Below are 45976 nucleotides of genomic sequence, written 5' to 3' on the forward strand. Positions count from 1 at the left end.
CGGCCTGCCGCCGCTGCAGCCCGGGGGGATCTGGGTGCACGCGGTCTCGGTGGGTGAAAGCATCGCCGCCGCGCCGATGATCCGTCGATTGCTGGCCCAGTACCCGCAATGGCCGATCACCGTGACCTGCATGACGCCCACCGGCTCCGAACGGATCCAGGCCCTGTTCGCCAATGAACCGCGGATCCAGCACTGCTACCTGCCCTATGACTTGCCGTGCGCTGCTGCGCGCTTTCTGGATCGGCTGCAGCCCCGGCTGGCAGTCATCATGGAAACCGAACTGTGGCCGAACCATATTCATCAGTGCGCCAAACGCGGGATTCCAGTGGCCCTGGCCAATGCCCGATTGTCTGCACGCTCAGCCAAGGGCTACGGCCGCTTTGCCCGGTTGACCCGGCCAATGCTTCAGGAAATGAGCCTGTTCGCGGTGCAGACCGAGGCCGAGGCGGAACGCTTTCGTGCCCTGGGCGCGCGGCCGGAAACGGTCGAGGTGACCGGCTCGATCAAGTTCGACCTGACCATCGACCCGCAATTGCTGGCACGCGCCGCCGAGTTGCGTCAGCAATGGGGCGCTCTGGAGCGTCCGGTGTGGATCGCCGCCAGCACCCATGACGGCGAAGATGCGGTGGTGCTCGATGCCCATCGTCGCCTGCTGGACAGTTACCCCAACGCCTTGCTGATTCTGGTGCCGCGTCACCCTGAGCGCTTCGATTCAGTGTTCGAGCTGTGTCGGCAACAGGGCTTTGCCACGGTGCGCCGCTCCAGCGCCGAACCGGTGGGCAGCCACACCTCGGTGTTGTTGGGCGACACCATGGGCGAGCTGCTGTTTCTGTATGCCTTGGCCGACAGCGCGTTTGTCGGCGGCAGCCTGGTGCCCAATGGCGGGCACAATCTGCTGGAGCCGGCGGCCCTGGCCAAGCCGGTGCTGAGCGGGCCGCACCTGTTCAACTTCCTGGAAATCGCCGCCCTGCTGCGCGAGGCCGGTGCGCTGCAGGAAGTGGAGGACGCCGAAGGCTTGGCGGTGGCGGTGCAGCGTCTATTCGAGCTGCCACGGGATGCACAGAAAATGGCCGAAGCCGGGCTCAAGGTCATGGCCGCCAACCAGGGGGCATTGCAGCGTTTGCTGGATGGCTTGGGAGGCTTGCTCAAGGCTCGCCCCTGACGTCACTGCTGGAGGCTGAACGCAAAAGGCCGGTGCGATTCCTGTGAATCGCACCGGCCTTTTTTGTGCCTGTCGCGGCGAGGTTCAGCGCGCCTGCAATTGCTCTTGGGCCGCTTTGGCCAGGTCCGGCGGCAGGAAGTCGCGGTCCGGGTTGTAGTCGGCTTTCAGGTAGCGCGACAGGTCTTGCAGATCCCCGGGGTTCAGGGTTCCGGCGGCCTGCTTCAGGCGCAGGTTGTCGAGGATGTAGTCGTAGCGGCTGTTGTTGTAGTTGCGCACCGAGGTGTACAGCTGGCGCTGGGCATCGAGCACGTCGACGATGTTACGGGTCCCCACCTGATAGCCGATTTCCGTGGCTTCAACGGCGCTCTGGTTGGAGATGATCGACTGGCGCCGCGCCTGGACCTGCTCGACATCGGTGTTCACCGCGCGGTGCAGGTTGCGGGTGTTTTCCACCACCTGGCGGCGCAGGGATTCACGCTGCTGTTCGGTCTGGCTCAGGCGTGAGTACGACTCGCGCACTTGGGAGCTGGTCAGGCCGCCGCTGAAGATCGGGATGTTCAACTGCAAGCCGACACTGCGCTGTTCGACGTCGCCACCGTAACGCTGGCCTTGCAGGGCCGGGTCCGGGTTGCTGAAGCCGAAGGCGTCGTTGTCGCCCTTCTTGTACTGCGCCACGGCGTCCAGGGTGGGTGCATGGCCGGCCTTGCGCTGCTTGAGGGTTTCTTCGGCGGCGCTGACCGCGTAGTTGCTGGCCAGCAGATTGAGGTTCTGCTTGGCGGCGGTGTCGACCCAGGCCTTGGCGTCGTTCGGTGAGGGCGCCAGCACCGGCAGGGTGTGGACGATGCCCTGGATTGAGTTGTACTGGCGGTTGGTCAGGGTGATCAGGGCTTCGAACGCATCGTCCACCTGGCGCTGGGCGAGGATCCGGTTGGCCCGGGCGGTGTCGTAGCTGGCCTGGGATTGCAGGACGTCGGTCTTGTCCGACAGGCCCACGTCGAAGCGCTCGTTGGACTGGTCCAGCTGTCGTTTGAAGGCCGACTCTTCGGCCTTGGTCGAGGCCAGGTTGTCCTGGGCGCGCAGCACCGCGAAGTAGTTTTCCGCGCTTTGCAGGATCAGGTTCTGTTCAGTGGCCGAGAGCTGCAGGGCAGCCTGCTCGTTGACGTCCTTGGCGGCCTGCAACTGGAACCAGCGATCGGCGCGGAACAGTGGCTGGGCCAGGGTCGCCTGGTACACCGTGCCGCTGCGTGTGGAGGTCGCCGAAGGCCGATCGATTTGCGTGCGGGTGTTGTTCAGGTCTGCACCGGCCGAGAGGTTGGGCAGCAGGCCGGCACGGGCCTGGGGCACCACTTCCTTCTGGGCGCCGTATTGGGCGCGGGCGGCAGCCAGGTCGGCGTTGTTGTCCACGGCTTCCTGGTAGACGCTGACCAGATCGGTCTTGGTGGTTAAGGGCGCTTCTGCTGCCCAAGCCATTCCATTGGACGCACAAGACACGGCAAGGGCCAGTGAGAGTTTGCGCAGCATGAGGCGATCCCTTGAGTAATATTACGAGGATAATTCAGGCGCCAAGGCTAAGTCTCGCTCTCGGGAGCGTCAAGGCTTGGCGCGGCCCAGCGAGTGTAGATGTGCTGACTTATGGCAACAATCCTGCAATTACGCCATTCATCATGCTGATTGCACGGGGATTGGCATTGCGCCCGGACTTTGGTCTAGACTGCGCCAGTTCTTGTCGGGGTGCCTTGCTATGAGGCTGAGATCGAATAATTTCGGATCCCGTTGAACCTGATCAGGTTAGCGCCTGCGTAGGGAACAAGATTTCTCGTCACCCGGCGAGTCCTCTTGTGCTTCGTCCGGGAAATTGTTCGACAATCGAACGCTCGACGACGATGCACAGCACCAGTCCTGGTGCGTCCGTGCCTTTCAGGTTCTGCTCCGACAATCCACTGCCTGGATGCTGTCTGGAGAGCCCGTGATGACTACAAAATCTAAAAACGCGATCAACCTGAGCGATTCGGCCAAGGTCGACGAACAATCGGTCAAGCCGTTCACCCGTTCGCAAAAAGTCTACGTTCAGGGTTCTCGCCCGGACATCCGCGTGCCGATGCGCGAAATCACCCTTGATGTGACGCCTACCGATTTCGGCGGCGAAATCAACGCGCCGGTCACCGTTTATGACACCTCCGGCCCTTACACCGACCCGAACGTGGTGATCGACGTGCGCAAGGGGCTGGGCGATGTGCGCTCGGCCTGGATCGACGACCGTGGCGACACCGAGCGCCTGGCGGGCCTGAGCTCCAACTTCGGCCAGCAGCGCCTGGCCGATGCCGAGCTGACCAAACTGCGCTTCGCCCACGTCAACAACCCGCGTCGGGCCAAGGCCGGGGCCAACGTCAGCCAGATGCACTATGCCCGCCAGGGCATCATCACTGCCGAGATGGAATACGTCGCGATCCGCGAAAACATGAAGCTCCAGGAGGCCCGCGCCGCCGGCCTGCTGAAGCAGCAACACGCCGGCCACAGCTTCGGTGCCAGCATCCCGAAAGAAATCACCCCAGAGTTCGTCCGCGAGGAAATCGCCCGCGGCCGCGCCATCATCCCGGCCAACATCAACCACGTTGAGCTGGAGCCGATGATCATCGGCCGTAATTTCCTGGTGAAGATCAACGGCAATATTGGCAACAGCGCCCTGGGTTCTTCCATCGAGGAAGAAGTGGCGAAACTGACCTGGGGCATTCGCTGGGGTTCGGACACGGTGATGGACTTGTCCACCGGCAAGCACATCCATGAAACCCGCGAATGGATCATCCGTAACTCGCCGGTGCCGATTGGTACCGTGCCGATCTACCAGGCTTTGGAAAAGGTCAACGGCGTGGCCGAGGACCTGACCTGGGAGCTGTTCCGCGACACTTTGATCGAGCAGGCCGAGCAGGGCGTGGACTATTTCACCATCCACGCCGGGGTGCTGCTGCGCTATGTGCCGTTGACCGCCAAACGCGTGACCGGCATCGTTTCCCGGGGCGGCTCGATCATGGCCAAGTGGTGCCTGGCGCACCATAAAGAGAACTTCCTCTACACCCACTTCGACGAAATCTGCGAAATCATGAAGGCCTACGACGTCAGCTTCTCCTTGGGGGATGGCCTGCGTCCGGGTTCGATTGCCGACGCCAACGACGAAGCTCAGTTCGGTGAGCTGGAGACCCTCGGCGAGCTGACCAAGATTGCCTGGAAGCACGACGTGCAGTGCATGATCGAAGGCCCGGGCCACGTGCCGATGCAGTTGATCAAGGAGAACATGGACAAGCAGCTGGAGTGCTGCGACGAGGCGCCGTTCTACACCCTCGGCCCGCTGACCACCGACATCGCTCCAGGCTACGACCACATCACTTCGGGCATCGGTGCGGCAATGATCGGCTGGTTCGGCTGCGCCATGCTGTGCTACGTGACGCCCAAGGAGCACTTGGGCCTGCCGAACAAGGATGACGTGAAGACCGGGATCATCACCTACAAGATCGCCGCCCATGCTGCCGACCTTGCCAAAGGCCACCCTGGCGCGCAGATCCGCGACAACGCCCTGTCCAAGGCGCGTTTCGAGTTCCGTTGGGAGGACCAGTTCAACCTTGGCCTGGACCCGGACACCGCGCGCTCGTACCACGACGAAACCCTGCCGAAGGACTCGGCCAAGGTGGCGCATTTCTGCTCCATGTGCGGGCCGAAGTTCTGCTCGATGAAAATCACCCAGGAAGTCCGCGAGTACGCGGCCAACCAACGCATCGAAGCGGTGGACGTGGACGTCGCCAAAGGCCTGGCGGAACAGGCCGAGCGCTTCAAGCAGGAAGGTAGTCAGCTTTACAAGAAGGTTTAAGTCGCGGGCTGCAAGCTTCAAGCTCCAGGCAAGGGCGCCGCGCCTTTTCTTGGGGCTTGAAGCTCGCAGCTGCTTTTCTCTGCTCCCCTCCGAGTACGCCCCTTTGAGCATTCAACCCAGTACCTACTCCCCCGATCACGCGGTGCCTTTGGCGCAGCGTGTGTTCGGTGCGCGCGATCTGTTTTCCCTGTGGTTTTCCCTCGGTATCGGCTTGATGGTGTTGCAGACCGGTGCGCTGTTGGCGCCGGGGCTGGGCCTGTCGGGTTCGCTGCTGGCGATTTTCCTTGGCACGGCGGTGGGCGTCTTGCTGCTGGCGGCGGTGGGGGTGATCGGTAGCGATACCGGGTTGTCGTCCATGGCCGCGCTCAAGCTCAGCCTTGGCAACCGCGGCGCCAGCCTGCCGGCGTTGCTCAACCTGCTGCAGCTGGTGGGGTGGGGCTCGTTTGAAATCATCGTCATGCGCGATGCGGCAAGCCTGCTCGGCACGCGCGCGTTCAGCGAGGGCAGCCTGCTGGCCAGCCCCTTGCTCTGGACCTTGTTCTTCGGTGCCCTGGCCACTTTGCTGGCGGTCAGCGGCCCTCTCACCTTCGTGCGGCAGATTTTGCGCAAGTGGGGCATCTGGTTGCTGCTGGCGGCGTGCCTGTGGCTGACCTGGAACCTGCTGGCCAAGGTCGACCTGGGTGCCTTGTGGGCCCAGGCCGGTGACGGTTCGATGCCGTTTGCCGTGGGCTTCGATATCGCCATTGCCATGCCGCTGTCGTGGCTGCCACTGATCGCCGACTATTCGCGGTTCGGCAAGCGCGCCAAAAACGTGTTTGGTGGCACCGCCCTGGGCTTCTTTATCGGCAATTTCTGGCTGATGAGCCTGGGCGTCGCCTACACCTTGGCGTTCGCTCCTAGCGGTGAAGTGAATGCCCTGCTGTTGGCGCTGGCCGGCGCTGGCCTGGGGATTCCGCTGCTGCTGATTCTCTTGGACGAGTCGGAAAACGCCTTTGCCGATATCCATTCGGCGGCAGTGTCCAGCGGTATTCTATTGCGGCTGAAGGTCGAGCACCTGGCGTTGGCGATTGGTGTGATTTGCACCCTGATCGCCTGCCTGGCGCCGCTGGCCCAGTACCAGAACTTCCTGTTGCTGATCGGCTCGGTGTTTGCGCCGCTGTTCGGCGTGGTGCTGGTGGATCACTTCATCCTGCGCAAGCGCGGGGCTTTGCCGGTGTCGTTTGCGCTGCGTTGGCCGGCCTTGCTGGCCTGGCTGGGTGGGGTCAGCACTTATCACTTGTTGGCCAACGTCTACCCGGATGTGGGCGCGACCCTGCCCGCGTTGATCCTGGCAGGGGCGCTGCAATGGCTGTTGGGCCGGGCGTTCAGTTACGGCCAGGGAACAGCTCGGGCTTGAGAATGCGCCCAGGCGGTTGTAAGGGATCTTCAGTTCGACGTGGCCGAGGGCGTAAGGCGCGATCACCGACACGTCGTACTTGAGGATCACGCCGCCGTAGGTCAAAGCCACGTTCGGGGTTTTCTGGAAGGGCCAGCTTTTGATGTACTCCGGCTCCTGGTCCAGCTTGGTGCTGATCAACCAGCTGTTGTGGGCCACTTGCGCAGCTTTCCAGAACGCCTCTTCCTGGCCCGGCAGCAGCATGTCCGAGAGGTTCAGGGCCTTGTGCTGCTGGCGCGAATAGTTGATGAAGCCACGGCCCGGCGTGCCGTGGGCGCCGCCGGTGTCCAGGTAGCTGGCCAGTTCGATGATCACCAAGCCGTCATGCTGTTCCCGTACCTTGGATTGCAGGTACATGCTGTTGCGGCTGGGCGCCTGGCGCAGGAATTGCTCGCGGTAGGCGGTCAGGGTCGCGGGTGTCGCGGCGTCCGGGCTGGTGCGGGTCATTTGCAGCAGGCGCTTTTCGATGATCGCGTCCAGCTGTGGCTCGGCGGCGAAGTGCACGATGTCGAGGTTCACCAGCGGGCAATCCTGGCCGTCGCAGCCGGGCTTGATCTGTTCCGACTTGTCGCGGGTGCTTTCCAGCGGTGTCCGGTAGTTGGGTTGGAACAGGCTTTGGCAGGCGCCCAGGGTCAGGGCAATACAGGCCACGGAGGCGATTTTAACGAGTGACATGGGCGTCCTTTCTAAACCAGGGGGAAGCAAAAGTTACCGGCTTCGACTGTCAGCGAGGCAGTCGGTTCGCCACTAAGCTCAATGCAGGCAATTAGATTAGGTTTGCCCCCCCGCCGTCTATCCCGCTGAGGGCAAAGGGGCTGCACCATGGGCCGCGAGCGCGTTAGGATGGCGCGAAGTCGAGGGGGATCCTCGGATCGAATACGTTGTACACGAGGACTGCAATGACTGACTTTGCCAAGGCCACTCCGAGCGCCGTCGAGATCATCCGGCGCGACAACTGCTTCCAGGGTTTCTACCGGCTCGATCGTCTGCAGCTGCGCCATGAGCTGTTTGCCGGTGGCATGGGGCGGGAAATCAGCCGCGAAGTGTTCGTTCGTCATGATGCCGTTTGCGTGCTGCCCTACGATCCGCAGCGCGATGAAGTGGTGCTGATCGAGCAGTTCCGGGTCGGCGCCATGGGCAAGGCAGCGACGCCCTGGCTGGTGGAACTGGTGGCCGGGTTGATCGACAAGGACGAGCAACCGGAAGAAGTTGCTCACCGCGAAGCACAGGAGGAAGCTGGGCTGACCTTCTCCGCATTGTGGCCGATGCTTCAGTATTTCCCGTCGCCAGGGGGCAGCACCGAGTTCGTGCATCTGTTTCTCGGTCGCTGCGACAGCCGCGGGGCCGGTGGCCTGCATGGCCTGGTGGAGGAGGCGGAAGACATTCGGGTTTCGGTCTGGGCCCTGGAAGATGCATTGCAAGCGGTACGGGACGGACGGATTGCCAATGCGGCGAGCATCATCGCCCTGCAATGGCTGGCGTTGAGCCGGGCTGAAGTGAGGGGGCTATGGTCGTAAACAAAGCACGCGATCGCTATCGGGTGGACCTCGTGGGCCTGCAAGCCGCCTGCGAGGCCAACTATGCCCGCCTGATGCGCTTGTTGCCCGACATGCGCAACCAGCCGGTGGCGCGGCGTATTGCGGTGACCCAGGGTGACCAGATGCTCGGCGTGCTGGCCCTGGAGGTGTTGCTGGCCTGCCCCTACACCACCACCTTGCAGGTACGCCAGGAACACAGCCTGCCGTGGTTGCCGGTGCCGCAGTTGGAAGTGCAGGTCTATCACGATGCGCGCATGGCGGAAGTCATCAGCGCCGAGCACGCCCGGCGCTTTCGAGGCATCTACCCCTATCCCAATGCATTCATGCATCAGCCTGATGAGAAGGCCCAACTGAATGTCTTCCTGGGCGAGTGGCTGAGTCACTGCCTGGCTTGCGGCCATGAGTTCGAGGCTGTGCGTTAGATGTGAACTGTGTCCGGTTCACGGGTTTCCTCTTTTTAATTTCCCCCAGCATAATTGCCCCCATCTTCATGCCCCGCGATTCTGCCTTGGGAGAACGCCTTGCCCAGCGTATCCACTCTGACCACCGATGATCCTGTGTTGCTGGTGCAACTCTCCGACAGCCACCTGTTCGCCGAGGCGGACGGAACGCTGTTGGGCATGAACACCTGCGACAGCCTGCAACGGGTGATCGAATTGGTGCTGGCGCAGCAGCCACAGATCGACCTGATGCTGGCCACGGGGGACTTGTCGCAGGACGGGACCCTGGAGTCCTACCAGCGCTTTCGCGACATGACCCGGCAGATATCGGCCCCGGCTCGCTGGATCCCGGGGAATCACGACGAGCCGCAGATCATGGCCCTGGCGGCGATGCAAAGCCCGTTGCTGGAGCCGGTGGTGGACATCGGTAATTGGCGCATCACCTTGCTCGACTCGGCGGTGTCCGGCTCAGTACCCGGTTATTTGCAGGATGAGCAACTGCAGCTGCTGGCGCGCTCCCTGAGTGAAGCACCTGAACGTCATCACCTGATTTGCCTGCACCATCATCCGGTGTCCATCGGCTGTGCCTGGATGGAACCCATCGGCCTGCGTAACCCCGAAGCCCTGTTTGCCGTGCTGGAGCGCTTTCCCCAGGCGCGGGCCGTGCTCTGGGGACATGTGCACCAGGAAATCGATCGCCCCCAAGGGGCGCTGCGGCTGCTGGCATCGCCCTCGACCTGCATCCAGTTCGAGCCGGGCAGCGAGGACTTCAAGGTCGATGAGCGGGCGCCGGGTTATCGCTGGCTGCGGCTGCTGCCCGATGGACGGTTGGAAACCGGCGTGGAGCGGGTCAGCGGCTTTGTTTTCACCGTCGATTACGGCAGCAACGGCTACTGACACCTCCGGTATTCTGACCGGGCAAGTCAATCTCTCAGACTCCCTGTAAACTGCGCGCTTTGCTCATCTCACAGGGAGTTCGCATGTCCGGGTCGATCCTTTATATCCACGGTTTCAACAGCGCCCCGGCCTCGCAAAAGGCCTCTCAGCTGAGTGCGGTGATGGACGCCATCGGGCTGGCCGGACAGTTGCGGGTTCCGGCCTTGCATCACCATCCCCGGGAGGCGATCAGCCAGCTGGAGCAGGCGATTGCCGAGCTGGGGCGGCCACTGCTGGTCGGCAGCTCGCTCGGCGGCTACTATGCGACTCACCTTGCCGAGCGCCATGGCCTGAAGGCCTTGTTGATCAACCCTGCGGTGACCCCGCACCGGATGTTCGACGGCTACCTGGGCACGCAAAAGAACCTGTATACCGACGAGACCTGGGAGCTGACCCACGATCACGTGGCAGCCCTGGCGGAGCTGGAAGTGCCAGCGCCGCAGGACCCCCAGCGTTATCAGGTGTGGTTGCAGACGGGTGATGAGACCCTGGACTATCGCAGCGCGCAACGGTATTACCGGGCCTGCGCCTTACGTATTCAGGCCGGCGGCGACCATGGCTTCCAGGGTTTTGCCGGACAATTGCCGGCGATGTTGAGTTTTGCCGGCATTGGCGCCGATCAGTATCAGGCCATCGATTTCACGGCATTGTGAACGCTCGAGCCTTTATTTTCATTGAACGACTAACGACGAGACCCCATGGCCACTCCCAGCGCTAGCTCTTATAACGCAGACGCCATCGAAGTCCTCTCGGGCCTCGACCCGGTGCGCAAACGTCCGGGCATGTACACCGACACCTCTCGGCCGAACCACTTGGCCCAGGAAGTCATCGACAACAGCGTCGACGAAGCCCTGGCCGGCCATGCGAAGTCGATCCAGGTCATCCTGCACGCCGACCATTCCCTGGAAGTGTCCGACGATGGCCGCGGCATGCCCGTGGACATTCACCCGGAAGAGGGCGTGTCCGGGATCGAGCTGATCCTCACCAAGCTCCACGCCGGCGGCAAGTTTTCCAACAAGAACTACCAGTTTTCCGGCGGTTTGCACGGGGTGGGTATTTCCGTGGTCAACGCCTTGTCGAACCAGGTCCGGGTGCGGGTCAAGCGTGACGGCAACGAGTACCAGATGACGTTCGCCGATGGCTACAAGGCCACCGAGCTGGAAGTGATCGGCACCGTGGGCAAGCGCAACACCGGCACCAGCGTGTACTTCGCGCCGGACCCGAAATACTTCGACTCACCGAAATTCTCCGTCAGCCGCCTCAAGCACGTGCTCAAGGCCAAGGCTGTACTGTGCCCGGGGCTGCTGGTCAGCTTCGAAGACAAGTCCAGCGGCGAGAAGGTCGAGTGGCATTACGAAGACGGCCTGCGCTCCTACCTGGTGGACGCGGTCAGCGAATTCGAGCGCCTGCCGAGCGAGCCGTTCTGCGGCAGCCTGGCGGGTAACAAGGAGGCCGTGGACTGGGCCCTGCTGTGGCTGCCTGAAGGCGGCGACAGCGTCCAGGAAAGCTACGTCAACCTGATTCCCACGGCCCAGGGCGGCACCCACGTCAACGGTTTGCGCCAGGGCCTGCTGGATGCGATGCGCGAGTTCTGCGAATTCCGCAACCTGCTGCCACGGGGCCTGAAGCTGGCACCGGAAGACGTCTGGGAGCGTATCGCCTTCGTCCTGTCGATGAAGATGCAAGACGCCCAGTTCTCCGGCCAGACCAAGGAGCGACTGTCGTCCCGTGAGGCCGCGGCCTTCGTTTCCGGCGTGGTCAAGGACGCGTTCAGCCTGTGGCTCAACGCCAACCCTGAGCTGGGCATGCAACTGGCCGAACTGGCCATCAGCAACGCCGGCCGCCGTTTGAAGGCCAGTAAAAAGGTCGAGCGCAAGCGCATTACCCAGGGACCGGCACTGCCGGGCAAACTGGCGGATTGCGCCGGGCAGGACCCGATGCGTTCCGAGCTGTTCCTGGTGGAAGGTGATTCCGCCGGCGGTTCGGCCAAGCAGGCACGGGATAAAGAGTTCCAGGCGATCCTGCCGTTGCGCGGCAAGATCCTCAACACCTGGGAAGTGGACGGCAGCGAAGTCCTGGCCAGCCAGGAAGTGCACAACATTGCCGTGGCCATTGGCGTCGACCCGGGTGCCGAGGACATGAGCCAGCTGCGCTACGGCAAAATCTGCATCCTCGCCGACGCCGACTCCGACGGCCTGCACATCGCCACCTTGCTCTGTGCTTTGTTCGTCCAGCATTTCCGCCCACTGGTGGATGCCGGTCACGTCTATGTCGCCATGCCGCCGCTGTACCGCATCGACCTGGGCAAAGAGATCTACTACGCCCTGGATGACGCCGAGCGTGATGGCATTCTCGACCGCCTGGTGGCCGAGAAGAAACGCGGCAAGCCCCAGGTCACTCGATTCAAAGGCCTGGGCGAAATGAACCCGCCGCAACTGCGCGAGACCACCATGGACCCGAACACTCGGCGCCTGGTGCAGTTGACCCTGGAAGACGTCGAGGCGACCTCGGAAATGATGGACATGCTGCTGGCGAAAAAACGCGCCGGCGACCGCAAGACCTGGCTGGAGTCCAAAGGCAACCTGGCGGAGGTGCTGGCCTGATGTTCAGAGGCTTTGCCCTGGCGTCAGTGCTATTGGCAACCTCGGCGGTGGCCGCGCCATCGCCCGAGCTGCAGTTGCTCGCCGAGCATCCGGTAGAAGGGATGCGCGGTGGCAACCTGTCGGGCCTGGCGCAATGTGGCAAGGACTTGTGGACCGTTTCCGACCGCGATGACGACCAGATTTACCGGCTCGATACTCGTGAGACGGTCTGGCGCGCCCAGGCGGTGCCGGTCGAGGTGCCGCCGGTGCCCGACAGTGGCTTGCCCTGGGGCTTGAGCTCGCGAACCTGGGCGGCGTCCTTTGTGCGTGGCGGCGACCTGGATTTTGAAGGCATTACCTGTGACAAGGCCGGCCATAAGTATGTGGTCAGCGAATCCCATGCGGCGGTGTTGCAGGTGCCGGTGGATGGCCCGGCGCAGTGGCTGAAAATTTCCCCGATCATGGTCCGCGAAGCCCGTGCCAGCGGTATGTTGCTGCACTTCAATGCGTTGTTCGAGGGCCTGGCGGTGAGCCCCGCCGGGGATCGGATCTGGCTGGCGGCCGAGCGCGAACGTCGAGGGTTGTTGCTGATCAAGCGTCAGCAGACGGTCTGGGATTGCGACGGCGGCTGTGTGCTGCTCAGCGAGGCCGGTTCGGAAATGCAGCCTGCGCAAATGCCCAAGGCCAAGGCCGTGTCCCGGGATTTTGCCGACCTCGCGTTGTTCGAGGGCAAGCTGTTCACCCTGGAACGCAACGCCTATGAAGTCTGTCGCCGGGATGCACAGACCGCCAAGGTCGAGCGTTGCTGGTCGTTTGCCGCCGAGGCGCTCCAGGAGCAACGGCGTTATCCGCAGCCCTACGGGCTGGCCGAAGCGCTGGTGGTGGATGCAACCGGGGCCTGGATCGGCCTGGACAACAACAATGGTGCCCGCGCCGATGGCGAAGTACGGCCGATTGTCTGGCGTTTTGCTGCTCCTGAGGGTGGTTGGAGTGCCAAACCATGAGCCAACAACCCGGTAAAAGGGCAGGGCGGGTCATGTTGATCATGGCCTGGGCCGCTGGGCTGTTTCTGGCCACGCGATTTTTTGGCGAGTGGGAGCAGCGTCAGGAAAATCCTAACGCTGTCGTGACTTCGCAACATCATGGGGATTACATCGAGGTGAAGCTGGTGGGCAACGGCCAGGGGCACTTCGTCGCCAGCGGCCAGATCAATGGCCAGCCGGCGGATTTCATGCTCGATACTGGCGCCACCGACGTCGCGATCCCGACGGACCTGGCCGAGCGCCTGGGCCTGGAGCGAGGCGCCCCGGTGACCCTGAGCACGGCCAATGGCCGCACCGAAGGCTACCGGACCCGTCTTGAGCGCCTGCAGTTGGGTGAGATCGTCCTGCGGGATGTACGCGCCCTGGTGGTCCCCGGACTGGGCGGCGAGCAGGTGCTGATGGGCATGAGCGCATTGAAACAACTTGAATTTACCCAGCGTGGTGGCACCTTGCTGCTGCGCCAGACAACGAACCGATGAGGCCCGCATGAGCGACTCCCTTGATCTCAGCCTGGATGGCGTAGAACGCCGATCACTGGCTGACTTCACCGAAAATGCCTACCTCAACTACTCCATGTACGTGATCATGGACCGTGCGCTGCCACATATCGGCGACGGCCTGAAGCCGGTACAGCGGCGTATTGTCTACGCCATGAGTGAGCTGGGGCTGGACGCTGACTCCAAGCACAAGAAATCTGCCCGTACCGTGGGTGACGTGCTCGGTAAATTCCACCCCCACGGCGACTCGGCCTGCTACGAAGCCATGGTGCTGATGGCCCAGCCGTTCAGCTATCGCTACACCTTGGTGGATGGCCAGGGTAACTGGGGGGCGCCGGACGATCCCAAGTCCTTCGCGGCCATGCGTTACACCGAAGCGCGTCTATCCCGCTATTCCGAGGTGCTGCTCAGCGAACTGGGCCAGGGCACCGCGGACTGGGGCCCGAACTTCGATGGCACCTTGCAGGAGCCGTTGGTCCTGCCGGCGCGCTTGCCGAATATCCTGCTCAACGGCACCACCGGCATCGCCGTGGGCATGGCCACGGACGTACCGCCGCACAACCTGCGGGAAGTGGCGACCGCCTGCGTACGCTTGCTGGATGAGCCCAAGGCCACGGTCGAGCAGCTCTGTGAGCATATCCAGGGCCCGGACTACCCGACTGAAGCGGAAATCATCACGCCCCGCGCCGATCTGCTGAAAATGTACGAAACCGGCAAGGGCTCGGTGCGCATGCGCGCCGTGTACCGCATTGAAGACGGCGACATCATTGTCACCGCGCTGCCCCATCAGGTATCCGGCGCCAAGGTGCTGGAGCAGATCGCCGCGCAGATGCAGGCCAAGAAGCTGCCGATGGTGGCTGACCTGCGTGACGAGTCGGACCACGAGAACCCTTGCCGGATTGTGATTATCCCGAGCAGCAACCGGGTCGACCACGAAGCGCTGATGCAGCATTTGTTCGCCAGCACCGAGCTGGAGTCCACTTATCGGGTGAACGTCAACATCATCGGCCTGGACGGCAAGCCGCAGTTGAAGAACCTGCGCACCTTGCTGGTGGAGTGGCTGGAGTTCCGGGTCAATACCGTGCGCCGTCGCCTGCAGTTCCGCCTCGATAAGGTCGAGCGGCGCCTGCACCTGTTGGACGGTTTGCTGATTGCCTACCTCAATCTGGATGAAGTGATCCACATCATCCGGACCGCCGAGCACCCGAAGGCCGAGTTAATTGCGCGCTTCCAGCTCAGCGAGATCCAGGCCGACTACATTCTCGACACTCGCTTGCGCCAGTTGGCCCGTCTGGAAGAGATGAAGCTGCGGGACGAGCAGGATGAATTGCTGAAAGAACAGGCCAAGTTGCAGGCCCTGCTGGGCAGCGAAGCCAAGCTCAAGAAGCTGGTGCGCACCGAGCTGCTGAAAGATGCCGAGACCTACGGCGATGACCGTCGCTCGCCGATCGTGGAGCGCAGTGAAGCCAAGGCGCTGACCGAAACCGAGCTGCTGCCGAACGAGAAAGTGACCGTCGTTCTGTCGGAAAAGGGCTGGGTACGTTCGGCCAAGGGGCATGATATCGATGCCACCGGGCTTTCCTACAAAGCCGGGGATGGCTTCAAGACCTCGGCCATGGGGCGCTCCAACCAGTTCGCGGTGTTTATCGACTCCACTGGCCGCAGCTATTCGGTGGCAGCCCATACCTTGCCTTCGGCCCGTGGCCAGGGCGAACCCCTGACCGGGCGCCTGACGCCGCCGCCAGGGGCAACCTTCGAATGCGTGCTGCTGCCTGAAGATGAGGCGCTGTACGTGATCGCCTCCGACGCCGGCTATGGGTTCGTGGTCAAGGGTGAAGACTTGCAGGCCAAGAACAAGGCAGGCAAGGCCCTGTTGAGCCTGCCCAACAATGCCAAGGTGCTGGCGCCGCGGCCGGTGGCCGATCGTGAGCAGAACTGGTTGGCTTCGGTGACCACTGAAGGGCGCTTGCTGATCTTCAAGATCAGCGACCTGCCGCAATTGGGTAAAGGCAAAGGCAACAAGATCATCGGCATTCCCGGTGAGCGTGTGGCCAGCCGTGAGGAGTATGTGACGGATGTCGCGGTGCTGCCGGATGGCGCGACCCTGGTGCTGCAGGCCGGTAAACGGACCCTGTCGCTCAAGGCCGACGACCTGGAGCACTACAAGGGTGAGCGCGGCCGCCGTGGTAACAAACTGCCACGTGGCTTCCAGCGCGTAGATGCGTTGTTGGTAGAAAATCTCAACTAATGCGGGCTAGAGCGCTCGATCTGCGATTTAACCGGTAGATCGACGCTACAACGCTGGAGTCGGGGCGCATATTCACGGATGATATGCGCTTTCAAGCGCCGGCGTGGCCGAGCGTTATTCAGGGTTTTTTTGAGTATTTACACTGTGGCTAGCCTTGTGGCCGCCACCTGGATGGGATGATGACTGCTCTGCGCCTTCCACTTGTTTTTTTGCTCGCTGGCGTTCTTGGCCTGGCGGGTTGCAGCGTACACCAGCCGGTGTCGCTGTATCAGCTGGACAGCGGAAGTCCAGCTCAACCGGCTAACGCCGGGATGTCGGTCCTCTTGGGGCCGGTGCTGATTGCTGATTATCTGCAACGCGAAACCCTGTTGCAGCGCCAAGATGATGGCAGCCTGCAAGCCTCGACCGACGGTCGTTGGGCAGGCAGCTTGTCGTCGGACATCGACCAGTTGCTGCTGCGTCAGGTCGCGGGCCATCTGGACAGTCAGCGAGTGGTGCTGTCTCCGGCCACCAATGGCTTCACCCCGGATGTGCAGGTCTTGCTGTCGATCACTCGCCTGGATTCGGGCAAGTCGCAGCCGGCGATCCTGGATGCCCAATGGCGCTTGATCGACCGCCGTGGCCAGGTGCGTGACAACCGTATTGTCCATCTGCAAGAACAGCATGCGGGCACTACGGCGTCTCAGGTCCAGGCCCAGGGGGTGTTGCTGCAGCGCCTGGCCGAACAATTGTCCGGTGCGCTGAGGCCGCTGGCCAATCAGCCGGCCATCGTAGATGTTCCACGTAAATCGGCGCCCGCTCCGGCCGCCAAGCCAGTGGAGCAGAGCAAGCAGCCGAAGATCCCCATGGCCACGCCGATCCGCACGGATATGGAAGTGTTCAGGTTCTGATGTGACCTGCCTCAAGACAAAGCCCGCCTAGCCGCGGGCTTTGTTGTTTCTGGAGGTTGATGGGGGCGTTATCGCTGGCAAGCCAGCTCCTACAGAACGGCCAATCGTGCGGAACCTGTAGGAGCCGGCTTGCCGGCGATGGGGCAGGCAAGCCTTGTGCAAGGTTCAGGGCCTCATTGATATGGGCATGGCCTGACAAAGCCCCTCCGTCAGACACAAAAAAGCCCGCGCTAGGCGGGCTTCTTCGGGGTGGCAAGCGTTACAGCTTGGCCCGGGTCTCGTGCATCCGCGCCAGCTGGCGCTCTAGCATCGATGGATAGGGTTCCATCAGGCGCTCCACGCAGCAGGCCCCTTCCGGGCTGGCGATGGGGCGGATCCGCGCGCGTTGGCGAATCAGTGCGTCGTCGTTGATCTTGCGCTCCACCAGCAGCAGGTTGCGGCTGTGTTGGGACAAGGCCAGGGCATCCTGGGCGGTTTCGGTCAGCAGCAGGTCGATCTGGCTCAGGCCGAACAATTCGTCACCGAGGGTCAGGCCCAGTTGCAGTTGCAGGGTGATGCCGCTGTCGGCGACTTCGATCTGCAGCGCATGGCCCAGGGCGCGCAACAGCTCGCCGCAGCAAATGGCGTTGGTCAGGTAGTCATCGCCGCTGTCTTCGCTGTGGAACAGCATCAGGGTGCTGCCGTCGTTCAGGGTGTGCAGTTCGCTCTGATACAGCAACGCTGCCTGGTCCAGGCAATCACGATAGCGCTCCAGCAACTCCGTCAGGCGGGCGCGGGGCAGGCGTCGCAGTTGTTCCTGGGCGCCCAGTTGCACGGCCAGTACCGCACTGTGTTGCGGTTGCTGGGGCACTACCGGCTTGGGCAGCGGCTTGGGGGCAGCGGCGCTTGAATGATCCCGCAGGTCGGCGAACGGGTCTTCTTCGTCCAGTTCGTCTTCTTCGGCGCTGACCAGATGCCGTGGCGCCGGCTTGAGCCCGGCCACCGGGGCGCTTTCATCAAAGCTCGGGTCGCGCAGGTTGCGCACCTCAAAGGCCGGTTCGGCGTCTTCGGCAGTGTCGTAATCGCTGTCGTCGTAGTCGGGCTCGGGTTCCGGTTCTGGCTTTTCCGGCACCAGGCGGGCGTGCAGCTGGCGCGCCAGATCGCCGATCTCGTCTTGGCGCTGGGTGGCCGGGGTGTGTTCGTCCAGGTCTCGCAGCCAGACCCGCAACTGCATCAGGGGTGTGGAGATATGCCGCCCCAGGCGCAGGCTCAAGGCCAGGGCCAGGGCCAGCAGAATGGCGCTGAGAATGCCCATGCTTTGCAGGCTGATGGTCATCGGCTGCTGGAACTGGGCCATGTCCAGGCTGATCCGCAGGTTGCCGGCGGTCACGTCCTGGAAGGTGATCTTGGTCTGGTAGACGCCTTCGGTTTCGCCCAGCAGGCTGCTTTTCGGGCGCTGCCCGGCTTCGGCGAGGATCCGGTTGTCGACGCTATAGATGGCCGCATGGGCCACCAGCGGGTTCTTGGTCAGGTTGTTGAGCAGCACGTTGAGGCTGAGGATGTCGTTGGACACCAGCAGCTCGGTGGCCGAGGTTGCGGTCTGGGTAGTCAGGCTCTGACCCAGGGCGTCGGCTTGTTCGTGCATCGCCTGCTTGAATTGCAGGCCCATCACGCAGGCATAGATTACCAGGGCCAGGGCGACCAGGATCACGTTATGGCTGGCAATGCGTAATGCAATCGGTACACGGCGGTGGCGCAGTGCACGGAAGATCAGCAGAAAGAAGTTATCGGGTTTGACTGGCGTAGGCCGGTTCACTGAGCTCGGCTCTTTTGTCCGTGAAGTTGACGCGCAGTATAGCGACAGGCCCTAGACCGGCAAAGCGCTGGCTGTGCCCGATGGTCAGCGAAAGTAGGTAGAATGCGGTTTTTTTCCACCTGCGGGGGTGCGCCTTGCGCGAAATTGTCCTGATAAACATCACCGGTGTTGACCGTCCCGGTCTGACGGCGGCCATTACCGGTGTTCTGGCCCAGGGTGGTGTGAACATTCTCGACATTGGTCAGGCGGTGATCCACGACACCCTGTCGTTCGGCATCCTGGTTGAAATTCCGAGCAACGAGCAAAGCTCGTCGGTGCTCAAGGACATCCTGTTCACGGCCTACAAGCTGGATCAGCAGGTGCGTTTCACGCCGGTGTCCGAGGCGGATTACCAGCAATGGGTCGGCGGCCAGGGCAAGAAGCGCCATATCGTCACCCTGCTGACCCGTAAAGTGACCGCTGAACAGTTGCAGCGGGTCAGCTCGATCACGGCCAAGTACGGCCTGAACATCGACCATATCGATCGCTTGTCCGGGCGTATGCCGCTGGACACGCCGGCGGACAAGGGCAAGGGCTGCATCGAGTTTTCCGTGCGTGGCGAGGCGGCCGACCCGCAAGCGCTGCGCGCCGAGTTCCTCAGCGTGGCTCAGGAACTGAACGTCGACATCGCCTTCCAGGAAGACTCGCTGTTCCGTCGCAATCGACGCCTGGCCGTGTTCGACATGGACTCGACGCTGATCGAGGCCGAAGTCATCGATGAATTGGCCAAGGCGGCCGGCGTGGGCGATCGCGTAGCGGAAATCACGGAGCGGGCCATGGCCGGCGAACTGGATTTTCGCGCCAGCTTCAAGGAGCGTCTGGCCTTGCTCAAGGGTCTGGACGTGAATGTGCTGGACTCCATCGGCGCTTCGCTGCGCTTGACCGAAGGGGCTGAAACCCTGTTCGCCGAGCTCAAGCGCCTGGGCTACAAGACCGCGATTCTGTCTGGCGGCTTCACCTACTTCGCCAAACAGTTGCAAGCCAAGCTGGGCATCGACTATGTGTTCGCCAACGAGCTGGAAGTGGTGGATGGCAAGGTCACTGGCGTGGCCATCGAGCCGATTGTCGACGCACAGCGCAAGGCCGATTTGCTGCGTGAGCTGGCGCACAAGGAAGGCTTGCGCCTGGAGCAAACCATTGCCGTCGGTGATGGCGCCAACGATTTGCCGATGCTGGCGATTGCCGGTTTGGGTGTGGCGTTCCGCGCCAAGCCGCTGGTGAAGCAATCGGCGAAACAGGCGATTTCCACCTTGGGCCTGGACGGTGTGCTGTACCTGCTGGGCTTCCGTGATCGCGACGGCCAGTTGTGATCTAAAGCCCCCGCCAAAAAAAACGCCGCTGAATCAGCGGCGTTTTTTTATACCCGGTAAAAGCCTCAGGCCTTGGCCAGGCCCAGGCCTTGACCCATTTGCACGGGGGAGCCGGCCACCAGGCCTTCAGCCCACTGCACTTGTTCTGGGCCGAACAGCACGATGGCGGTGGAGCCCAGCTTGAAGCGGCCCAGTTCGGCGCCTTTCTCCAGGTGGATCGGCGCGCGAGCTGCTTCGTCGTAGCGCACGGTTTTCAGTTCACGCTTGGGCGGCGTCACCAAGCCGGCCCAGACAGTTTCGATCGAGGCCACGATCATCGCGCCTACCAGCACCACGGCCATCGGGCCACGTTCGGTGTCGAACAGGCACACCACGCGCTCGTTGCGGGCGAACAGTTCCGGAACGTTTTCCGCGGTGGTCTGGTTGACCGAGAAAATCCGCCCCGGCACGTAGACCATCTCGCGCAAGGTCCCGGCCAGCGGCATGTGCACGCGGTGGTAGTCCTTGGGCGACAGGTAGATGGTGGCGAAATCACCGCCCATGAAAGGCGCCGCCATTGCGGCGTCGCCACCGAGCAGCTCCAGCACGCTGAAGCTGTGGCCCTTGGCCTGGAATACCCGGCCGTGCTCGATCGGGCCCAGTTGGCTGACGGCACCGTCGGCCGGGCTGAGGATCGCGCCTGGGGTGGAGTCCAGCGGGCGTGCGCCGTCTTTCAGGGCGCGGGTGAAGAAGGCGTTGAAGTGCTCGTAGGCCGTCAGGTCTTCCACCAGGGCCTGTGACATATCCACCTGGTAGCGCTTGGCGAACCATGCGGTGAAGGCATTCTTGAACCAGCGCACGCGGCACTCGGCAATGCAGCCGGCCAGGCGCGACAGCAGGTGATGAGGCAGCAGGTACTGGCTGAGGATAAACAAACGCTTTTTCATTAACTGTCCTTAAACCTTAAATCTCTACGGGCGTGTCGGGATGATTGCCCCATTCGCCCCAGGAACCGGCGTAGCCCTTGACTCGCGGGTAACCCAGCGCCTTGGCCACCAGGTAGGTGAAGCCGGAGCGGTGGTGAGTCTGGCAGTGGGTGATGACTTCTTTGTCTTGGGTGATGCCGAGCTTTTCCAGGATCTGCGGCATGTCGCGGCGGATGCGCAGGTGGCGCGCCTGGTCCATGCCGGCCGTCCATTCGAAATTGATGGCGCCGGGAATGTGCCCGGCCTTGGCAGCCAGCACCTTCTCGCCGGTGTACTCCAGCGGCCCGCGGGCGTCCCAGATCGCCAGGTCGGCGGCGCCGAGGCGGCTTTGCAGGTATTCACGCGTGGCCGTGGGCTCGTCGTGCAGGGTCAGGGAGACGGGGCCGCCAGCGGGGGCGGGCACCTCGGTGGACACCGGCAGGCTTTCCGCCAGCCAGGCCAGCAGGCCGCCATCCACATAGTGGTAGTGGCGATGGCCTATCACATCCAGCAACCAGATGAAGCGACCGGCCCAGCCGCCGCCTTCGTCGTCATAAACCACGTAGACCGCGTCGGGGTTGTGCCCCAGTTCGCCGAACAGGGCTTCGAGGGCGGCCTGTGGCGGCATCAGGCCCGGTGCCGGGGCCTGGCCAAGCTGGGTGCGTTTGGGGTCGACAAAGCGGGCGCCGGGAATGTGCCCGGTGGCGTAGCGTGCGGCGCTGGTCAGGTCGACCAGAATCAGTTCGCGGGCGTCGAGACGAGCGAGCAAGTCGCTCGGCTCAATGACCAGCGGCAAGCCAGAGAAGTCAGACATGTGAGGTCTCCAGGGCACAAAAGGGGGGATTGTAGCGCAAGCGTCACGAGCTGCGGTTGGTAAAGCTGTGCAGGGCTTTTTCGATGCATTGCGCCGTTTTGCCGAAGGCCTGGACGGTGATTTCCGAGAACGGGCCGCCACCCTGGTCAGCCACCACCAGCATGATCACTCGGCCGTTGTTGCTCAATGAACGCAGCAACAGGTGATCGCCACGGAACAGCCGGCGCAACTGGCCCGGCAGCAGGGCGGAGAACTGTGCGTCGTTTTCGGGGGTGATGCGCACTTGGGCGGATTTCTCCAGCAGGCGCTGCAGCACGCTGCTTTGGCTGGCTTGGAGGGTCAGGTTGGCTGACTCTGCCGGCAAACCGGCAATCTGCTGGACCCTCAGGGCACTGTGTTCGCGATCCGCCATCAGCAACATCACCCGCCGCATGCCACTGGCCAACAGGGCGTCGCGGGCGGCGGTGGTGAGGTGAATGGCGTTGGTGAAGCGGCTGGGCTCGAGCAGCAATTGCGCACAGTGGCGACGCCACTTGGCCAGGTCTTCGGCGGTTGGCGCATGCGCGGGCAGCATATTGTCCGGCAGCCGGCGGCTGTCCCAGGGCCAGAGCAGCGCCTGGGCCGGGTGCCAGAGGTCGGGCATCGTGTCGTTACGCGCGCTTTGCACGGCCTGCTGGTGCAACTGCTGTTGCAGTTGGTCGATCGGCATCTGTAGATACAGTGCGGTCAGGGACTGCCAGCGCTGGTTGTGCGGGGTGTTCCAGGCTTGTTGCGCGGAGAGTGCCATGCCGTTGGCCAGGAGCACGCTGTTGGCCGGCTGATTCAGCCAGCGGCGCAGGTTCGGATCGGCGTCCAGGCGTTGTTGCTGACGCAGCGGGTTATCGCTGTCGCGGGCGATGTGCAGGACTTTGACCAGCAGCTTTTGTTCGCTGGTCAGCAGGCGATAACCCTGTTGTACCCAGATCGGCAGGTGCCACACGTGTACCAGCGCCTGGCAGATGTCCAGCAGCGGCACGCCGAACAGTTCCAGTTCAACCTTGTGTGCCGACTCACCCTTGTAGATCACCCGCTGCTCCCATTCCTCCAGAAGCTTGGGGGCGCTCAGGGCCAGGGGCCACAGCGGCGAGAGAAACAGCAGGCTGCCCCAGTGGATGTCCTGCCAGAGTCGGGCCAGGCGCGCGGCGAAGAAACCATTGGCTTGTTGGGTGGCATGTTGGCTGATCAACTGCAGTTGACGCAGGGGTTGAGGGATCTGGGCTTCGGGCAGGGTCGGCAGTTGCGCCAGCAGCTCTTCGGTGCGCTTGAGGCCCAGGCGGTTGACGGCAATTTCCAGGTTTTCCGCCGGTTCACTCATGCTGCCGTGGGTGTGGGCGTTGGCTTCACGAATCACGCTCAAGGCCAATGCCGGACTGTTCTGCATCAGGTCGGCAATTTCCCGCAAGGAGCTGCGGTTGTTGGCAATGGCTTTGCATACTCGATCATGGCTGGCTTGCGGCACGGGCAAGCGCACGGCATTCAGGCGCTTGACCCAGGCATCAAGTGTGCGGGGCGTTGGATGTGGGACTGTCGTTTCATTAGACATGGTTGGACACAATCATCGTCTGCTGCAAACACGCCCAGAGCGGGCCAAACTGGCTTTTCGCCTTAACGAGCTATAGTCTGGCGCAGTTTTGCCGATAAGTAGAAGAAGAGTTTTACGAACTTCCGAATATGACCTTGAACCCGACTCAATAAGTACTCTCCTACCTATGGCTAAAATTATCGGCATCATCGTCGTATTCGCGAGCGTGCTCGGCGGATACGTGCTCTCCCACGGTAAAATCGCAGCCCTGATCCAGCCTTTCGAGGTGTTGATCATTGGCGGTGCGGCGTTCGGCGCATTCTTGCAGGCCAACCCCGGGCACATGACGATGCACGTCATCAAGAAATCCCTGGGGATGTTCAGCTCGCGTTTCACCCACACCTTCTACCTGGAAGTCCTGGGCCTGGTTTACGAGATCCTCAACAAGAGCCGTCGCGAAGGCATGATGGCCATTGAAGGGGACATCGAAGATGCCGCGGCCAGCCCGATCTTCGCCAAGTACCCGGCGGTGCTCAAAGACGAGCGCATGACCGCTTATATCTGCGATTACCTGCGCATCATGTCCTCCGGCAACATGGCTCCTCATGAGCTGGAAGGCCTGTTCGACATGGAATTGTTCAGCATGAAGGAAGACCTCGAGCATCCTTCCCACGCGGTGACCGGTATCGCCGACGGCATGCCCGGCTTCGGTATCGTTGCGGCGGTACTGGGGATCGTGGTGACCATGGCCTCCCTGGGTGAAGGCGACCAGGCGTCCATCGGCCTGCACGTAGGTGCGGCACTGGTGGGTACCTTCTTCGGTATTCTCGCGGCCTACGGTTTCTTCGGTCCGTTGGCTACGTCCCTGGCCCACGATGCCAAGGAAGAACTCAACGTCTACGAATCCATCAAGGCGTCCCTGGTGGCCTCGGCTTCCGGCATGCCGCCATCGCTGGCTGTGGAGTTCGGGCGCAAAGTGCTGTACCCAGGGCACCGTCCTAGCTTCGCCGAGCTGGAACAAGCGGTTCGCGGACGCTAAGTCATGGAAAATAACCAGCCGATTATCATCAAGCGCGTCAAGCGCTTCGCGGGCGGGCATCACGGGGGCGCCTGGAAAATCGCCTTCGCTGACTTTGCCACGGCGATGATGGCGTTCTTCCTGGTGTTGTGGCTGCTGTCCACCGCAACCCCGGAGCAGAAGATCGCCATCGCCGGTTACTTCAAGGACCCGATCGGCTTCTCCGAAAGCGGCACGCCCTACATCATCGATTTGGGCGGTACGCCGGAGTTGGCTCCTGAGACCACCCTCAACCCTGAGGTCAAGTCCCAGCCGCAACCGGACAAGGTCACGGTCGACGCCGAGCAAGTCGAAGGCATGGCCGAGCAGGTGGAGCGTGAGCGTCTCGAACTGTTGCTGCAAGAGTTGCAGAACAAGGTCGAGGAAAACCCGCAGCTGCAGAAGTTCAAGGATCAGATCCTCTTCGAAATCACCCAGGACGGCTTGCGGATCCAGATCATGGACGCCGAGAACCGGCCGATGTTCGACTCCGGCAGTGCACGCCTCAAGCCGTACTTCGAGGACATCCTGCTGGCCATGGCCGACACCATCAAGGCGGTGCCGAACAAGATCAGCATCAGCGGTCATACCGACGCTAAGCCTTACTCGGGCGCAGGTGAATTCGGTAACTGGGAGCTTTCAGCCAACCGTGCCAACGCGGCACGACGGGCGTTGGTTGCCGGCAGCTATCCGGACTCGCAAGTGGCGCGGGTGGTGGGTTATGCCTCGTCGTCGCTGTTTGACCGCAAGGACCCCTTCAACCCGGTGAACCGGCGGATCGACATCGTCGTGCTGACCAAGAAAGCCCAGCGGGCGATCGAGGGTGAGCAGGCGCCTGATGCTCCAGCGAGCCCTGAGCCCGCAGCGCCAGGTGCGGCGGTTGATCCTCATGCTCTGCCACCGGGTACCGACCCGCTGCCAGCCCATGAGGTTCGCCAGCGCATGAACATCTTCGAAGACGGTGTATTGAAGATGGACGAGCCGGGCCAGGCGCCTACTGCGCCGAAACAGCCCTAGGCTCCAGCCCAGAAACGACAAGGCCGCGATCATCGCGGCCTTGTCGTTTCTGGCGTGTGAGGCTTAGTAGCTGCTGTCCGGCAGGCTGGCGATGATCGAGCGGTAGCTGTTCATCCGTTGCTGTTGCACGCGGCCGTCTTCCAGGGCCATGAGCAGGGCGCAGCCCGGTTCGCGATCGTGCTTGCAGTCGCGGAAACGGCAAGTGCCGAGCAAGTCGTTGAACTCGATAAAGCCGGCCTCGACATCGGCGCGACTGACATGCCCAAGGCCGAACTCACGAATCCCTGGGGAGTCGATCAGTTCGCCGCCACCGGGGAAGTGGAACAGGCGGGCGGTGGTGGTGGTGTGGGTACCTTGGCCGGAGTACTCCGACAGCGGGCCGACACGGGCTTCGACTTCCGGCAGCAGGCTGTTGACCAGGGAGGACTTGCCCACGCCGGACTGGCCGACGAATACGCTGATGCGCCCGTCCAGTTGGGTTTGCAGTTGATCCATGCCGTCGCCGTGGTGCGCCGAAACTTCCAGCAGCGGATAGCCCAACTGGCGATAGACCGCGAGCAAGGCATTGAGCGCCGGGGCGTTCTGTTCGTCGATCAGGTCGGCTTTGTTCAGCAGCAGCAACGGGCGGATGCCGGCGTGCTCGGCGGCTACCAGGTAACGATCGATCAGGTTGGCGTGGGGCTCGGGCATGGGCGCGAAGACAATCACAATCATGTCGACGTTGGCTGCCACCGGCTTGAGTTGGCCGCGGCTGTCCGGGCGGCACAGTTCTGTGTTGCGCGGCAGTTGGGCGACGATCACCCCGATGCCTTGGTTGCCGGCGCGCCAGACCACTTGGTCGCCGGTGACCAGTGCGGGCAGGTTGGCGCGCAAATGGCAGCGGAATACCTGGCCGGCCAATTCGCCTTCGCGGGCTTCGACCTCGACCTGTACGCCGAAGTGGGCAATCACCAACCCGGTCTGTTCCGGGCCGAGATCGCCTCCCTCCAGGGCTTCCACCGCGGAGGATTCGCGTTTGGCGGCGCGGGCGGCGCGCTCGCCTTGAATCTTTTCGATGCGCCAGTTTTGGCGACGATTGAGCTGGCGTTTGGCCATTGGTGTTCCGTGTCGATAATGCAGCGGTTAGGTAAAACGGCCGCGAGTTTAGCACGCCGGGCAGGTGCTCTAGGCTAAACTGCGCAACTACGCCGAGGAGCCCTCCCATGCAAAACCCGCAGAATCTGATTTGGATCGATCTGGAAATGACCGGTCTGAACCCTGACACCGACGTCATTATCGAGATGGCGACCATCGTCACCGACAGCAACCTCAATACCTTGGCTGAAGGCCCGGTCATCGCGATTCACCAGAGCGATGAAATCCTCGCTGGCATGGATGAGTGGAACACCCGCCAGCACGGTGGTTCCGGCTTGACCCAGCGTGTGCGCGACAGCCGTATCAGCATGGCCGAAGCCGAAGCGCAGACCATTGCGTTCCTCGAGCAGTGGGTGCCCAAGGGCAAGTCGCCGATCTGTGGCAACAGCATCTGCCAGGACCGGCGCTTCCTGTTTCGCCACATGAAGGCCCTGGAAAGCTATTTCCACTACCGCAACCTGGACGTTTCGACCCTGAAAGAGTTGGCCGCACGCTGGGCCCCGGATGTGCGTGACAGCTTCAAGAAGGGCAGCACCCACCTGGCACTGGATGACATTCGCGAGTCCATCGCCGAGTTGCAGCACTACCGCAAGCACTTCATCAAGTTCTAAAGCGCAACGTCTGTCGCCGGCCGCCCGGCGACAGGGCCTTGCCGCCAGCCTATTTCCCTCTGCTGCCCTCTTTTGGTGCCTGCGCCAACTGAGTAGACTGCGCGCCTTCCTGCAAGGACCGCCATCATGCTGCTGATGCTCTACCTGATTGCCATTACCGCTGAAGCCATGACGGGCGCCTTGTCGGCCGGTCGCCGTGGCATGGATTGGTTTGGCGTGGTGCTGATCGCCTGCATCACGGCCCTGGGCGGCGGTTCGGTGCGTGATGTGCTGCTGGGGCACTACCCGCTGACCTGGGTCAAGCACCCCGAATACCTGGTGCTGACCTCAGTGGCGGCGCTGGTGACGATCTTTATTGCGCCCCTGATGCGCCATCTGCGCTCGCTGTTCCTGGTGCTCGACGCTGTGGGCCTGGTGGCCTTTACCTTGATTGGCTGCATGACTGCCCTGGAAATGGGCCACGGCATGCTGGTGGCCTCGGTCAGTGGGGTGATCACCGGGGTCTTCGGCGGCATCCTGCGGGATATTTTCTGTAACGACATTCCGCTGATTTTCCGCCGCGAGCTCTATGCCAGCGTCTCCTTCGCCGCTGCCTGGTGCTACATGCTGTGCATCTACCTGCAATTGCCCGGCGAGCAGTCGATCCTGATCACCTTGTTTGGCGGCTTTCTATTACGGCTGCTGGCGATCCGTTTTCACTGGGAAATGCCCAAATTCGTCTACAACGACGAACATTGACGGCTGGCGTGCTGCCCCAAGGCCCACTGCACGTGCTCGCGCACCAGTTCTGACGGGTGGTCCTGGCGGGCCTTGAGGGCTTCGAGCACGGGGATGCTCGAGGGCGCATTGCCCAGGCCCACCGCCAGGTTGCGCAGCCAGCGCTCGTAGCCGGCGCGGCGCAGGGGCGAGCCTTCGGTGCTGCTGAGGAAGGTGTCTTCATCCCACAGGAACAGCTCGGCCAATTCGGCATTGTCCAGGTTGTGCCGGGGCTTGAAGTCGCTTTCGCCGGACGGCCGGGCGAAACGGTTCCAGGGGCAGACGATCTGGCAGTCATCGCAGCCGAACACGCGGTTGCCGATCAGCGGGCGCAAGTCCTCGGGAATCGCGCTTTTCAGTTCGATGGTCAGGTAGGAAATGCAGCGTCGGGCATCCAGCACATAGGGGCCGACAAACGCGTTGGTGGGGCAGATGTCGAGGCAGGCGGTGCAGCGCCCGCAGTGCTCCGTGGCGTGGGGCGCATCCACCGGCAGCGGCAGGTCGACGAACAGTTCGCTCAGAAAGAAGTAACTGCCGGCCTTGCGGTTGAGCACCAGGGTGTTCTTGCCGATCCAGCCCAGCCCGGCCTGTTCGGCGATGGCTTTTTCCAGGACCGGGGCACTGTCGACAAAGGCGCGGTAGCCGAACGGCCCGATGGCCTGCTGAATGCGTTCGGCCAGTTGCTGCACGCGTTTGCGGATCAGCTTGTGGTAGTCGCGCCCCAGGGCATAGCGCGAGACATAGGCTTTCTCGGGTTGGGCCAGGCGTTGCGCCATCTGGGTGTCGCCGGGCAGGTAGTCCATGCGCAGCGACACCACGCGCAAGGTGCCAGGCACCAGTTGGTCCGGGTGGGAGCGTTTGCTGCCGTGGGCGCCCATGTACTCCATCTCGCCGTGGTAGCCGGCAGCCAGCCAGCGCTCCAGGTGCTGCTCATGCTCGGCCAGGTCCAGGCCGCTGATGCCGACTTGCTGAAAGCCCAGCTCGCGGCCCCAGTCCTTGATCGATTGGGCGAGGGCAGGGAGATCGGTGGTAATAGCGGGCATGAGGCGAGAGAAACCGGGGCTGAGGTGCGTATAATTCTGCCAGACATCGGAGCCCGAAGACGCATGCCGCAGACAAATCACCCATTACCCGACGTTCAGTCACTGTTGGCTGAGCAGTTGCCGCGATTGAACGCCCGTTCCCTGGACGCCCATAAAGGTCAGTTCGGCCATGTGCTGGTGATCGGTGGCGACCATGGTTTCGGCGGTGCCGCGTTGTTGAGCGCGCAAAGCGCCCTGCGCAGTGGCGCCGGCCTGGTGTCGCTGGCCACTCGCAGCGAGCACGTACCGGCGGCCCTGGCGCGCTTGCCGGAAGTCATGACCCTGGGCACGCACTCAGCCAACCAGTTGATGGGGCTGCTGGTGCAGGCTTCGGTCCTGGTGGTGGGCCCCGGCCTGGGGCAGGGCGCCTGGGGGCGCAGCTTATTGTCCGCCGCGGCCAGTGCCCACCTGCCGCAGGTCTGGGATGCCGATGCGTTGAATCTGTTGTCCAACGGCGGCTTGCTGTTGCCGGCCGACAGCGTGATCACGCCTCATCCCGGGGAAGCGGCGCGGCTGTTGGGGGTGAGCGCGGCCCAGGTGCAGGCGGATCGTCCTGCCGCAGCCCGGGCTTTGAGCAAAAAATATACAGCGGTGGTGGTGCTCAAGGGCGCTGGTAGCCTGATTGCTAGCCCGGAGGGGAACCTGGTCCGTTGCGATCAGGGGCATCCGGCAATGGCCACCGCGGGGTTGGGGGATGTGCTGGCCGGTCTGCTGGGGGCGTTGCTGGCCCAGGGCTTGCCGGCGTTCGAAGCCGCTTGCCTGGCGGTGTGGCTGCATGCCACGGCCGGCGAGCGTCAAGGCGCCCAAGGGCGCGGGTTGGCGGCCAGTGATCTGATCCCGGCCATTCGTCAGTTGTTGGAGGAGCAGTCACCGTGTCTGAAGTAACCCTGTATCTGGCCGATGAAGAGGCCATGGTCGCGTTTGGTGCACAGATTGCGCGGGCGACCCAAGGCGTTGGGGTGATCTTTCTTGAAGGTGACCTGGGCGCGGGTAAAACCACCTTGTCGCGCGGCATCATCCGCGGGCTGGGGCATGTGGGGGCGGTGAAGAGCCCGACCTTCACCCTGGTGGAGCCTTATGAGATCGGTGAGGTGCGGGCTTTTCACTTCGACCTGTACCGCTTGGTCGACCCGGAGGAGCTGGAGTTCCTGGGCATCCGTGACTACTTCGAGGGCGATGCTTTGTGCCTGCTGGAGTGGCCTCAACGTGGTGCAGGCTTTTTGCCAAAGCCGGACCTGACCATTACCATTAGCCCGCATAACAACGGGCGCTCTGTGCATCTGTTATCACAAGGCTCGCGTGGCGAGTCCTGGTGTGCCGCTTTGGCGTTGGAATTCAAATAAATTATGGGGTTAGGTATGCGCATTCGCGCGATGGTCGCTGTCGTAGGACTCTTGCTTACGGCATTGGCCGTCGAGGCTGTGGCCGCAACACAGGTTCGCAGCGTTCGGCTGTGGCGGGCACCGGATAACACGCGACTGGTGTTCGACCTGACCGGCCCGGTGCAACACAGTGTCTTCACCCTCTCGGCCCCCGATCGCCTGGTGATCGATATCAATGGCGCAACCTTGGGCGGCCCATTGAACATCGCCACGGCCAATACGCCGATCTCTGCCATGCGTTCAGCGCAGCGTACGCCGACCGACCTGCGGGTGGTCATCGACCTGAAAAAGGCCGTCACCCCGAAGAGCTTCACCCTGGCACCCAATGCCCAGTACGGTAACCGTCTGGTGGTCGATCTGTTCGATAACCCGGCCGATGCCGCGCCGACACCGCCGCCGACCAATGTCGCGACGGTTCCGGCCGTTCCGGTGACACCGGTCGAACCGGCGATCAAGCTGCCGCCGGCACCGGCGGGCAAACGCGACATTATCGTGGTAATCGACGCCGGGCACGGTGGCGAAGACCCGGGTGCTTCCGGTTCCCGCGGTCAGCATGAGAAAGACGTGGTGCTGGCCATCGCCCGTGAACTGCAGCGCCAGATCAATGGCCTCAAGGGCTTCCGCGCCGAATTGACCCGCACCGGCGACTATTTCATTCCGTTGCGCGGTCGTACCGAAATCGCCCGCAAGAAGGGCGCTGACCTGTTCGTCTCGATCCATGCTGACGCAGCGCCTTCGAAAGCCGCCTTTGGGGCGTCCGTATTTGCCTTGTCCGAGCGTGGGGCTACGTCTGAAACCGCCCGTTGGCTGGCGGACAGTGAAAACCGTTCTGACTTGATCGGCGGTGCTGGTAACGTCAGCCTCGATGACAAAGACCGCATGCTGGCCGGGGTTCTGCTGGACCTGTCGATGACCGCGTCCCTGACCTCCAGCCTGAATGTGGGCCAGAAGGTCCTGAGCAACATCGGTCGGGTCACGCCGCTGCATAAGCAGCGTGTGGAGCAGGCCGGGTTCATGGTGCTGAAGTCGCCGGATATTCCGTCGATCCTGGTGGAAACCGGGTTTATCTCCAACGCCAACGAGGCCAACAAGCTGGCCACCGCCAGTCACCAGCAGGCGTTGGCGCGCTCCATCAGCAGCGGCGTGCGTCAGTTCTTCCAGCAGAACCCGCCGCCGGGAACTTACATTGCCTGGCTGCGCGACTCCGGGAAGATTGCCCAAGGGCCGCGTGATCACCGGGTCAGCCCGGGGGAAACCCTGGCCATGCTGGCTGTGCGCTACCAAGTGTCGGCCGCGACCTTGCGCAGTGCCAACAACCTGAAGACCGATGAGCTGAAAGTGGGCCAGACCCTGACCATTCCAGGCACTGAATTGGCGGCCAAGGAATGAGTGAGCCGCTGAACAGCAGTGCGCGCATCGAATTGCTCAGCCCGCGCCTGGCCAACCAGATCGCCGCAGGCGAGGTGGTTGAGCGCCCGGCGTCGGTGATCAAGGAGCTTCTGGAGAACAGCCTCGACTCGGGCGCTAGGCGGATCGATGTGGATGTGGAGCAGGCAGGGGTCAAACTGCTGCGGGTTCGCGATGACGGCAGCGGGATTTCCTCCGACGACCTGCCCCTGGCCCTGGCGCGCCATGCCACCAGCAAGATCCGTGATCTGGAAGACCTGGAGCGGGTGATGAGCCTGGGCTTTCGTGGTGAGGCCCTGGCGTCCATCAGTTCCGTAGCACGCTTGACCCTGACCTCGCGCACCCGTGACGCCGACCAGGCCTGGCAGGTGGAAACCGAAGGCCGTGACATGGCGCCGCGGGTCCAGCCGGCGGCCCACCCGGTCGGCACCTCGGTGGAAGTGCGCGATCTGTTCTTCAATACCCCGGCCCGGCGCAAGTTTCTCAAGGCCGAGAAAACCGAATTCGATCACCTGCAAGAAGTCATCAAGCGCCTGGCCCTGGCCCGTTTCGATGTGGCGTTCCATCTGCGGCACAACGGCAAAAGTGTGCTCAGCCTGCACGAAGCCAACGACGATGCAGCCCGCGCCCGGCGCGTGGCGGCAATATGCGGCGCGGGTTTCCTGGAGCAGGCGCTACCCATCGAGGTCGAGCGCAACGGGTTGCACCTGTGGGGCTGGGTGGGCCTGCCGACCTTTTCCCGCAGCCAGGCAGACCTGCAGTACTTCTTCGTCAACGGCCGCGCCGTGCGCGACAAACTGGTCGCCCACGCGGTGCGCCAGGCTTATCGCGACGTACTGTTCAACGGCCGGCACCCGACGTTCGTGCTGTTTTTCGAAGTGGACCCGGCGGTGGTCGACGTCAACGTGCACCCGACCAAGCACGAAGTGCGCTTCCGTGATGGGCGCATGGTGCACGACTTTCTTTACGGCACCCTGCACCGAGCCCTGGGCGACGTGCGTCCGGAGGATCATCTGGCGGCGCCGGCGGCTGTCGCTGGCATGGTACGGCCAACGGGGATTGAAGCCGGCGAGTTCGGCCCGCAGGGTGAAATGCGCCTGGCGGCCAATTTGGCGTTGGAGCAGCCACAGGCCCAGCCGTCCATGACTACGCCGGGTTCGGGTGCCGGGGCGGGGTATCAATACCAATATACGCCGCGGCCGCAGCCGACCTTACCGGCGGCGGAAGCCCAAAGCGCCTATCGCGAGTTTTTCGCGCCGCTGCCGGGTGCGCCGTCGGTGTCGTTGCCGGACGGCCAGGGGGATATCCCGCCGTTGGGTTACGCCCTGGCCCAGCTCAAGGGGATCTACATTCTCTCGGAGAATGCCCAGGGCCTGGTGCTAGTGGACATGCATGCGGCCCACGAGCGGATCATGTACGAACGGCTCAAGGTGGCCATGGCCAGCGAAGGTCTGAGCGGCCAGCCGCTGCTGGTACCGGAGTCGATCGCGGTCAGCCAGCGCGAGGCGGATTGTGCAGAAGAGCACGTCAGTTGGTTCCAGCGCCTGGGCTTCGAGCTGCAGCGTTTGGGCCCGGAGACCCTGGCCATCCGACAGATCCCGGCCTTGCTCAAGCAGGCTGAGGCCAATCGCTTGGTGCACGACGTGTTGGCGGACCTCATGGAATACGGCACCAGTGACCGCATTCAGGCCCACCTCAACGAGTTGCTGGGCACCATGGCCTGCCACGGCGCCATTCGCGCCAACCGGCGCCTGGCGTTGCCGGAAATGAACGGGCTGCTGCGGGATATGGAAAACACCGAGCGCAGCGGCCAATGCAACCATGGCCGGCCGACCTGGACCCAACTGGGCCTGGACGATCTGGACAAACTCTTTTTGCGCGGTCGTTGATGAGCCAGCTTCCTCCAGCGATTTTTCTGATGGGCCCGACCGCTGCGGGCAAAACCGATCTGGCCATTGAGCTGACCAAGGTCCTGCCCTGCGAGTTGATCAGTGTCGACTCGGCGCTGGTGTATCGCGGCATGGACATTGGTACCGCCAAGCCCTCCAAGGCGCTGCTGGCGGAGTTTCCCCATCGGCTGATCGATATTCTCGACCCGGCCCAGAGTTACTCCGCCGCAGACTTTCGCACTGATGCTTTGGCGGCCATGGCCGATATCACGGCGCGGGGCAAGATCCCGCTACTGGTGGGCGGCACCATGCTCTATTACAAGGCGCTGCTCGAGGGGCTGGCCGATATGCCGCCAGCCGATCCTCAGGTGCGCGCCGAGCTGGAGGACGAGGCCGCGCGACTGGGTTGGCAGGCGTTGCACGATCAATTGGCGGCAATCGACCCAGAGTCGGCGGCCAGGATCCATCCCAATGATCCGCAACGTCTGAGCAGGGCCCTGGAAGTTTACCGGGTCAGCGGTCAGACAATGACGGCTCACCGCCAGCGACAATCTGCGCAAAGTACTGAAGCAGGCGCATCGGGACAGGGTCAATTGCCCTATACTGTCGCGAACTTGGCCATCGCTCCGGCGAATCGGCAGGTACTGCATGAGCGCATTGCACAAAGATTCACGCAAATGTTGGAACAGGGGTTCATCGACGAGGTCGTAGCTCTGCGTTCGAGAAGTGACCTGCATGCCGGGTTGCCGTCTATACGAGCAGTAGGTTACAGGCAGGTCTGGGATCATCTGGATGGCAAGCTGACGTCAGCCGAGATGCAGGAGCGGGGGATCATTGCCACGCGCCAATTGGCGAAACGCCAGTTCACCTGGTTGCGCAGTTGGGCTGATCTGCATTGGCTGGACAGCCTGGATTGCGACAATCTGCCACGCGCCTTGAAATACTTGGGATCGGTCTCCATATTGAGCTGAGTCCCTGCAATTGCCGTCTATCCTTGGGGGTGTGACGGCTTAAGCCATCTGTTTTTCTAATTTTTTATTATTGATCCTTAAAGGAGTGCGGCACATGTCAAAAGGGCATTCGCTACAAGACCCTTACTTGAATACTTTGCGTAAAGAGAAAGTTGGGGTTTCCATCTATCTGGTCAACGGGATCAAGCTGCAGGGTACGATCGAGTCCTTCGACCAGTTCGTTATCCTGTTGAAAAACACCGTCAGCCAGATGGTTTACAAGCACGCTATCTCGACAGTAGTTCCAGTTCGTCCAATTCGTCTGCCTAGCGCATCCGAATCCGAACAGGGTGACGCTGAGCCAGGTAACGCCTGATAGGAGTCTCCTTTGTTCTTTGAGCGCCACGGTGGTGGTGAACGGGCCATTCTCGTTCACTTGGATGGTCAGGACCCTGAGGCGCGCGAAGATCCGCAGGAGTTTCAGGAGCTGGCAAAATCGGCCGGCGCCGAGACCGTCGCGTTTGTAAACGTGCCGCGTCATCGGCCAACCGCCAAATACCTGGTTGGCAGCGGCAAGGTCGAAGAATTACGCGACCTGGTCAAAGCCGAACAGGTAGACCTGGTGATTTTCAATCACATCCTCACGCCCAGTCAGGAACGTAACCTCGAACGTGCTTTCGAGTGCCGCGTGATTGACCGCACGGGTCTGATTCTCGATATTTTCGCCCAACGCGCCCGTACCCATGAAGGCAAGCTCCAGGTCGAACTGGCTCAGCTTGAGCATATGAGTACCCGACTGGTTCGCGGCTGGACTCACCTTGAGCGGCAGAAAGGCGGTATCGGTCTGCGTGGCCCGGGTGAAACCCAGCTGGAAACCGACCGACGCCTTCTGCGGGTTCGCCTGCGGCAGATCAAGGGGCGCTTGGAGAAGGTCCGCAGTCAGCGCGAGCAGGCTCGTCGCGGCCGCAAGCGGGCTGATATTCCTTCTGTGTCCCTGGTGGGTTACACCAACGCCGGCAAGTCCACGCTGTTCAATGCGGTGACCGAGTCCGACGTATATGCCGCCGACCAATTGTTCGCCACCCTCGACCCCACTCTGCGTCGTCTGGAACTGGATGACCTGGGGCCGATCGTGCTGGCCGATACCGTGGGCTTTATCCGTCATTTGCCGCACAAACTGGTCGAGGCGTTTCGGGCTACGCTCGAAGAGTCGAGCAATTCCGACCTGTTGCTGCATGTGATCGATGCCCATGAGTCTGAGCGCATGGCCCAGATCGAACAGGTCATGGTGGTGCTCGGAGAGATCGGGGCCCAAGACTTGCCGATCCTGGAGGTCTATAACAAACTCGATTTGCTCGAGGGCGTGGAGCCGCAGATTCAGCGTGATGCCGATGGCAATCCGCAGCGCGTCTGGCTATCGGCTCAAGACGGTCGGGGTCTGGATTTACTCAAGCAAGCCATCGCCGAGTTGCTGGGCGATGATTTGTTCGTAGGCACCTTGCGCTTGCCTCAGCGTTTTGCTCGACTGCGTGCACAGTTCTTCGAGTTGGGCGCGGTGCAAAAGGAAGACCACGATGAAGAAGGCGTCAGCCTGCTTGCTGTTCGTTTGCCGCGAGTCGAGTTGAATCGACTGGTAAGTCGCGAAGGCATGCAGCCGCTGGAGTTCATCGAGCAACACACTTTGCAATAAAAGCCTGGGCAAGCGGTTGTGCCGCTGTAGCAGGCATTCTGTAGCATTGGTCGGCGCGCGTGGGTGCGTCTTTGCTTTATCAGATGGAGAGCGCTATGGCTTGGAATGAGCCGGGTGGCAACTCGAATAATCAGGATCCTTGGGGTGGTAAGCGCCGTAATAACGGCGACCGCAAGGGGCCGCCAGATCTCGACGAGGCCTTCCGTAAGCTGCAGGAAGGCCTGAATGGGTTGTTCGGTGGTGGTAAAAAACGTGGTGATGACGGCGGTAGCTCCGGCAAGGGCGGTGGTTTCGGCTTGCTGGGCATCGGTCTTGTCGTGCTGGCGGCCGTGTGGCTGTACAGCGCGGTTTACGTCGTCGACGAGCAGGAGCAGGCCGTGGTGCTGCGCTTCGGCAAGTACTATGAAACCGTCGGCCCGGGCCTGAACATCTACTTCCCGCCGATCGACAAGAAGTACATGGAGAACGTCACGCGTGAGCGTGCCTACACCAAGCAGGGCCAGATGCTGACCGAAGACGAGAACATCGTCGAAGTGCCGCTGACCGTGCAGTACAAGATCAGCAACCTGCAAGACTTCGTGTTGAACGTCGATCAGCCAGAAATCAGCCTGCAACATGCGACCGACAGCGCCTTGCGCCACGTCGTGGGCTCCACGGCGATGGACCAGGTGCTGACCGAAGGTCGTGAGTTGATGGCCAGCGAAATCAAGGAGCGTCTGCAACGCTTCCTCGATACCTATCGCACCGGTATCACCGTGACCCAGGTCAACGTACAGAGCGCGGCAGCCCCGCGTGAAGTGCAGGAGGCCTTCGACGATGTGATCCGTGCTCGTGAAGATGAGCAGCGTTCGCGCAACCAGGCTGAAACCTACGCCAACGGCGTCGTGCCGGAAGCGCGTGGCCAGGCCCAGCGCATCCTTGAGGATGCCAACGGTTATCGCGACGAAGTGGTTTCTCGGGCCAAGGGTGAAGCGGATCGCTTTACCAAGTTGGTAGCCGAATACCGCAAGGCACCTGAAGTGACCCGTGAGCGTCTGTACCTGGACACCATGCAGGAAGTCTTCAGCAACACCAGCAAAGTGCTGGTGACCGGCAACAAGGGCGGGCAGAACAACCTGCTTTACCTGCCGCTGGACAAAATGATCGACAGCGGTCGCGGCGGCAATGCTCCGGTAACGGGTGCGGCGTCTGCGGCTAGCAATGAAGTGAATGCACGTGCGGCGGCTGATTTGCAGCAACAGCAGACACGTTCTAGGGAGAGTCGCTGATGAGCAATAAATCGCTGATCGCCCTGATTGTGGGTGTTGTCGTGGCGGTGGTTGCCTGGAACAGCTTCTACATCGTCGCTCAGACCGAGCGTGCGGTGTTGCTGCAGTTCGGTCGTGTGGTCCAGGCCGATGTCCAGCCTGGCCTGCATGTGAAAGTGCCCTACGTGAACCAGGTGCGTAAGTTTGACGCCCGCCTGATGACCCTGGATGCACCGACACAGCGCTTCCTGACTCTGGAAAAGAAAGCCGTGATGGTCGATGCCTTTGCCAAGTGGCGAGTGCAGGATGCCGAGCGCTTCTACACCGCAACTTCCGGTCTGAAGCAGATTGCCGACGAGCGTCTGTCCCGTCGTCTTGAGTCGGGCCTGCGTGACCAGTTCGGTAAACGTACGCTGCACGAAGTGGTTTCCGGTGAGCGCGATGCGCTGATGGCCGATATCACTGCGTCCTTGAACAAGATGGCCAACAAAGAGTTGGGTATCGAAGTGGTCGATGTTCGCGTCAAGGCCATCGACCTGCCCAAGGAAGTGAACCGCAGCGTGTTCGAGCGTATGAGCACCGAGCGTGAGCGTGAGGCTCGTGAGCATCGCGCCAAAGGTAACGAGCTGGCTGAAGGCATCCGTGCCGACGCCGATCGTCAGCGTCGCGTGCTGCTGGCCGAAGCCTATCGCGAGTCTGAAGAGGCGCGTGGTGATGGTGATGCTCAAGCCGCAGCGATCTACGCCAAAGCCTATGGCCAGGACCAGGAGTTCTACGCGTTCTACCGTAGCCTGCGTGCTTACCGTGAAAGCTTCGCGAACAAAACCGACGTCATGGTCCTGGATCCGGGCAGCGACTTTTTCCGTTACCTGGAAAAAGCCAAGCCTTGATCTTGCACTGACCTGAGCAGCACCCCGCCGGGCGGCTAAAACGCCTCGCGGGGTGATCCTTTGGGAAAACGTGTGTATGATGCGGCAGCCGGGAAATTCCCGGCTTTTTTGCGTCTGCATGTTTGATTGGCCGAAGTTCGTTCAAGAGCCCGGCAAGATTTTTCGAGGAAAAGGGTCTGTACAGCTGGTTTCCAGCTGCCTGTCCGGCTGAGTTCGCGTCGGATGCGGCCCTTTTCTGCTTCACTCAAGGCTGGCCCCAGGCTTGCCGCCCGGACCATAGGGGAATGGCGTAATGGCAACGGTAGACCGCTGGCTGCTGCCAGATGGCATCGAAGAAGTACTGCCGCCGGAAGCGGCGCGCATCGAAGTGGCGCGTCGTCAGGTGTTGGATTTGTTCCAGAGTTGGGGTTACGAGTTCGTCGTTACTCCCCATATCGAATACCTGGAATCCCTGCTTACAGGTGCTGGCCAGGACCTGGATCTGCGTACCTTCAAGGTCATCGACCCGCAGTCGGGTCGGCAGATGGGTTTCCGTGCCGACATCACGCCACAAGTGGCGCGCATCGACGCCCACACCCTGCGTCGTGAAGGTCCGAGCCGCCTGTGCTACGCGGGCAGCGTCTTGCATGCCCAGCCGCGTGCCTTGTCGTCCTCGCGCAGTCCGATTCAACTGGGTGCCGAGTTGTATGGCGATGCCAGCCCGAGCAGCGACGTTGAAGTCATCAGCTTGATGCTGGCCATGTTGCAACTGGCCGATGTGCCGGATGTGCACATGGACTTGGGCCACGTCGGTATTTACCGCGGCCTGGCTCGTGCGGCCGGTTTGTCGGGTGCCGTGGAGCAACAATTGTTCGATGCCCTGCAACGCAAGGCGATCGACGAGGTCATTAGCCTGACCGAAGGTTTGCCTGCCGATCTGGCGGACATGCTGCGCTCGCTGGTTGATCTGTGCGGCGGTCGTGAAGTGTTGAGCGCGGCCCGCAGCCGTCTGGCTGCTGCGCCGGCTCCGGTGTTGTCGGCGCTCGACGAGTTGCTGACCATCGCCGATCGTTTGTCCGCACGTTTCCCTGAGTTGCCGCTGTACTTCGACCTGGGTGAGCTGCGTGGCTATCACTACCACACAGGCGTGGTGTTCGCGGTGTTCGTGCCGGGTGAAGGTCAGTCCATCGCCCAGGGCGGTCGCTACGACGACATCGGCGCGGACTTCGGGCGTGCCCGGCCGGCGACCGGTTTTTCCACCGACTTGAAAACCCTGGTGACCCTGGGGCGTGCTGAGGTCGAGTTACCGTCCGGCGGTATCTGGATGCCTGACAGCACTGATGCGGCACTCTGGCAGCAGGTTTGCCAGTTGCGCAGTGAGGGTCAGCGTGTTGTCCAGGCGTTGCCTGGGCAGCCTTTGGCCGCCGCCCGTGAAGCGGACTGCGACCGGCAATTGATTCAGCAGAATGGGCTTTGGCAAGTATTGCCGCTGGCTTCTTGAGTTTTCCTGCCGGCGGCTGCCGGCACCAAGTTTGCGCGAATGAGGACAAGTGTTATGGGTAAGAATGTCGTAGTCCTGGGCACCCAATGGGGTGATGAGGGCAAAGGCAAGATCGTTGATCTGCTGACCGAACATGCCGCTGCCGTAGTGCGCTACCAAGGTGGCCACAACGCTGGCCACACCCTGGTGATCGACGGCGAGAAAACCGTCCTGCACCTGATCCCTTCGGGCGTGCTGCGCGAAGGCGTGCAGTGCCTGATCGGCAACGGCGTGGTGGTTGCGCCGGATGCCCTGCTGCGTGAAATCATCAAGCTGGAAGAGAAAGGCGTGCCGGTGCGCGAGCGCCTGCGCATCAGCCCATCCTGCCCGCTGATCCTGTCCTACCACGTAGCCCTGGACCAGGCCCGCGAGAAAGCCCGCGGCGAGCAGAAGATCGGCACTACCGGTCGCGGCATCGGCCCAGCGTACGAAGACAAGGTGGCCCGTCGTGGCCTGCGTATCGGTGACTTGTTCCACCGCGAGCGTTTCGCCGCCAAGCTGGGCGAGTTGCTGGACTACCACAACTTTGTACTGGTCAATTACTACAAAGAGCCGGCCATCGACTTCCAGAAGACTCTGGACGAGTGCATGGAATACGCCGAGCTGCTCAAGCCGATGATGCTCGACGTCACTGCCGAGCTGCATAACCTGCGTCGTGCCGGCAAGGACATCATGTTCGAAGGCGCCCAGGGTTCGCTGCTGGACATCGACCACGGTACCTACCCGTACGTCACCAGCTCCAACACCACCGCCGGCGGCATCGCTACCGGTTCGGGCGTGGGCCCGATGTACCTGGACTACATCCTGGGCATTACCAAGGCTTACACCACCCGTGTGGGTTCGGGTCCGTTCCCGACTGAGCTGTTCGACGACGTCGGTGCCTTCCTGGCCAAGCGTGGCCACGAGTTCGGTGCGACCACTGGCCGTGCTCGTCGCTGCGGTTGGTTCGACGCTGTGATCCTGCGTCGGGCCATCGACGTCAACAGCATCTCGGGCCTGTGCCTGACCAAGCTGGACGTTCTGGACGGCCTGGAAACCATCAACATCTGTGTGGGCTACAAGAACGAGCACGGCGCCGTCATCGATGCACCGACCGACGCTGACAGCTACATCGGCCTGGAGCCGGTGTACGAGCAGATGCCAGGCTGGAGCGATTCGACCCTGGGTGCCAAGACCCTGGAAGAGCTGCCTGCCGCTGCACGTGCTTACATCAAACGCATCGAAGAGTTGGTCGGCGCGCGATCGACATTATTTCGACGGGCCCGGACCGCAACGAAACCATCGTTCTGCGTCATCCGTTCGCTTGATAAGTTGTTGATGTAAAACACAAAGGGCCCCTTCGAGGGCCCTTTGTCGTTTCTGTGGGTTGGACGGCACGACCCTTGCTGTAATTTCCACTTCTAGAGTGCCATCAATTTAATGGCGTCAAAGTAGAGGGATTTCCTGTGTCGGCCGTTCTCTCACTGTTACAAAGCCGTTTGTTGCGGCCTGTGTTCGTTACGCTCGGTATCGCCCTTTTGGTGCAGGTACTGGTGGCGGTTGCGCTGACCCGGAGCACGGTGACGGCCCTTGAGGCTGATCTGGCTGCGGGCCTGGGCGTTGATAGTCAAAAGCTCTCCAGTGAGTTGGAGCAAGCGGCCCAAGAGGTCACCTCCAGCCTGGAAAGCTTGTCCAGCAATACGCGTCAGCGTCTTACGGCGGGTTTGTCTTCCCGCCTCAAGGAAGAGCAGGCGCAGTTGCGAGCCACCCTGGAGAAGGATCTCAAGGATTCGGCCAACGACATGGCCCAGTTACTCGCCTCGGTCGCGCCGCGTGCCATGTGGGATAACGATGTCCCGACCCTCTCCGAGTTCGCCCGGCGCGCGCAGCGCAACCCTAATGTGTTGTTTGTGGTCTACGACGACGCTGCGGGTGAGCACCTGACGCGCTACTTGAACCGGGAGAATCCGATCAACAAGGCGCTGCTGGAAAAGGGCCAGGGTGATCGGGCACTGGATAAGGTGCTGAACGCGGCGAAGAATGATCCATCGGTCTATTACCTCGAGGCACCGATCAATCCCAATGGTGTGGAAATCGGCAAGGTGCTGATGGGGGTTTCCACGGCCTCGGTCGAGGCGGATGTGGCGGCGCTGGATAAGCGCTTCACGGCGTTGATTGCCAGCGGTGACCAGTTGGTGGGCGACAGCCTCAAGGGTGCTTCTGCGGACAGCTCGGCGGCCATGCGTGCGCGCTTGCAGTCCGCCCAGGGCACGGCTGCGGCGATGCAGGCCAATACCGCCAGCACCGTGCAGGACGCGGCAGGAACGCTGCGCTGGCGGATCGGCATGGGCCTGGCGCTGGTGGGTTGCGGGGTTTTGCTGCTGTTGGCGGTGGTGCTGGGGCGGCGTGTGGTGAACAAGCTGCACCTGTTGATCGCGGCGCTGAACGACCTGGCGGCGGGCGAGGGTGACCTCACCAAGCGTGTCCAGCTCAACAGTAATGACGAGATCGGCGACATGGCCTCGGCGGTTAATCGCTTTGTGGACAAGCTGCAGCCAATCGTCCGCGAGGCCGGTGATGTGGCCCAGCGTACCGGTGTCGAGATCGGCGCCATGAGCTTGCGCAACGCCGGGGCGGATGCCGCTGCCGAGGCACAGCGCGACGAAGTGGCTGAAAGCTTGCGGGCGCTTTCGCAAATGGCCGATGAGGCCCAGGCCGAGAGCCAGGCCATGCAGGCGGCGTTGCAGCAAGTGGTGGAAATTCGCCAGGCCACGGATGAGAACACGCGGACTTCGGCTCAGGTCGGTGGTTTGATCGAGGCGCTGGCCGGGCAGGTGGATACCGGTGCCAAAGTGATCGAGCGCCTGGCCCAGCAGAGTGAACAGATCGAGGTGGTGCTCACGGTGATTCATGGGATTGCCGAGCAAACCAACCTGCTGGCCTTGAACGCGGCAATCGAGGCGGCTCGTGCGGGTGAGACGGGGCGTGGTTTTGCTGTGGTGGCCGATGAGGTGCGGGCCCTGGCCAGCAAGACCCAGAGTTCCACGGGCGATATCCAGTCCCATATCGTTGCCCTGCAGCAGGGCGCGCGGGAGGCCGTGACCGCCATTGGCCAGGCCGGGCGCCAAGCCAGCGAAGGCTTGTTGGTGCTGCGTGACAGTGCGCGCCGGCAGCAGTCCGTGCAGTCTTCCGTGGAGCAGGTGCATGCTGCGATTGGCCTGGCTACCCAGGCAGCGGCTCATCAGGCTCAGGGCGCGCAGGCCGTCAGGGGGCGGGTGGAAACCATTCACGCCCAGGCTGAGCGTGCGGCCCAGGCGGTGGTGGAAACCACGGCCAGCGGCAAGGTGCTGGATAATCTGGCGGCCCAATTGAAAGCCAGCCTGGGGCAGTTCCGCGCCTGACACTTCGCTGGCCAGCCGGCTCCTACGATCTGCTGTAGAAGCTAGCTTGCCGGCGAAGCACTGCTCAACGACTCAGGTACATCTTGGTCGTCAGCAGATAAACCGGTAACCCCGATACCAGGATCAGCAGTGCCGCATAGGGTGCTGCGGCCGCAAACTCCACATTCGCCGTGTGCGCCCAGACTTCAGTCGCCAGGGTGTTCAGTCCTGTTGGGCTGAGCAGCAGGGTCGCGGTCAGTTCCTTCATCGCATCCAGGAACACCAGGGCAAACGCGGCGCCCAGGGCCGGAAAGATAATCGGCAGGGTCACGCGGCAAAAAGCGCTGAACGATGACGCGCCCAGGGTTCTGGCGGCCTCTTCCAGCTGTGGTGCGGCCTTGTTCAGGGCGGTGCGGATCGGCGCCTGGGCCAGTGGCAAAAACAGCAGCGCATAGGCAATCAGCAGCAAGGCCGAGGTTTGGTACAGCGCCGGCACGTAGTGCAGGGCGAAGTACACCAGCGTCAGGGCAATCACCAGGCCTGGCAGGGCATGCAGCAGGTACGGCAGGCGTTCGGCCCAGAGTGCCAGGCGGCCTTTGTGGCGTACCACCAGCAAGCCCACGGGAACTGCCAGGACCAGGCACAGCGCGGCCCCTCCCAGAGACAGTGCCAGGGATGACAGCAGGGCTTCGCTGATGGCGGCCACCGGGAACGCCGCCGATGAGCCCACGGCCAGCCAGTAACCCAGCATCCCCAGGGGAATGCCGCTGCCGATCAGGGTCAGCAGCAGGCAGTAGAGCTGGCCGCCAAGGGCCCATTTGCCCAGGCGCACCTGTTCCGCATGCCGCGCCGCGCCTTGACCGGTGCGGACATGGCGGCCTTTGCCGCGCACCCGCAGTTCCAGCCACAGGAGGATCAGGCACAGAGCCAGCAATACGGCTGAGAGCATGGCAGCGTTCGCGTTGCTGAATTCCAGTTCGAACTGCTGATAAATCGCCGTGGTAAAGGTTTGCAGACCGATGATCGACAGGGCGCCGAACTCCACCAGCATATGCAGGGCGATCAGCAATGCGCCGGCCAGGACCGAGGGCCAGAGCAGGGGCAGGGTGATCTTGAAGAACACGCCCCAGCGGTTCTCTCCCAGGGTGCGGGCTGACTCCTCGAGGGAGGGGTCGAGATTGCGCAGGGTGGCTGCCACGGGCAGGAACACCAAGGGGTATTTGGACAGGCTCATCACCAGGATCGCGCCGCCCAGGCCTTCGAAGCTGGCGCTGAGGGAGACCCAGGTGAAGCTGCTGACAAAGGCCGGCACGGCAAAGGGCAGGCACAGGACGACCCCCCAGATACGCCGGCCCGGCAGGTCGCTGCGTTCCAGCAACCAGGCCAGGGACAGACCAACCACTACGCAGGACAGGGTGACCCCGACCATCAGCAGCAATGTGTTGCTGAGCAGGCGAAAGACATAGGGGCGCCACAGCAAGTGCAGCGCCTCCGCCCAGCCGGCTTGCCAGGCTTTGAGCCCGACATACAGCAATGGCAGCAAGCTCAGGCCGACCAGGAGCAGGACCGGCAGCAGCAACCAGATCGAAGGCCGCTTGCGCCTCGGCACGTAGCCGGCGCGCGAGGCGGAGGCGGGCAACGAAGTGCTCATCAGTTCAGGCCAACCTCACGTTCCAGTTCCAGGGCTTCTTCGGCATTGCCCAGGTCGGCGGGTGTGACTTTAGGGGCTTGCAGCTCGCTGAAGGGCTTGAGGCCCCGGTCAGACTCCATGCCTTTGTGCAGCGGGTATTCGGCGGTGGTCTGGGTGATGACACGCTGGCCCTCTTCGCTGGCCATGTAGGCAAGGAATTGCTGGGCTTCTTTCGGGTGCTTGCTGGACTTCAAGACTGCTGCGCTGGAGACGGTGATCAGGCCGCCGACATCGCCATCGGTGAAGTAGTGCAGTTTGGAGTCGAGTTGGCCTTTTTCCCGTTGCAGGGCGAACCAGTAGTAGTTGTTCACCAGCACGGTGGCGACCTCGCCGTTCTCCACGGCTTTCAACGCCACCATGTTGTTGCTGTAGGTTTTGCCGAAGGCGCGCAGGCCGGTCAGCCATTCTTCAGCGGCGTCTCTGCCATGCAGCTTGATGATCGCAACCGCTTGCTCCTGGAAGGCGCCGCTGGTGGGCACGAAGCCGACCTTGCCTTGCCACTGCGGCTCGGAGAACTCCATGACCGACTTGGGCAGGTCTTTTTCGTCGATCAGTTTCGGGTTGAAGGCGACGACGCGGACTCGTGCGGTCACGCCAATCCAAGTGCCGTTAGTGGCGACGTAATCCTTGGGCAGGACGTCGAGTGTCGCCGCGTCGGCTTTGGCCAGCAGGCCTTGTTCGCCGAGCTTGTTCAGCGGCGGAGATTCTTCGGTGTAGATCACGTCGGCGGGCGAGCGGTCGCCTTCTTCGACGATCTGGCTGGCCAGCTGGTTGCTGCTGCCCTTGCGCACATTGACGTGGATGCCGGTCTTGGCCTCGAAGGCCTTGGCGATGGCGTCGCCGACTTCTTTGTGTTGGCCGTTATAAAGGGTCAGGGAAACCGGATCGGCCGCTTGGGTGAGTGGAGATGCCAGGGTCAGTCCCAGCAAAGTGATGGTCAAGCCACGCAGAAGGGATGTTGGAAGGGGGGTGTTTCTGAACATCATTCGCAGGTTTCCTCACTGTTGTGCCGCAAAAACTTGTAACAATGATAAACGATATTATTTCTCATGTGCGGCTTGAGGTCGAAGACAGGCTTGGTAGAGGCGTTTGGCTGCAGCGGGAGAAAGAGAGGGGCCCAGAAACGCAAAAACCCGCTTTCGCGGGTTTTTGTGAAGCTTCAAGAATGATCTTGAAGTTTGAATTGGTGCCCAGAAGAAGACT

At 62.3% G+C, this 45976-nt stretch carries 37 protein-coding genes, 2 pseudogenes and 1 riboswitch (1 of these 40 only partly in view); of the genes and pseudogenes, 29 read left to right on the forward strand and 10 right to left on the reverse strand.

Annotation, left to right across the window (positions count from 1 at the left end):
• Window positions 1-1162: the 3' portion of a lipid IV(A) 3-deoxy-D-manno-octulosonic acid transferase gene (gene waaA / locus M1B34_RS23280; RefSeq protein WP_268266330.1), read on the forward strand. The gene continues 122 nt to the left of window position 1, outside the view; the window shows 1162 of its 1284 coding nt (coding positions 123-1284); its start codon lies beyond the left edge, outside the window; its stop codon occupies window positions 1160-1162.
• Window positions 1163-1246: 84 nt separating this feature from the next.
• On the opposite strand, the gene M1B34_RS23285 is transcribed toward waaA, so the two are convergent.
• Window positions 1247-2683: a TolC family outer membrane protein gene (locus tag M1B34_RS23285; RefSeq protein ID WP_123329504.1), complete on the reverse strand. Its 1437-nt coding sequence runs from the start codon at window positions 2681-2683 to the stop codon at window positions 1247-1249.
• A gap of 196 nt (window positions 2684-2879) precedes the next feature.
• Window positions 2880-2985: riboswitch (TPP riboswitch) on the forward strand.
• 146 nt (window positions 2986-3131) lie between these two features.
• Between M1B34_RS23285 and thiC the strand changes: the two genes are divergently transcribed.
• Together thiC and cytX are read left to right on the forward strand one after the other, a co-directional pair.
• Window positions 3132-5021 (forward strand): phosphomethylpyrimidine synthase ThiC, encoded by a 1890-nt coding sequence (gene thiC / locus M1B34_RS23290; RefSeq protein WP_123329506.1) that lies wholly within the window; start codon window positions 3132-3134, stop codon window positions 5019-5021.
• A gap of 103 nt (window positions 5022-5124) precedes the next feature.
• The gene (gene cytX, locus M1B34_RS23295) at window positions 5125-6417 is read left to right on the forward strand and encodes a putative hydroxymethylpyrimidine transporter CytX (RefSeq protein WP_268266331.1); all 1293 of its coding nucleotides are present in this window, start codon (window positions 5125-5127) and stop codon (window positions 6415-6417) included.
• Here the strand turns inward: cytX and M1B34_RS23300 are convergent.
• Window positions 6386-7131: pseudogene (locus tag M1B34_RS23300) on the reverse strand (RsiV family protein). The gene cytX and the pseudogene M1B34_RS23300 overlap by 32 nt on opposite strands.
• 224 nt (window positions 7132-7355) lie before the next feature.
• Between M1B34_RS23300 and M1B34_RS23305 the strand changes: the two are divergent.
• The 9 genes from M1B34_RS23305 to M1B34_RS23345 all read left to right on the forward strand — a co-directional run bounded on the left by M1B34_RS23305 (window position 7356) and on the right by M1B34_RS23345 (window position 16630).
• Window positions 7356-7973, forward strand: a complete 618-nt coding sequence (locus M1B34_RS23305) for an NUDIX domain-containing protein (RefSeq protein WP_268266332.1) — start codon at window positions 7356-7358, stop codon at window positions 7971-7973.
• Window positions 7964-8416, forward strand: a complete 453-nt coding sequence (locus tag M1B34_RS23310; protein ID WP_123329514.1) for a DUF1249 domain-containing protein — start codon at window positions 7964-7966, stop codon at window positions 8414-8416. Before M1B34_RS23305 ends, M1B34_RS23310 begins: the two co-directional genes overlap by 10 nt.
• Before the next feature lie 99 nt (window positions 8417-8515).
• Window positions 8516-9331 (forward strand): 3',5'-cyclic-AMP phosphodiesterase, encoded by an 816-nt coding sequence (gene cpdA, locus M1B34_RS23315; RefSeq protein WP_268266333.1) that lies wholly within the window; start codon window positions 8516-8518, stop codon window positions 9329-9331.
• A gap of 83 nt (window positions 9332-9414) precedes the next feature.
• Entirely contained in the window at window positions 9415-10023 is a 609-nt protein-coding gene (locus M1B34_RS23320; protein WP_123329518.1) for a YqiA/YcfP family alpha/beta fold hydrolase, read from the forward strand.
• 45 nt (window positions 10024-10068) lie between these two features.
• A complete protein-coding gene (gene parE / locus M1B34_RS23325) occupies window positions 10069-11973 on the forward strand; it encodes a DNA topoisomerase IV subunit B (protein WP_268262819.1) in 1905 nt (634 codons plus the stop codon).
• Window positions 11973-12956: an esterase-like activity of phytase family protein gene (locus M1B34_RS23330; protein WP_268266334.1), complete on the forward strand. Its 984-nt coding sequence runs from the start codon at window positions 11973-11975 to the stop codon at window positions 12954-12956. Before parE ends, M1B34_RS23330 begins: the two co-directional genes overlap by 1 nt.
• Window positions 12953-13474, forward strand: coding sequence for a retropepsin-like aspartic protease family protein (locus M1B34_RS23335; RefSeq protein ID WP_268262817.1), 522 nt, complete (start codon window positions 12953-12955; stop codon window positions 13472-13474). Before M1B34_RS23330 ends, M1B34_RS23335 begins: the two co-directional genes overlap by 4 nt.
• Window positions 13475-13481: 7 nt before the next feature.
• The gene (parC, locus tag M1B34_RS23340; RefSeq protein ID WP_123329526.1) at window positions 13482-15740 is read left to right on the forward strand and encodes a DNA topoisomerase IV subunit A; all 2259 of its coding nucleotides are present in this window, start codon (window positions 13482-13484) and stop codon (window positions 15738-15740) included.
• 179 nt (window positions 15741-15919) lie between these two features.
• Window positions 15920-16630, forward strand: a complete 711-nt coding sequence (locus M1B34_RS23345) for a PqiC family protein (RefSeq protein WP_268262816.1) — start codon at window positions 15920-15922, stop codon at window positions 16628-16630.
• Window positions 16631-16889: 259 nt separating this feature from the next.
• On the opposite strand, the gene M1B34_RS23350 is transcribed toward M1B34_RS23345, so the two are convergent.
• Window positions 16890-18425 carry an AhpA/YtjB family protein gene (locus tag M1B34_RS23350; protein WP_268266335.1) on the reverse strand — a complete coding sequence of 512 codons (1536 nt, stop codon included), beginning with the start codon at window positions 18423-18425 and terminating at the stop codon, window positions 16890-16892.
• Window positions 18426-18559: 134 nt separating this feature from the next.
• On the opposite strand from M1B34_RS23350, the gene serB reads away from it, so the two are divergent.
• Entirely contained in the window at window positions 18560-19774 is a 1215-nt protein-coding gene (serB, locus tag M1B34_RS23355) for a phosphoserine phosphatase SerB (protein WP_268262814.1), read from the forward strand.
• 65 nt (window positions 19775-19839) lie between these two features.
• Here the strand turns inward: serB and asd are convergent, their stop codons facing one another.
• Genes asd through M1B34_RS23370 form a run of 3 tightly spaced genes read right to left on the reverse strand, consistent with a single transcriptional unit; the run spans window position 19840 to window position 23114 of the window.
• On the reverse strand, window positions 19840-20700 hold the full coding sequence (asd, locus tag M1B34_RS23360; protein ID WP_123329534.1) for an archaetidylserine decarboxylase: 861 nt from the start codon (window positions 20698-20700) through the stop codon (window positions 19840-19842).
• A gap of 16 nt (window positions 20701-20716) precedes the next feature.
• Window positions 20717-21532: a thiosulfate sulfurtransferase gene (gene rhdA, locus M1B34_RS23365; RefSeq protein ID WP_123329536.1), complete on the reverse strand. Its 816-nt coding sequence runs from the start codon at window positions 21530-21532 to the stop codon at window positions 20717-20719.
• A 43-nt stretch (window positions 21533-21575) separates the two neighbouring features.
• Window positions 21576-23114: an HDOD domain-containing protein gene (locus M1B34_RS23370; protein ID WP_268266336.1), complete on the reverse strand. Its 1539-nt coding sequence runs from the start codon at window positions 23112-23114 to the stop codon at window positions 21576-21578.
• A gap of 166 nt (window positions 23115-23280) precedes the next feature.
• On the opposite strand from M1B34_RS23370, the gene motA reads away from it, so the two are divergent.
• Window positions 23281-24132 carry a flagellar motor stator protein MotA gene (gene motA / locus M1B34_RS23375; protein WP_123329540.1) on the forward strand — a complete coding sequence of 284 codons (852 nt, stop codon included), beginning with the start codon at window positions 23281-23283 and terminating at the stop codon, window positions 24130-24132.
• A 3-nt stretch (window positions 24133-24135) separates the two neighbouring features.
• Window positions 24136-25167: a flagellar motor protein MotB gene (gene motB, locus M1B34_RS23380; protein ID WP_268262811.1), complete on the forward strand. Its 1032-nt coding sequence runs from the start codon at window positions 24136-24138 to the stop codon at window positions 25165-25167.
• A 63-nt stretch (window positions 25168-25230) separates the two neighbouring features.
• Here the strand turns inward: motB and rsgA are convergent, their stop codons facing one another.
• Window positions 25231-26262 carry a small ribosomal subunit biogenesis GTPase RsgA gene (rsgA, locus tag M1B34_RS23385; RefSeq protein WP_268262810.1) on the reverse strand — a complete coding sequence of 344 codons (1032 nt, stop codon included), beginning with the start codon at window positions 26260-26262 and terminating at the stop codon, window positions 25231-25233.
• A gap of 107 nt (window positions 26263-26369) precedes the next feature.
• Between rsgA and orn the strand changes: the two genes are divergently transcribed.
• Together orn and M1B34_RS23395 are read left to right on the forward strand one after the other, a co-directional pair.
• A complete protein-coding gene (gene orn / locus M1B34_RS23390; RefSeq protein WP_123329547.1) occupies window positions 26370-26912 on the forward strand; it encodes an oligoribonuclease in 543 nt (180 codons plus the stop codon).
• A gap of 123 nt (window positions 26913-27035) precedes the next feature.
• Complete coding sequence (locus M1B34_RS23395; protein WP_185039142.1) at window positions 27036-27650, forward strand: trimeric intracellular cation channel family protein; 615 nt, start codon at window positions 27036-27038, stop codon at window positions 27648-27650.
• Here the strand turns inward: M1B34_RS23395 and queG are convergent.
• Window positions 27632-28711 (reverse strand): tRNA epoxyqueuosine(34) reductase QueG, encoded by a 1080-nt coding sequence (gene queG / locus M1B34_RS23400; RefSeq protein WP_268266337.1) that lies wholly within the window; start codon window positions 28709-28711, stop codon window positions 27632-27634. The genes M1B34_RS23395 and queG overlap by 19 nt on opposite strands.
• Before the next feature lie 63 nt (window positions 28712-28774).
• On the opposite strand from queG, the gene M1B34_RS23405 reads away from it, so the two are divergent.
• The 12 genes and pseudogenes from M1B34_RS23405 to M1B34_RS23460 all read left to right on the forward strand — a co-directional run bounded on the left by M1B34_RS23405 (window position 28775) and on the right by M1B34_RS23460 (window position 43104).
• The gene (locus M1B34_RS23405) at window positions 28775-29635 is read left to right on the forward strand and encodes an NAD(P)H-hydrate dehydratase (RefSeq protein ID WP_268266338.1); all 861 of its coding nucleotides are present in this window, start codon (window positions 28775-28777) and stop codon (window positions 29633-29635) included.
• Window positions 29623-30093, forward strand: coding sequence for a tRNA (adenosine(37)-N6)-threonylcarbamoyltransferase complex ATPase subunit type 1 TsaE (gene tsaE / locus M1B34_RS23410; RefSeq protein ID WP_123329554.1), 471 nt, complete (start codon window positions 29623-29625; stop codon window positions 30091-30093). Before M1B34_RS23405 ends, tsaE begins: the two co-directional genes overlap by 13 nt.
• 15 nt (window positions 30094-30108) lie before the next feature.
• The gene (locus M1B34_RS23415) at window positions 30109-31521 is read left to right on the forward strand and encodes an N-acetylmuramoyl-L-alanine amidase (RefSeq protein ID WP_123329556.1); all 1413 of its coding nucleotides are present in this window, start codon (window positions 30109-30111) and stop codon (window positions 31519-31521) included.
• Window positions 31518-33428 carry a DNA mismatch repair endonuclease MutL gene (gene mutL, locus M1B34_RS23420; RefSeq protein ID WP_425273534.1) on the forward strand — a complete coding sequence of 637 codons (1911 nt, stop codon included), beginning with the start codon at window positions 31518-31520 and terminating at the stop codon, window positions 33426-33428. Before M1B34_RS23415 ends, mutL begins: the two co-directional genes overlap by 4 nt.
• On the forward strand, window positions 33428-34399 hold the full coding sequence (miaA, locus tag M1B34_RS23425) for a tRNA (adenosine(37)-N6)-dimethylallyltransferase MiaA (RefSeq protein ID WP_123329560.1): 972 nt from the start codon (window positions 33428-33430) through the stop codon (window positions 34397-34399). Before mutL ends, miaA begins: the two co-directional genes overlap by 1 nt.
• A 94-nt stretch (window positions 34400-34493) precedes the next feature.
• Window positions 34494-34754, forward strand: a complete 261-nt coding sequence (gene hfq, locus M1B34_RS23430) for an RNA chaperone Hfq (protein WP_007921378.1) — start codon at window positions 34494-34496, stop codon at window positions 34752-34754.
• Between the two features lie 12 nt (window positions 34755-34766).
• Window positions 34767-36068 (forward strand): ribosome rescue GTPase HflX, encoded by a 1302-nt coding sequence (gene hflX / locus M1B34_RS23435; protein WP_268266339.1) that lies wholly within the window; start codon window positions 34767-34769, stop codon window positions 36066-36068.
• 95 nt (window positions 36069-36163) lie between these two features.
• Window positions 36164-37336, forward strand: coding sequence for an FtsH protease activity modulator HflK (hflK, locus tag M1B34_RS23440; protein WP_123329564.1), 1173 nt, complete (start codon window positions 36164-36166; stop codon window positions 37334-37336).
• A complete protein-coding gene (gene hflC, locus M1B34_RS23445; protein WP_123329567.1) occupies window positions 37336-38205 on the forward strand; it encodes a protease modulator HflC in 870 nt (289 codons plus the stop codon). The genes hflK and hflC overlap by 1 nt, the downstream gene beginning before the upstream one ends.
• A 292-nt stretch (window positions 38206-38497) precedes the next feature.
• Window positions 38498-39685, forward strand: a complete 1188-nt coding sequence (locus M1B34_RS23450) for an ATP phosphoribosyltransferase regulatory subunit (RefSeq protein ID WP_268262806.1) — start codon at window positions 38498-38500, stop codon at window positions 39683-39685.
• Between the two features lie 54 nt (window positions 39686-39739).
• A pseudogene (locus M1B34_RS23455) lies at window positions 39740-41031 on the forward strand (adenylosuccinate synthase).
• A gap of 138 nt (window positions 41032-41169) precedes the next feature.
• A complete protein-coding gene (locus tag M1B34_RS23460) occupies window positions 41170-43104 on the forward strand; it encodes a methyl-accepting chemotaxis protein (protein ID WP_268262805.1) in 1935 nt (644 codons plus the stop codon).
• A 64-nt stretch (window positions 43105-43168) separates the two neighbouring features.
• Here M1B34_RS23460 and M1B34_RS23465 read toward each other — a convergent pair whose 3' ends face one another.
• Both M1B34_RS23465 and M1B34_RS23470 read right to left on the reverse strand, forming a co-directional pair.
• Complete coding sequence (locus M1B34_RS23465; protein WP_268266340.1) at window positions 43169-44734, reverse strand: ABC transporter permease; 1566 nt, start codon at window positions 44732-44734, stop codon at window positions 43169-43171.
• Complete coding sequence (locus M1B34_RS23470; protein WP_268262803.1) at window positions 44734-45759, reverse strand: extracellular solute-binding protein; 1026 nt, start codon at window positions 45757-45759, stop codon at window positions 44734-44736. Before M1B34_RS23470 ends, M1B34_RS23465 begins: the two co-directional genes overlap by 1 nt.
• Between the last annotated feature and the right edge of the window lie 217 nt (window positions 45760-45976).

The organism is Pseudomonas morbosilactucae (assembly GCF_023241715.1).
GTDB lineage: Bacteria > Pseudomonadota > Gammaproteobacteria > Pseudomonadales > Pseudomonadaceae > Aquipseudomonas > Aquipseudomonas morbosilactucae.

Coding starts and splice junctions, on each gene's coding strand:
- M1B34_RS23415 (WP_123329556.1), top strand. CDS start 30,109: ATGCGCATTCGCGCGATGGTCGCTGTCGTAGGACTCTTGCTTACGGCA.
- parE (WP_268262819.1), top strand. CDS start 10,069: ATGGCCACTCCCAGCGCTAGCTCTTATAACGCAGACGCCATCGAAGTC.
- M1B34_RS23320 (WP_123329518.1), top strand. CDS start 9,415: ATGTCCGGGTCGATCCTTTATATCCACGGTTTCAACAGCGCCCCGGCC.
- hflC (WP_123329567.1), top strand. CDS start 37,336: ATGAGCAATAAATCGCTGATCGCCCTGATTGTGGGTGTTGTCGTGGCG.
- mutL (WP_425273534.1), top strand. CDS start 31,518: ATGAGTGAGCCGCTGAACAGCAGTGCGCGCATCGAATTGCTCAGCCCG.
- hflK (WP_123329564.1), top strand. CDS start 36,164: ATGGCTTGGAATGAGCCGGGTGGCAACTCGAATAATCAGGATCCTTGG.
- asd (WP_123329534.1), bottom strand. CDS start 20,700: ATGAAAAAGCGTTTGTTTATCCTCAGCCAGTACCTGCTGCCTCATCAC.
- motB (WP_268262811.1), top strand. CDS start 24,136: ATGGAAAATAACCAGCCGATTATCATCAAGCGCGTCAAGCGCTTCGCG.
- queG (WP_268266337.1), bottom strand. CDS start 28,711: ATGCCCGCTATTACCACCGATCTCCCTGCCCTCGCCCAATCGATCAAG.
- thiC (WP_123329506.1), top strand. CDS start 3,132: ATGACTACAAAATCTAAAAACGCGATCAACCTGAGCGATTCGGCCAAG.
- M1B34_RS23450 (WP_268262806.1), top strand. CDS start 38,498: ATGGCAACGGTAGACCGCTGGCTGCTGCCAGATGGCATCGAAGAAGTA.
- parC (WP_123329526.1), top strand. CDS start 13,482: ATGAGCGACTCCCTTGATCTCAGCCTGGATGGCGTAGAACGCCGATCA.
- miaA (WP_123329560.1), top strand. CDS start 33,428: ATGAGCCAGCTTCCTCCAGCGATTTTTCTGATGGGCCCGACCGCTGCG.
- M1B34_RS23470 (WP_268262803.1), bottom strand. CDS start 45,759: ATGATGTTCAGAAACACCCCCCTTCCAACATCCCTTCTGCGTGGCTTG.
- motA (WP_123329540.1), top strand. CDS start 23,281: ATGGCTAAAATTATCGGCATCATCGTCGTATTCGCGAGCGTGCTCGGC.
- M1B34_RS23285 (WP_123329504.1), bottom strand. CDS start 2,683: ATGCTGCGCAAACTCTCACTGGCCCTTGCCGTGTCTTGTGCGTCCAAT.
- M1B34_RS23370 (WP_268266336.1), bottom strand. CDS start 23,114: ATGTCTAATGAAACGACAGTCCCACATCCAACGCCCCGCACACTTGAT.
- rsgA (WP_268262810.1), bottom strand. CDS start 26,262: ATGGCCAAACGCCAGCTCAATCGTCGCCAAAACTGGCGCATCGAAAAG.
- M1B34_RS23310 (WP_123329514.1), top strand. CDS start 7,964: ATGGTCGTAAACAAAGCACGCGATCGCTATCGGGTGGACCTCGTGGGC.
- M1B34_RS23465 (WP_268266340.1), bottom strand. CDS start 44,734: ATGAGCACTTCGTTGCCCGCCTCCGCCTCGCGCGCCGGCTACGTGCCG.
- M1B34_RS23335 (WP_268262817.1), top strand. CDS start 12,953: ATGAGCCAACAACCCGGTAAAAGGGCAGGGCGGGTCATGTTGATCATG.
- M1B34_RS23305 (WP_268266332.1), top strand. CDS start 7,356: ATGACTGACTTTGCCAAGGCCACTCCGAGCGCCGTCGAGATCATCCGG.
- M1B34_RS23345 (WP_268262816.1), top strand. CDS start 15,920: ATGACTGCTCTGCGCCTTCCACTTGTTTTTTTGCTCGCTGGCGTTCTT.
- M1B34_RS23330 (WP_268266334.1), top strand. CDS start 11,973: ATGTTCAGAGGCTTTGCCCTGGCGTCAGTGCTATTGGCAACCTCGGCG.
- orn (WP_123329547.1), top strand. CDS start 26,370: ATGCAAAACCCGCAGAATCTGATTTGGATCGATCTGGAAATGACCGGT.
- hfq (WP_007921378.1), top strand. CDS start 34,494: ATGTCAAAAGGGCATTCGCTACAAGACCCTTACTTGAATACTTTGCGT.
- rhdA (WP_123329536.1), bottom strand. CDS start 21,532: ATGTCTGACTTCTCTGGCTTGCCGCTGGTCATTGAGCCGAGCGACTTG.
- M1B34_RS23405 (WP_268266338.1), top strand. CDS start 28,775: ATGCCGCAGACAAATCACCCATTACCCGACGTTCAGTCACTGTTGGCT.